This window comes from Streptomyces sp. MBT65 (genome assembly GCF_016612545.1).
Classification (GTDB): Bacteria; Actinomycetota; Actinomycetes; order Streptomycetales; family Streptomycetaceae; genus Streptomyces.
The window spans coordinates 1-57,671 of record NZ_JAENRY010000034.1; the positions used below are offsets into that span (position 1 = coordinate 1).

At 71.8% G+C, this 57,671-nt stretch carries 46 protein-coding genes and 1 pseudogene (1 of these 47 running past the window's edge); 19 read left to right on the top strand and 28 right to left on the bottom strand.

The annotated features are described in order from the left end of the window. The coding region (locus JHN63_RS10315; RefSeq protein WP_200679009.1) for a condensation domain-containing protein at positions 1-2,722 on the top strand (2,722 nt) is incomplete at its 5' end. A gap of 62 nt (positions 2,723-2,784) precedes the next feature. Then, positions 2,785-2,988, top strand: coding sequence for an MbtH family protein (locus JHN63_RS10320; protein WP_200679010.1), 204 nt, complete (start codon positions 2,785-2,787; stop codon positions 2,986-2,988). A 63-nt stretch (positions 2,989-3,051) separates the two neighbouring features. Here JHN63_RS10320 and JHN63_RS10325 read toward each other — a convergent pair whose 3' ends face one another. From JHN63_RS10325 to JHN63_RS10335, 3 genes are all read right to left on the bottom strand, one after another. Next, positions 3,052-4,137 (bottom strand): iron-siderophore ABC transporter substrate-binding protein, encoded by a 1,086-nt coding sequence (locus JHN63_RS10325; protein WP_200679011.1) that lies wholly within the window; start codon positions 4,135-4,137, stop codon positions 3,052-3,054. A 65-nt stretch (positions 4,138-4,202) separates the two neighbouring features. Next, positions 4,203-6,005, bottom strand: coding sequence for an ABC transporter ATP-binding protein (locus JHN63_RS10330; protein WP_200679012.1), 1,803 nt, complete (start codon positions 6,003-6,005; stop codon positions 4,203-4,205). Beyond that, positions 6,002-7,723: an ABC transporter ATP-binding protein gene (locus JHN63_RS10335; protein WP_200679013.1), complete on the bottom strand. Its 1,722-nt coding sequence runs from the start codon at positions 7,721-7,723 to the stop codon at positions 6,002-6,004. Before JHN63_RS10335 ends, JHN63_RS10330 begins: the two co-directional genes overlap by 4 nt. 222 nt (positions 7,724-7,945) lie before the next feature. On the opposite strand from JHN63_RS10335, the gene JHN63_RS10340 reads away from it, so the two are divergent. Further along, positions 7,946-8,590: a DedA family protein gene (locus JHN63_RS10340; RefSeq protein ID WP_200679014.1), complete on the top strand. Its 645-nt coding sequence runs from the start codon at positions 7,946-7,948 to the stop codon at positions 8,588-8,590. 13 nt (positions 8,591-8,603) lie between these two features. On the opposite strand, the gene JHN63_RS10345 is transcribed toward JHN63_RS10340, so the two are convergent. Beyond that, a complete protein-coding gene (locus JHN63_RS10345) occupies positions 8,604-9,131 on the bottom strand; it encodes a gamma carbonic anhydrase family protein (RefSeq protein WP_200679016.1) in 528 nt (175 codons plus the stop codon). 107 nt (positions 9,132-9,238) lie between these two features. Here JHN63_RS10345 and JHN63_RS10350 point away from each other — a divergent pair, with 107 nt between their 5' ends. After that, a complete protein-coding gene (locus JHN63_RS10350; protein WP_200679017.1) occupies positions 9,239-10,033 on the top strand; it encodes an acyltransferase in 795 nt (264 codons plus the stop codon). Between the two features lie 7 nt (positions 10,034-10,040). Here JHN63_RS10350 and JHN63_RS10355 read toward each other — a convergent pair whose 3' ends face one another. Further along, a complete protein-coding gene (locus JHN63_RS10355) occupies positions 10,041-10,898 on the bottom strand; it encodes a DMT family transporter (protein WP_200679018.1) in 858 nt (285 codons plus the stop codon). A gap of 106 nt (positions 10,899-11,004) precedes the next feature. Here JHN63_RS10355 and JHN63_RS10360 point away from each other — a divergent pair, with 106 nt between their 5' ends. Together JHN63_RS10360 and JHN63_RS10365 are read left to right on the top strand one after the other, a co-directional pair. Then, entirely contained in the window at positions 11,005-11,589 is a 585-nt protein-coding gene (locus tag JHN63_RS10360) for a helix-turn-helix domain-containing protein (protein WP_200679019.1), read from the top strand. Positions 11,590-11,655: 66 nt separating this feature from the next. After that, positions 11,656-12,213 carry a YbaK/EbsC family protein gene (locus JHN63_RS10365; RefSeq protein ID WP_200679020.1) on the top strand — a complete coding sequence of 186 codons (558 nt, stop codon included), beginning with the start codon at positions 11,656-11,658 and terminating at the stop codon, positions 12,211-12,213. Between the two features lie 24 nt (positions 12,214-12,237). On the opposite strand, the gene JHN63_RS10370 is transcribed toward JHN63_RS10365, so the two are convergent. After that, entirely contained in the window at positions 12,238-13,266 is a 1,029-nt protein-coding gene (locus JHN63_RS10370; protein ID WP_200679021.1) for a cation diffusion facilitator family transporter, read from the bottom strand. A 59-nt stretch (positions 13,267-13,325) separates the two neighbouring features. On the opposite strand from JHN63_RS10370, the gene JHN63_RS10375 reads away from it, so the two are divergent. Then, positions 13,326-13,685, top strand: a complete 360-nt coding sequence (locus JHN63_RS10375; RefSeq protein ID WP_043258440.1) for a metalloregulator ArsR/SmtB family transcription factor — start codon at positions 13,326-13,328, stop codon at positions 13,683-13,685. A gap of 7 nt (positions 13,686-13,692) precedes the next feature. On the opposite strand, the gene JHN63_RS10380 is transcribed toward JHN63_RS10375, so the two are convergent. The 5 genes from JHN63_RS10380 to JHN63_RS10400 form a co-directional block, all read right to left on the bottom strand. After that, on the bottom strand, positions 13,693-14,916 hold the full coding sequence (locus JHN63_RS10380) for a 4-hydroxybenzoate 3-monooxygenase (RefSeq protein WP_200679022.1): 1,224 nt from the start codon (positions 14,914-14,916) through the stop codon (positions 13,693-13,695). A 92-nt stretch (positions 14,917-15,008) separates the two neighbouring features. Continuing rightward, positions 15,009-16,646 (bottom strand): APC family permease, encoded by a 1,638-nt coding sequence (locus JHN63_RS10385; RefSeq protein ID WP_200679023.1) that lies wholly within the window; start codon positions 16,644-16,646, stop codon positions 15,009-15,011. Between the two features lie 160 nt (positions 16,647-16,806). After that, on the bottom strand, positions 16,807-17,226 hold the full coding sequence (locus JHN63_RS10390; protein WP_200679025.1) for a CoA-binding protein: 420 nt from the start codon (positions 17,224-17,226) through the stop codon (positions 16,807-16,809). A gap of 70 nt (positions 17,227-17,296) precedes the next feature. Beyond that, positions 17,297-19,162 (bottom strand): right-handed parallel beta-helix repeat-containing protein, encoded by a 1,866-nt coding sequence (locus JHN63_RS10395; protein WP_200679027.1) that lies wholly within the window; start codon positions 19,160-19,162, stop codon positions 17,297-17,299. A gap of 147 nt (positions 19,163-19,309) precedes the next feature. Next, positions 19,310-20,305: a LacI family DNA-binding transcriptional regulator gene (locus tag JHN63_RS10400; RefSeq protein ID WP_200679029.1), complete on the bottom strand. Its 996-nt coding sequence runs from the start codon at positions 20,303-20,305 to the stop codon at positions 19,310-19,312. A 209-nt stretch (positions 20,306-20,514) separates the two neighbouring features. Between JHN63_RS10400 and JHN63_RS10405 the strand changes: the two genes are divergently transcribed. Next, on the top strand, positions 20,515-22,473 hold the full coding sequence (locus JHN63_RS10405) for a hypothetical protein (protein ID WP_234476407.1): 1,959 nt from the start codon (positions 20,515-20,517) through the stop codon (positions 22,471-22,473). A 13-nt stretch (positions 22,474-22,486) separates the two neighbouring features. Here JHN63_RS10405 and JHN63_RS10410 read toward each other — a convergent pair whose 3' ends face one another. Then, entirely contained in the window at positions 22,487-24,466 is a 1,980-nt protein-coding gene (locus JHN63_RS10410; protein ID WP_200679031.1) for a BTAD domain-containing putative transcriptional regulator, read from the bottom strand. Positions 24,467-24,584: 118 nt separating this feature from the next. On the opposite strand from JHN63_RS10410, the gene JHN63_RS10415 reads away from it, so the two are divergent. After that, entirely contained in the window at positions 24,585-25,466 is an 882-nt protein-coding gene (locus JHN63_RS10415) for an alpha/beta fold hydrolase (protein WP_200679033.1), read from the top strand. An 11-nt stretch (positions 25,467-25,477) separates the two neighbouring features. Here the strand turns inward: JHN63_RS10415 and JHN63_RS10420 are convergent, their stop codons facing one another. Next, the gene (locus JHN63_RS10420; RefSeq protein WP_200679035.1) at positions 25,478-26,272 is read right to left on the bottom strand and encodes a carboxypeptidase regulatory-like domain-containing protein; all 795 of its coding nucleotides are present in this window, start codon (positions 26,270-26,272) and stop codon (positions 25,478-25,480) included. Between the two features lie 177 nt (positions 26,273-26,449). Here JHN63_RS10420 and JHN63_RS10425 point away from each other — a divergent pair, with 177 nt between their 5' ends. Both JHN63_RS10425 and JHN63_RS10430 read left to right on the top strand, forming a co-directional pair. Next, entirely contained in the window at positions 26,450-27,262 is an 813-nt protein-coding gene (locus JHN63_RS10425; RefSeq protein ID WP_200679037.1) for a hypothetical protein, read from the top strand. Continuing rightward, positions 27,259-27,804: a histidine phosphatase family protein gene (locus JHN63_RS10430; protein ID WP_200679039.1), complete on the top strand. Its 546-nt coding sequence runs from the start codon at positions 27,259-27,261 to the stop codon at positions 27,802-27,804. The genes JHN63_RS10425 and JHN63_RS10430 overlap by 4 nt, the downstream gene beginning before the upstream one ends. Before the next feature lie 13 nt (positions 27,805-27,817). On the opposite strand, the gene JHN63_RS10435 is transcribed toward JHN63_RS10430, so the two are convergent. Both JHN63_RS10435 and JHN63_RS10440 read right to left on the bottom strand, forming a co-directional pair. Next, entirely contained in the window at positions 27,818-28,639 is an 822-nt protein-coding gene (locus tag JHN63_RS10435; RefSeq protein ID WP_200679041.1) for a sugar nucleotide-binding protein, read from the bottom strand. A 5-nt stretch (positions 28,640-28,644) separates the two neighbouring features. After that, positions 28,645-30,630, bottom strand: coding sequence for an amino acid transporter (locus JHN63_RS10440; RefSeq protein WP_200679043.1), 1,986 nt, complete (start codon positions 30,628-30,630; stop codon positions 28,645-28,647). Between the two features lie 125 nt (positions 30,631-30,755). Between JHN63_RS10440 and JHN63_RS10445 the strand changes: the two genes are divergently transcribed. Beyond that, a complete protein-coding gene (locus tag JHN63_RS10445) occupies positions 30,756-31,382 on the top strand; it encodes a YigZ family protein (protein WP_200679045.1) in 627 nt (208 codons plus the stop codon). Positions 31,383-31,422: 40 nt separating this feature from the next. Here JHN63_RS10445 and JHN63_RS10450 read toward each other — a convergent pair whose 3' ends face one another. Beyond that, positions 31,423-33,423 carry a protein kinase gene (locus tag JHN63_RS10450; RefSeq protein ID WP_200679047.1) on the bottom strand — a complete coding sequence of 667 codons (2,001 nt, stop codon included), beginning with the start codon at positions 33,421-33,423 and terminating at the stop codon, positions 31,423-31,425. Positions 33,424-33,707: 284 nt separating this feature from the next. Between JHN63_RS10450 and JHN63_RS10455 the strand changes: the two genes are divergently transcribed. Both JHN63_RS10455 and JHN63_RS10460 read left to right on the top strand, forming a co-directional pair. Then, positions 33,708-34,871, top strand: coding sequence for an exonuclease SbcCD subunit D (locus JHN63_RS10455; RefSeq protein WP_200679049.1), 1,164 nt, complete (start codon positions 33,708-33,710; stop codon positions 34,869-34,871). A gap of 142 nt (positions 34,872-35,013) precedes the next feature. Beyond that, on the top strand, positions 35,014-38,004 hold the full coding sequence (locus JHN63_RS10460) for an AAA family ATPase (protein WP_200679051.1): 2,991 nt from the start codon (positions 35,014-35,016) through the stop codon (positions 38,002-38,004). A 20-nt stretch (positions 38,005-38,024) separates the two neighbouring features. Here the strand turns inward: JHN63_RS10460 and JHN63_RS10465 are convergent, their stop codons facing one another. Beyond that, positions 38,025-38,471: an Lrp/AsnC family transcriptional regulator gene (locus JHN63_RS10465; protein WP_200679053.1), complete on the bottom strand. Its 447-nt coding sequence runs from the start codon at positions 38,469-38,471 to the stop codon at positions 38,025-38,027. A 131-nt stretch (positions 38,472-38,602) separates the two neighbouring features. Here JHN63_RS10465 and JHN63_RS10470 point away from each other — a divergent pair, with 131 nt between their 5' ends. After that, positions 38,603-39,082, top strand: a complete 480-nt coding sequence (locus JHN63_RS10470; protein ID WP_200679055.1) for a rhodanese-like domain-containing protein — start codon at positions 38,603-38,605, stop codon at positions 39,080-39,082. Between the two features lie 120 nt (positions 39,083-39,202). After that, positions 39,203-39,721, top strand: a complete 519-nt coding sequence (locus JHN63_RS10475) for an immunity 21 family protein (RefSeq protein ID WP_200679057.1) — start codon at positions 39,203-39,205, stop codon at positions 39,719-39,721. Positions 39,722-39,948: 227 nt separating this feature from the next. On the opposite strand, the gene JHN63_RS10480 is transcribed toward JHN63_RS10475, so the two are convergent. Continuing rightward, positions 39,949-41,640 (bottom strand): DUF885 domain-containing protein, encoded by a 1,692-nt coding sequence (locus JHN63_RS10480; protein WP_200679059.1) that lies wholly within the window; start codon positions 41,638-41,640, stop codon positions 39,949-39,951. 33 nt (positions 41,641-41,673) lie between these two features. Then, complete coding sequence (locus JHN63_RS10485) at positions 41,674-42,168, bottom strand: Lrp/AsnC family transcriptional regulator (protein WP_200679061.1); 495 nt, start codon at positions 42,166-42,168, stop codon at positions 41,674-41,676. Between the two features lie 60 nt (positions 42,169-42,228). On the opposite strand from JHN63_RS10485, the gene JHN63_RS10490 reads away from it, so the two are divergent. Further along, a complete protein-coding gene (locus JHN63_RS10490; RefSeq protein ID WP_200679063.1) occupies positions 42,229-43,497 on the top strand; it encodes a PLP-dependent aspartate aminotransferase family protein in 1,269 nt (422 codons plus the stop codon). Here the strand turns inward: JHN63_RS10490 and JHN63_RS10495 are convergent. From JHN63_RS10495 to JHN63_RS10515, 5 genes are all read right to left on the bottom strand, one after another. Further along, a complete protein-coding gene (locus JHN63_RS10495; protein ID WP_234476408.1) occupies positions 43,466-44,947 on the bottom strand; it encodes a GNAT family N-acetyltransferase in 1,482 nt (493 codons plus the stop codon). The genes JHN63_RS10490 and JHN63_RS10495 overlap by 32 nt on opposite strands. Positions 44,948-45,079: 132 nt before the next feature. Then, on the bottom strand, positions 45,080-47,746 hold the full coding sequence (locus JHN63_RS10500) for a DUF6493 family protein (RefSeq protein WP_200679065.1): 2,667 nt from the start codon (positions 47,744-47,746) through the stop codon (positions 45,080-45,082). Then, a complete protein-coding gene (locus JHN63_RS10505) occupies positions 47,743-49,182 on the bottom strand; it encodes an SWIM zinc finger domain-containing protein (protein WP_234476409.1) in 1,440 nt (479 codons plus the stop codon). The genes JHN63_RS10500 and JHN63_RS10505 overlap by 4 nt, the downstream gene beginning before the upstream one ends. Before the next feature lie 141 nt (positions 49,183-49,323). Continuing rightward, positions 49,324-50,907 (bottom strand): alkaline phosphatase, encoded by a 1,584-nt coding sequence (locus JHN63_RS10510; RefSeq protein WP_200679067.1) that lies wholly within the window; start codon positions 50,905-50,907, stop codon positions 49,324-49,326. 106 nt (positions 50,908-51,013) lie between these two features. After that, on the bottom strand, positions 51,014-52,507 hold the full coding sequence (locus tag JHN63_RS10515; protein WP_200679069.1) for a PLP-dependent aminotransferase family protein: 1,494 nt from the start codon (positions 52,505-52,507) through the stop codon (positions 51,014-51,016). Between the two features lie 47 nt (positions 52,508-52,554). Between JHN63_RS10515 and JHN63_RS10520 the strand changes: the two are divergent. Continuing rightward, positions 52,555-53,391 (top strand): annotated as a pseudogene (locus JHN63_RS10520) (DMT family transporter); the annotation flags it as partial. Positions 53,392-53,436: 45 nt separating this feature from the next. Here JHN63_RS10520 and JHN63_RS10525 read toward each other — a convergent pair. Beyond that, positions 53,437-54,267 carry an alpha/beta fold hydrolase gene (locus JHN63_RS10525; RefSeq protein ID WP_200679071.1) on the bottom strand — a complete coding sequence of 277 codons (831 nt, stop codon included), beginning with the start codon at positions 54,265-54,267 and terminating at the stop codon, positions 53,437-53,439. A 315-nt stretch (positions 54,268-54,582) separates the two neighbouring features. On the opposite strand from JHN63_RS10525, the gene JHN63_RS10530 reads away from it, so the two are divergent. After that, positions 54,583-55,344, top strand: a complete 762-nt coding sequence (locus JHN63_RS10530) for a GntR family transcriptional regulator (protein ID WP_200679073.1) — start codon at positions 54,583-54,585, stop codon at positions 55,342-55,344. A 261-nt stretch (positions 55,345-55,605) separates the two neighbouring features. Here JHN63_RS10530 and JHN63_RS10535 read toward each other — a convergent pair whose 3' ends face one another. From JHN63_RS10535 to JHN63_RS10545, 3 genes are all read right to left on the bottom strand, one after another. Next, positions 55,606-56,760, bottom strand: coding sequence for an ROK family transcriptional regulator (locus JHN63_RS10535; RefSeq protein ID WP_019070977.1), 1,155 nt, complete (start codon positions 56,758-56,760; stop codon positions 55,606-55,608). Positions 56,761-56,859: 99 nt separating this feature from the next. Beyond that, positions 56,860-57,522, bottom strand: coding sequence for a response regulator transcription factor (locus JHN63_RS10540; protein ID WP_200679075.1), 663 nt, complete (start codon positions 57,520-57,522; stop codon positions 56,860-56,862). Between the two features lie 14 nt (positions 57,523-57,536). Next, positions 57,537-57,671, bottom strand: partial view of a sensor histidine kinase gene (locus tag JHN63_RS10545; RefSeq protein WP_200679077.1) — the 3' end only. 1,020 nt of this gene lie beyond the right edge of the window; only the last 135 of its 1,155 coding nucleotides appear in the window; its start codon lies off the right edge, out of view; its stop codon occupies positions 57,537-57,539.

Here is a 57,671-nt window from a genome sequence, read left to right on the forward strand (position 1 = left end):
CCCCAAGGGCGTCGTCGTCACCCAACGAGGCATCGCCAACCTCTTCCACAGCCACCGGCACGACCTGCATCAGGTGGCCAGGGAACGCACCGGACTGCGTCGCCTGCGCGTCGGGCACGCCTGGTCGTTCTCCTTCGACGCCTCCTGGCAACCGCAGTTGTGGCTCCTTGACGGGCACGCGCTGCACATCGCCGACGACGAGACCCGCCGTGACCCCGAACTCCTCGCCGCGTTCGTCCGCGACCGGGGCATCGACTTCATCGAGGTCACCCCGTCGCTGCTCGCGCAGATGGCGGACAGCGGCCTGATCGGCGCCGAGGGCGACTGCCCGCTCTCCGTGGTCGGCTTCGGCGGCGAGGCCGTACCCGAGTCGCTGTGGGCGCGGTTGGCAGCGCTTCAGGACACCGAGGCGTTCAACCTCTACGGCCCCACCGAGGCCACCGTGGACGCGCTCGTCGGCCGGGTCCGCGACAGCGCCACCCCGGTCGTCGGACGCCCCGTCCACGAGTCCCGCGCCTACGTCCTCGACACCGCCCTGCGCCCCGTACCGCCGGGCGTCACCGGCGAGTTGTACCTCTCCGGACCGGGCCTGGCCCGCGGCTACCTCGGGCGCCCCGAACTCACCGCCGAGCGCTTCGTCGCCGACCCGCACGCCACCGAGCCCGGCGCCCGGATGTACCGCACCGGCGACCTGGCCCGCTGGACCGAGGACGGTCTGCTGGAGTTCGCCGGCCGCACCGACGACCAGGTCAAGATCCGCGGCTACCGCATCGAACTCGCCGAGATCGAGGCCGCGTTGGACACCCACCCCTCCGTCACGCAGACCGTCGTCGTGGCCCGCGAACACCGGCCCGGCATACGGCAGTTGATCGCCTATGTGGTCGCCGAGGGGACGGACGGGGCCGAACTGCGCGCCCACGCCGCCTCCGCACTGCCGGACTACATGGTCCCGGCCGCCGTGGTCGTCCTCGACGAGTTGCCGCTGATGTCGAACGGCAAGCTCGACCGATCCGCCCTGCCCGCCCCGGACTTCACCGCGCGGGGCGGCGGCCGGGCCCCCGAGAACGACACCGAGCGCACCCTGCGCGACCTGTTCGCGGACGCGCTCGGGCTGCCCGCCGAGGCGGTCGGCACCGACGACGACTTCTTCACCTTCGGCGGTGACAGCATCGTCGCCATGCAACTGGTCGCCCGGGCCCGCGCCGCCGGTCTGCGGGTCACGCCCCGGCAGGTCTTCCAGCACCGAACCGTCGCCGCCCTCGCGGCCGTTGCCGTCCCGCTCGGCACCGATGAACGGCACGCGGTCCACGACGACGGCACCGGCGCCGTCCCGCTCACCCCGATCATGCGCGGCCTGCTGGAGCGCGGCGGACCCATCGCCGCCTACCACCAGGCGGCCCTGGTCCAGACCCCGGCCGACCTCAGCGAACCCGGACTGCTCACCGTGCTCACGGCGCTCGCCGGCCGACACGACATGCTGCGCGCCCAACTGGTCCGCGACCCCGAGTGGTTGCTGCGGGTGCCGTCCGCACGGGACACCGACGTCAGTACCTGGCTCACCCGCGTCGACGTGCGGGGCGCGGACGACGACGCACTGCGCGCGGCCATCTCCCGGCACGCCGAGACGGCCCGGGCCGGGCTCGACCCGGACGCCGGGGCGATGGTGCGGGCGGTCTGGTTCGACGCCGGACCCGGACAGCCCGGCCGACTGCTCGTCCTCGTCCACCACTTGGTGATCGACGGCGTCTCCTGGCGCGTCCTGCTGCCCGACCTGGCCACCGCCTGGGCGGCGGTCAGGGGCGGCCGTACGCCCGAACTCGCCCCCGTGGAGCTGTCGTTCGCCCGCTGGTCCCGACTCCTCGGCACCCGCGCGACCGACCCGGCGACCGAGGACGAGCTGCCGTGGTGGACCTCCGCCCTCGCCGAAGGCGCCGAACTCCCGCTGGCCCGACCGCTCGACCCGGCCCGGGACACGGTCGCCACCACCCGCTACCTCGCCCTGACCCTGCCCGCCGACCTCACCGGCCCGCTGCTGAGCCGGTCCCCGGCCGCGTTCGGAGCCACCGTCAACGACGTGCTGCTCACCGCGTTCGCCCTCGCGGTCGGCGACTGGCGCACCCGCACCCTGGGTGCCGAACTCCCGGGCGGGCCCGTCCTGGTGGACGTGGAGGGCCACGGCCGCGAGGAGCAACTCGCGGGCGACGCCGACCTGTCCCGTACGGTCGGCTGGTTCACCAGCGTCGTACCCGTACGACTCGACCCGGGCGAGGCCGACCCGGCGGACGCCTTCGCGGGCGGACCCGCGCTGGACACGGCCCTGGCCCGCGTCCGCGAGCACCTCACCGCGCTGCCCACGGCCGGCATCGGACACGGACTGCTGCGCCATCTCAACGCCGGTACGGGCGCACGGCTCGCCCAACTCGGCGAGCCGCAGATCGAGTTCAACTACATGGGCCGCTTCGACCGCCCGGCGGCTGCCGACTGGTCCTACGCCCCCGAGGACGACGCCGCCGACCTCGACGCCGACCCCGGCCAGCCGATGTCCCACGCCCTGACCCTCAACGCCATCACCGAAGACCGCCCCGAGGGCCCCGAGTTGAGCGCCCACTGGGCGTACGCCGCCGAACTCCTCACCGAGGAACAGGTGGGGGACCTGGCCCGCACCTGGTTCCGGGCGCTGGAGGCCGTCGTACGACGGGCCGACACCCTCAACCAGCCCTGACCGCACCCCACTTACCCATCAGACCGCATCAGTCCGCATCAGAGAGGCAAGGAACCCCCGACATGAGCAACCCGTTCGAGAACCCCGACGGCGTCTACTCCGTTCTCGTCAACGACGAGGGCCAGCACAGTCTTTGGCCCGAGTTCGTGGACGTGCCGGCGGGCTGGACGGTCGCGTACGGACCGGCCGGACGGCAGGAGTGCCTCGACCACATCGAGACCAACTGGACGGACATGAGGCCCAAGAGCCTGGTCGACGGGGTCTGAGCACACGAAAGGGGGGCGGGTCCGAACTCTCTCGGACCCGCCCCCCTTTCGCATACCCGTGGATCAGGAAGCGGGCTGCTCCACCTTCGTCGAGGTCTTGCCGTCCACCGCGGCCGCGAGCTGCGGCACCAGGCGGTCCAGGACGTAGGGGATGCTCAACACCGTGGAAAGAGATACGGCGTTGCCGTAGTCGCTGGTCTCCTTGATGAAGACCTCGCGGCCCTGCTTCACCACGTTCAGGTCGCCGTAGATCTTGTCGCTGTGGAGCTTGGTGACGGCCGTGGTGGTGTCCGGCACGATCCACACCGCGACCTTCTGGTCCAGCAGGTCGTAGCGCTCCTTGCTGATGTTGGCGCCGAACGTGTCACCGATGACCTTGTCGAGGCCCGTCGGGAGCTTGAAGCCCAGGTCGGAGAGGAGCCGCGAGCGCGGGTCCTGGCTGCCGTAGACGAACACGCCCTCGTACGGGGTGGCCATGACGGCCGTCGCCGCGGCGAAGGCGGGGTTGGCCTTCTTGGCCGCGTCGAACTTGGCCTCGACGCCCGACACCAGGGTCTTGGCCTCGGCGGCCTTGCCGAGCGCCTGGCCGATCTCCTCGGTCTGCTGCTGCCACGGCACGCCGTAGTCGTTGTAGGCCTTCGGCTGGGCGACGACCGGCGCGAACTGCGACAGGCTCTGGTACTGCGCCTTGGTCAGACCCGAGTACACGGCGAGGATCAGATCCGGCTTCAGGGCGGCGATCTTCTCCACCTGCGGACCGGTGCCGGTGTCCTTCAGGACGGTCGGCGCGGCCGAACTGCCCAGCTTGTCCTGGGCCCAGGGGCCGATCGCGCCCTTGTAACCGCCGAGCCACTCGGTCGTACCGACCGGCACCTTGCCCAGGGCGAGGACGGCGTCCTGATCGGTGAGACCGACGGTGACGATCCGCTTGGGCTCGGACTTGATCGTCGTACTGCCGAACTTGTGGGCGATCGTCACGGGGAAGGCGTCCGCGGAGGCCTTCGCGTCGGACCCCGACGTGTTCGAACCGGATGAACTGGACGAAGCGGAATCGGAGTTGGAGGAACCGCAGCCGACCGCCGTGACGGCCAGCAGGAGGACGGAGGCGAGCAGGCCGGACAGCCGGGCAGCTCTGGTGGCGCGGGGCATCGGATGATCCTTCTGTTCGTCGCGATGGGTCGGCGGGGGGTGACAGGTCTTCGGCGAGAGGAGGGCTAGTGGGCTTCGGGCGCGGACTCGGTGGAGCGGCTGCCGGACCAGGCGTGCCACAGAGCCGCGTACTGGCCCTGGGCGCCGAGGAGTTCGTCGTGCGTGCCGCTCTCCACGACCCGCCCGTCGCTCAGCACGACGACCCGGTCCGCGGACGCGGCCTGACTGAGCCGGTGCGCCACGACCAGTGCCGTACGGCCGCGCAGGGCCTGCTCGGCGGCCTCGTCGAGCTGCCGCGCGCCCGAACTGCCCGCCTCCGCCGTGGCCTCGTCGAGCACGACGACGGGAGGGTCGGCCAACAGCAGCCGGGCCAGGGCGAGTTGCTGCGCCCGGTCGGCGGTCAGCCGGTGACCTCCGTCGCCGACGACCGTGTCCAGGCCCTCCGGCAACGCCTCGACCCAGCCGAGCGCGCCCACCGTGGCGAGCGCCTCGCGGAGTTCCTCGGTGTGCGCCTCGGGGCGGGCCAGCCGTAGATCCTCGGCGAGTGGCCCGGCGAAGACATGTACTTCCTGCGTGACGAGCCCGACCAACTGCCCTGCCTCGTCCGGCTCCTGGCCCCCGACGTCGATCCGGCCCGACTGCGGGCGGTGCAGCCCGGCGACCAGCTTGGCCAGCGTCGTCTTGCCCGCACCGGTCGTACCGACCAGCGCGACCCGCTCCTTGGGCCGGATCTCCAGGTCGACGTCGTGCAGCACCGGGCGGCCCGGCACATACGCGTGGGAGACACCGGTCAGCGTCACGGACGGGGGCCCGGCGGCGGTCGTACGGTCGTCCGCGCGGTCGGCGACCACCGGCGCGGGCTCGTCCACGACCCCAACGAGGCGCGCGAGTCCGGCCGTTGCCGACTGGGCGTCGTCGAGCAGCACCAGCGCGGTGTTGACCGGGCCGAAGAGCGTGTGGAAGTACAGCGCGGCGGCGGTGGCCGTACCGACCGAGGCGGAGCCGTTGCGCACCAGGAGGAACCCGGTGGCCAGGACGGCGGACAGCCCCAGATACTCGGCGATGTGCAGCCGGCTGTAGAAGCGGAGCATCAACTGCACTCCGCTCATGGTCAGTTCGACCGCCGAGCGCGAGCGCTCGGTGACCCGCCGCGAGTGGCCCTTCTGCAAGCGGTACGCCCGTACGGTCCGGGCCCCGCCGATGGTGTCCAGCAACTGCTGCTGCTGGGTCCCGGTGGCGATGCGCTCCTTGGCGTACAGGGGAACGGCGTTGCGCACATACCAGCGGGCGGTGTGCGCCTGCACCGGCACCGCGATCAGCGCCGCCAGCAGGAACCGCCAGTCCAGCAGCGCGAGCGCGCCCAGCGTCAGCAGGATCGACAGCACGGACCGCGCCAGCTCGGGCAGCGCCCCGCGCACGGCGTCGGCGACCCGTGAAACGTCGCGTGTGACACGGGCGTTGAGGTCACCGGACCCCGCCTTCTCCACCCGGTCCAACGGAAGTGAGAGGGCCCGCTCGACGAACAGTTCACGCAGGCGCGCCAGCGCGGTCTCCCCGAGCCGTGACACCAGGGACATGCCCAGCGCGGTGGTCATCCCCTGGACCAGGGCGACCACGGCCAGCGCGACCACGGGGAAGGTGAGCGCGTCGGGGGAGCGGTGCTCGGTGACGATGTCCACGATGTGGCCCAGCAGCGGCTGTGTGAGCAGCCCGACCGCCGTGGCGAGCACCATCAGCCCGAACCCGGCGAAGGCCAACCCCCGCTGCGGGCGCAGCAGTTCACGAACGGCGGCGCGGGTGCGGGCCGGGGTGGCGGTGGGGAGCAGGGCACGGTCGGAGTCCGTCGTCCGTATGGCGTCCGTCGTCATGCCAGCACCGCCGTCCGGTAGGTCGCGTCGGTTCGTACGAGGTCGGCGTGGGTGCCCTCGGCGCCGACGCGGCCCGCGTCGAGGAGGATCACGTGGTCGGTGACGGCGAGCAGGGCGGGGCTGTTGGTCACCACGATCGTGGTGCGCCCCTGCCGGAACTCGCGCAGGCCGCTCGCGATACGGGCCTCCGTCACGGTGTCGACGGCCGTGGTCGGATCGTGCACGACCAGGACGGGTGGGTCGGCGCGCAACGCCCTCGCCAGCAGGACGCGTTGGCGCTGGCCACCGGAGAGGGAACGGCCACCTTCACCGACGTCGGTCGCGGTGCCGTGCGGCAGCGAGTCGGCGACCTCGTCGGCACGGGCGGCGACCATGGCACGCTCGGTGAGGAGATCGCCCGCTCCGCTCTGCGAGTCGCCCTCCGAGTCGCTCTCCGGCGACACGTTCTCCGCCAACGACCCCTCGAACAGCGCCGCGTCATGCGCGGCGACCAGCACGGCCGCCCGAAGTCCCGCCGGATCGAGCCGAGTCAGCGCCACGCCGTCCAGCTCGACCGAGCCCGACTCCGGGTCCGTCTCGCGGCCGAGGCAGCGCAACAGGGCCTCGGCACCGGCCGGGTCCGTCACCGCGATGCCGGTCAACCGCCCGGCGGGCAGGTCGAGATCGACACCGTCGAGCCCACCGAGCCGTACACCGCGCAGCCGTAGTTCCCCACGCACCGGCTCGGCGACCGCCTCGTCCCCGTCGACGACGGCGGGCCCGGTGGCGAGCACTTCCGCGACCCGGGCGGCCGAGGCACGGCCCTGCGCCAGCTCGGCGTTGACCCAGGCGAAGGTCTCCAACGGCCCGAGCAGGAACAGCGCGAGACCCACCGCCGACACCAACTGGCCCAGAGTCAACGCCCCGTCGAGCGCCAGCCGGCCGCCCACGAGGGCGATCAGCGCGATGAACCCACCGGTGAGCGCGAGCACGAGGCCCGTCTGCCAGGACTGGGCCCGCGCCGAACGCAGCGTGGCGGCAAGGGAGATACGACTCGTCCGTCGATACCGCTCGACGGCGGCCTGCTGCGCCCCGAGCCCCTTGAGTACCCGCAGCCCGGCCACCAGGTCGGCGGCGACGCCCGACGCGTGGGCGGCCCGGTCCTGCTCGGCCTCGCTGCGCCGCTCCAGCGGCTTGCTCAGCAGATGCCCCAGCCACAGCAGCACGGGCGTGCCCAGCAGCACGATCAACCCGAGTGTCACAGACGTCAGCAGCAGCGCGACGGCGCTGACAGTGACGCCCGCGATCGCCCAAATCCCGCTCATCAGCGCCATGTTGACGGCACCGACCCGCTTGGCGTCCTCGGTGGCGACATTGGCCAGCTCACCGGGCAGCCGTCCCTCCTCGGCACCGCCGCGGGCGTCCAGCACCCGCCCGACGATCGCCAACCGGAGTGTGTGCGCGGCCTCTTCGGCACCGCGCTCACCGGCTTTGGCGCCCAGCCGGAAACTCCAGGACAGCGTCACGTACATGACGGCCAGCACACCGAGCCAGAGCGCGAGCCGTCCCGCGTTCTGACCGGCGACGGCCTGGTCGATGACGACACCGATGAGCACCGGCACCAGGGCTTCCCCCAGTTGGTGCACGCATCCGAGCGCCGAGCCGAGCGCGACGCGCCGTATCTGTCCCTTGACCGAGCGCGCCAGGACGTCCCGCCCCGACAGTTCCCCTGCTCCCACCAGCCACCCTCCGGAAACCGGCCAACTTAGGCAAGGCTACCTTAAGTGAATCTCGGGTAGTCGATGCCATTTCGGTCCGCCTGGCAGGTAACGGACCGGTTCCGATGCGCGGTCGACCGAGGGGCGTTGCCGTCCTGAGTCGGGCGGTAGGCTTCCTGAGTGCGCCTGTCGTCCGGCGCACGCCGGCACGACAGGCAGTCCGCGAATCCGGGAGGACCGGCGTTGCACGTCCAGGAATGGCTCGACTCGGTTCCGGCGGTGGCCGTCTACGCCGTGGTGGCACTCGTCATCGGGGTGGAGAGCCTGGGCATCCCGCTGCCGGGTGAGATCGTCCTGGTCTCGGCGGCCCTGCTCTCCTCCCAGCACTCGGGCATCAACCCGTTCGTCCTGGGCGCCTGCGCGAGCCTGGGCGCGGTGATCGGCGACTCCATCGGCTACGCGATCGGCCGCAAGGGCGGGCGCCCGCTGCTCGCCTGGCTGGCGAACAAGTTCCCCAGACACTTCAGCGAGGGCCATGTCGCCACCGCGGAACGGTCCTTCGAGAAGTGGGGCATGTGGGCCGTCTTCTTCGGCCGCTTCATCGCCCTCCTCCGTATCTTCGCGGGCCCCCTAGCGGGCGTACTCCGCATGCCCTACTGGAAGTTCCTGATCGCCAACGTCCTCGGCGGCATCATCTGGGCCGGCGGCACCACGGCGGTCGTCTACTACGTGGGAATCGTCGCCGAGGACTGGCTCAAGCGCTTCTCGTACTTCGGCCTGGCGGCGGCGGTCCTGGTGGGCCTCGCCTCCATGCTGATCGTCCGCCGCAAGGCCCAGAAGATGACGGCCGCCAAGCAGGAGCCCGAACCGGCGAACGCCGCCGACTGACCTTGCGAACGGCCTACTTGTGCACCCCCTTGTGCGCCTTGGCCAACTCCGCATACATCGTGCCGTTCAACGTGAGCCCCTCCCGCTCCTCACCGCTCAGCTCGCGCCGCACCTTCGCGGGCACACCGGCGACCAGCGACCCAGCCGGCACAACCATCCCCTGCGGCACCAACGCCTGCGCCGCGACAAGCGAACCCGCCCCGATCACCGCCCCGTTGAGAACAGTCGCCCCCATCCCGATAAGACAGTCGTCCTCGACGGTCGCCCCATGCACCACCGCGTTGTGCCCCACGGAAACCCGCTCCCCGACCCGGACCGGAAACCCCGGATCCGCGTGCAACGTGCAGTTGTCCTGGATATTGCTGCGCGCCCCCACCGAGATCCCCTCGACGTCCCCCCGCAGCACCGCCCCGTACCAGACGCTCGCCCCCGCCGACAGCGTCACGTCCCCGATCACGGACGCCGTAGGAGCCACGAACGCCTCCTCGTCGACCTGGGGTTCCCGACCGCCGATACCGATGATCAACGCCCTGTGCGTCACAAGCCCTCCAAGCTGTCGCAGACACCCCGCACCGTACGACACCGGTAGGGCGAAGATCACAGCGGCCGACCCCCGTCGCCGCACCCGCCGCTGAGTACCGTGAGCGAGTGCCCAAGCGCAAGAACACGTTCTCAGAATGGCCGCGCCACCTCGCGCAGCGCGCCGTCCACGCGGGCTGGGCCTGGGTGCAGCGCACGGGCTCGGTGACGGCCAAGAACCCCGGCCGCTTCCACTTCGGCTCGATCGGCGAAGCCACCCGGCTCGCGTTCCCGCTGGGCACCGTGTTCGGCGAACCGTGGATCCACCTCGGCGCCCACTGCATCGTCGGCGAGCAGGTCACCCTCACCGCCGGTCTGATGCCCGACCTCGACCTCGGCCCGGACCCCATCCTGCGCCTGGGCGACGGTGTGGTCCTCGGCCGCGGCAGCCATGTCATCGCCGACACGACGGTGACCATCGGCAGCGACTGCTACTTCGGCCCGTACGTCTACGTCACCTCCACGAACCACTCCTACGACGACCCGCACGAGCCCATCGGCAAGCAGTGGCCCCGCATGGAACCCGTCGAGATCGGCCCCGGCTGCTGGATCGGCACCGGCGCGGTGATCCTGCCGGGCGCGCGAATCGGCCGGAACGTGGTGGTGGCGGCCGGCGCGGTGGTCCGCGGTACGGTGCCCGACCACGCCGTGGTGGCGGGGGCGCCCGCCCGGGTCGTACGCCGCTGGACGCCGATGGAGGGCTGGCAGCCGCCGCTCCGCACCCCGGCACCGGTGCCGATCCCCGCGGACGTGACCCCGGACCAACTCCGCGCCCTCGCGGACCTGGACGAAGCGGGCGCGGCCCGACTCGCGGAACTGGACGAGAACGCGATCGCCTACCTCGCGGAACTCGACGAGGCCTGACCCGACCTCATCCGGTCGCCAGCAGGAGCGTGCCCACCAACGCCAGCCCCGCCCCCGCCGCCTGGATCACCCGCAGCCGCTCTCGCAGAAAGCCCCGCGCGGCCAGCGACGTCACCACCGGATACAGCGACGCGAGCACCGCCGCCACCGTCACCGGACCGTGCTGCGCGGCGACCGAGTACGTCCCGTTGGCCGCCACGTCGGCCAGCCCCACGAAGGCCAGTGCCGGCAGCGAACCCCACGGGAACCCGCCGTCCGGAAGCGCGGCCCCGCCCCGCCGTACGGAGACGTAGAGCGCCGCGCCACCCGTGGCCACGTTCGTCAGGCGCTGCACGAACAGCGCGAGGAAGAGGCCGGTCACGCTGGTGGACGCCTCCGCGATCAGGGCGAACACCGTGCCGAAGCCGAGCGCCGCGATCAGAGTCAGCAGGATCGCCCGCCGCTGCACGGACGCGCCCCGCAGCTGCGGACCGCCCGCGAGGACGACCCCCGTGACGGCGACCGCGATCCCCGCCACCTGCAACAGGCCGGGCCGCTCCCCGAGGAACAGCCCCACGCCGACCGGTACGGCCACGCTCAGCGTCGCGAGCGGCGAGACGACGCCCATCGGGCCCAGCGCGAGCGCCTTGTAGAAGGAGAGAAGGGCGACCGGCCCCACCAGTCCCGCCGCGAACGCGAACCACAGCCGGGGTCCGGCCTCGGTCCAGCCCCCGGTGGCCACCACGACCGCGCCGAGCACGGCCGCCGCGATCCCCTGCGAGACCACGACCACCGTCAGTGCCGGGGTCCGCCGGGTCAGCAGGCCGCCGCCAAAGTCGGCCAGCCCCCACAGGAGGCTGGTGGCCAGGGCGAAGAATGCTGTCACGGGGTGCCTCGCAGTACAGTTCGGTGAACAATCGGGTGCACCACACCGTAGTTCACTGAACTGAACTCTGTCATTCACAATAATGAACTGAAGGTATGGACGGAACGTGTCGGACCTCGACCTGCTGACCCAGTCCCTGGCTCGCAATGTCAAGCACTGGCGCACGGTGCGCGGCTTCACCCTGGATGTGCTCGCCGCCCGGGCCGCCGTCAGCCGGGGCATGCTCATCCAGATCGAGCAGGCCCGCACCAATCCGAGCATCGGCACGATCGTCAAGATCGGCGACGCCCTCGGCATCAGCATCACCACCCTGCTCGACTACGAACAGGGCCCGAAGGTCCGCGTCGTCCCCGCCGAGCGCGCCGTACGGCTGTGGCACACCGAGGCCGGCAGCTACAACCGCCTCCTCGCCGGCACCGAGGCCCCCGGACCGCTGGAGATGTGGGACTGGCGGCTGATGCCGGGGGAGAGCAGCCCCTCCGAGCCCCACCCCACCGGCACGGTCGAGCTCGTCCATGTCACCACCGGCGAGCTGACCCTCACCGTGGACGGCGAGGACCACCTCGTGCCGGCCGGCGCGAGCGCCACCTTCGAGGCCAACACCCCGCACACATACGGGAATCGGGGCGAGGTACCGATGGAGATGGTGATGGCGGTGTCCGTCCCGCCGGTGCACCGCGACACCCCGTGAGCGGCCCCGCCAAGGCTGCTCGGTACACCCCATGAGCCGCCGCCGTACGACTGTTAGCGTGCCGTCATGCGCGCACCCATCGGACACTTCGACCACGCCACCCCCGCCCCCGACTGCCTCGACGACCTGATCCGCCCGGTCGCCGAGGCCGTGCGCGGCTGGCACGGCAGCGTCCCCGCCGAGCAGATCGTCTACGTCGACACCGACCCGGAGTGGGCCGACACCGCCACCTTCGTCGAGCACTACGGCCGGGAACTGCTGGAGCGGTCCGCGAACTGTGTGGTCGTGGCCGGCAAGCGCGGCGGCGAGACGACCCTGGCCGCCTGCGTGGTCCTGTCCACCACCCGTGCCGACGTCAACGGCGTGGTCCGCCGCCAACTCGGCGCCCGCAAGGCCTCGTTCGCGTCGATGGACACGGCGACCGGGGAGAGCGGCATGGAGTACGGCGGCATCACCCCCGTCGGACTCCCCGCCGCCTGGCCGGTGTTGGTGGACTCGGCCGTCGTAGACCTCCCGTACGTCCTGGTCGGCAGCGGGCGCCGACGGGGCAAACTCCTCGTCCCCGGCAAGGCGTTCGCGGAACTGCCGGGCGCGGTGGTGCTGGAGGGGCTGGGCGTCGCCTGAGCCCCAAGCCGTAGAAAACCGGCCTCACAGCATGGCGTGGTGGTGGGCCAACTCCCCATGCGGGTCAGCCTCTCCCGGCACCGGCGCCGGATCCGCGTGCACCAGAGCCGCCGTCAGCCGGGGCACCGCGTGCAGCAGCGCGTGTTCCGCCGCCACGGCGACGGCGTGGGCCTGCCGTACCGTCGCCTCCCCGTCCACCACCACCGCCACCTCGGCGCGCAGCCGGTGCCCGATCCAGCGCAGCCTCAACTCGCCCACCCCGCGCACCCCTTGGACCTCCCGCACGGCGTGCTCGGCGCGGTCCACCAGCTCGGGATCGACGGCGTCCATCACCCGCCGGAACACCTCGCGCGCCGCGTCCCGCAGCACCAGCGCGATCGCGGCCGTGATCGCCAACCCCACGACCGGGTCGGCGAGTTGCCACCCCAGCGCCGAACCGCCGGCCCCGAGCAGCACGGCCAACGACGTGAACCCGTCCGTACGGGCGTGGAGTCCGTCGGCGACCAGCGCGGCCGACCCGATCTCCCGGCCGACCCGCATCCGGTACCGGGCCACCCACTCGTTGCCGACGAACCCGACGAGCGCCGCGACCGCGACCACCGGGACATGGGTCACCGGACGCGGATCGAGCAGCCGATCGACCGCCGCCCAGGCCGCGAACGCGGCGGACGCGGCGATCGTCAGCACGATCGCGATACCGGCCAGGTCCTCGGCCCGCCCGTAGCCGTACGTGAAGCGGCGGGTTGCGGCCCGGCGGCCGAGCACGAACGCGATACCGAGCGGTACGGCGGTCAGCGCGTCCGCCGCGTTGTGCACGGTGTCCCCGAGCAGCGCGACCGACCCGGACACCACCACCACGACCGCCTGCACCAGCGCCGTCACCCCGAGCACCGCGAGTGAGACCCAGAGCGCGCGCATACCTCGGGCCGAGGACTCCAGAGCGGAGTCGAGCTTGTCGGCGGTCTCGTGGGAGTGGGGGGTGAGGAGATGGGCGAGGCGGTGCCGGACGCCCCTGGGGGAGTGGTGATGGTGCTCGTGGTGATGGTCGCTCACGTGCGTCCCCTTCCGGTGTGTGGGTGGACGTGACGCGCCCACGAAGCCATTATGTGCGTATGAGCGCACGCATGCACCTATCACCTGCGCACGATGCGCATCCGCGCACCCCCGGCGAGGAACAGTTCGCGCTGGCGGCCGAACTCCTGGCCCTCCTGGGCGACCGCACCCGCCTGACCCTCCTGCATGCGCTGACGTCGGGAGAGTCGGACGTCAGCACCCTCACGGAGGCCTGCGACGCGGCCCGCCCCGCCGTCAGCCAGCACCTCGCGCGGCTGCGTCTCGCGGGTCTGGTGACCACGCGCAAGGAGGGCCGCCGGGTGATCTACGCGTTGAGCGACGGTCATCTACGACGGCTCGTCGACGAGGCGTTGAACGTGGCGGACCACCGGCTCACCGACCGCCCGCCGCACGACTGACGGTCCGTCAGTTCGCCGGATCCTTGCCCAGGTACGACTCCGCGAACGCGAGCCCGGCGGACGGGGATGCGAAGACGCGGCGCAGTCGGGCGAGGGTGGTGCCCGCGCGGTACGGGTCGCCCGACGAGGTGCCGTGGTACACCTCGGAGAGCCACTGCGAGAACTCCTGGTACTCCCACACGCGGCCCAGACAGGCCTCCGAGTAACTGCCCAGGCCCGTCGAGTCGCCCTTCGTGGCGTACGCGACTAGCGCGTCACCGAGCAGGAAGGCGTCGTGCAGGGCGAGGTTCATGCCCTTCGCGGCGATGGGCGCGGTGAGGTGGGCCGCGTCGCCGGCGAGGTAGAGGCGGCCGAACACCATGGGTTCGACCACGTAGTTGTGCATGTCGAGCACGCGCTTCTCGATCAGCGGACCCTCGGTCAGCGGCGGGGCGCCGGTCGCGGCGAGCCGGTGCTGGAGCTCGGCCCAGACCCGTTCGTGCGGCCAGTTGTCGGGGTCGTCGCCGGGCGGGCACTCCAGGTAGTAGCGGGTGACCTCGGGGCTGCGCGCCATGTGCCCGGCGAAGCCGCGCGGATGGACGCCGAACACCACGCAGTCCGAGGACGGCGGCGCCTCCGCCAACAGCGCCAGCCACCCGATGCCGTAGTCATGCCGCGCTATTCGGACCCGCTCCGGCGGCAGCGCGGCCCGGGTCACCCCGCGCGCACCGTCGCAGCCCGCCACGAAGTCGCAGTGCACGAGCCGCCGTTGACCGGTTTCCGGGTCGGTGTACGAGACCGCCGGGCGCTCGGTGTCCAGGTCGTGCAGCTCGACGTCCCGCACCCCGAAACGGATCGCGCCGCCCCGCACGTCCGCGTACTCCCGCACCAGGTCCGTGACGAGCAACGGCTGCGGATAGACGTAGTGGTGATGACCCGTCAGCTCGGTGTACGACAGCCGGTGCTGTCGGCCGCCGAAGCGGAACTCGCACTGGGTGTGCCGCTGCGCCCGCTCCAACAGGTTGACGGCGAGGCCCCGTTGCTCCAGCCCGCGGACGGCCCACTCCTCGATGACCCCGGCCCGGGGCCGTTGCTCGATGAACTCGCGGGTCTCGGTCTCCAGCACCAGGCAGTCGAGCCCGGCCGCGCGCAGGATGGCGCCGATGGTCAGGCCGGCGGGGCCGGCGCCCACGACGACCACCGAACGGTGTTCGGTGGACGGGGAGTTGAGGTGGGGGGAGGGGGAAGTCACCGCACCATTATGACGGTGTCCGGACAACCGGGAACCGGCCACCCGGAGGGCGGCCGGTTCGGATGCGGCGGGGAGAGAGAGGGGGGACCGGATCAGTGCGCGGGTGCGTCCGTGATCACGACCTCGTCGATGCTGCGCTCGATGTCCTCGGGCCGCGACGCGGTCGCCTTGGCCCAGTAGTAGATGCCGAGGGAGAAGACCGCGACGACCGCGATGTCCCACCACAGCGCGATGTTGCCCTGGCCGCCGAAGGTGCCCTGCCACGAGATGACTCCCAGGCCCAGCAGGTAGACCGGCAGCCACTGCGCGGCCTTCCAGTCCAGCCGGGGCGCGTCGGGCCGCCCGTTCACCGTGGCGTACCAGGCGTAGCCGCCGAGCAGTACATAGCCGAGGACGATGGCGACGCCGAGCCGCCACAGGGTGTCCCAGCCGGCCCAGTAGATGATGAGGTTGGCCACCACGAACGACAGCGGCGAGAGCACCTTGCCGAGGGGAAGCCGGTAGGGGCGCTCCAGTTGGGGGAGCCGGTCGGAGAACACGCCGTACGCGAGCGGTGCACCCGCGTACATCAGCACGCTCGCCGAGGTGATGAACCCGACCAGCTCCTGCCAGCTCGGGAACGGCAGGAAGCAGACCACGCCGGTCACGAAGGAGATGATCAGGCCGAACCAGGGCACGCCCCGCTTGTCGGTCTCGGCGAAGAGCTTGGGCGCGTAGCCGTTCTTGGACAGGCCGTAGGAGACGCGCGAGGTGGCGGTGGTGTAGATCAGGCCAGTGCCACCGGGGGAGATCACGGCGTCGAGGTACAGCACGACACTCAGCCAGCCGAGGCCCACCACGGTCGCGAGGCCCGCCCAGGGGCCGCTGATGCCGGCGTACGCCAGCTTGGCCCAGCCGTGTGCGAAGGAACTGCCCGGGAGCGCGCCGATGAACACGACCTGGAGCAGGACGTAGATGGTCGCGCCGATGGCCACGGAGCCGAGGGTCGCCCGCGGCAGGTCCCGCTTGGGGTCGCGGCTCTCGCCGGCGAGCTGGATGGCCTGCTCGAAGCCCAGCAGGGCGAAGATGATGCCGCTGGAGCTGATCGCGCTCAGCACACCCTTGGCCCCGAACGGCGCGAAGCCGTGCGAGGTGAAGTTGCCGGGGTGGAAGTTGCCTACGGCGATGATGAAGATCGCGGCGAGCGGCACCGCGATCTTCCACCAGGTCGCGGCGCTGTTGGTGTGCGCCAGGACCCGGACGCCCAGGAAGTTGACGACGACGAAGACGGCCATGAGGAGGACGGCGACGAGGATGCCGCTGCCCGTCAGGGTTCCGTCGGCGTGCTGGAAGCCGGTCGCCCAGGACCAGTGACCGGCGTAGCCGATCATCGCCTCGACCTCCACCGGTGCCACGGTCGCCGCCTGAAGCCAGGAGAACCAGCCGAAGGACATACCAGCCAGCCCGCCGAAGGCGTAGTGCGGATAACGGGCCGTGCCTCCCGCGACCGGGAACATGCCGCCGAGTTCGGCGTGCACCAGGGCGAGGAGCACGATCGCGACCGTACCGATCAACCACGAGATGATCGCTGCGGGACCGGCCACCACCACGGCCTTCTCGGCGCCGTACAGCCACCCGGACCCGATGATCGAGCCGACCGAGGCCCACATCAGTCCGATCAGGCCGACGTCCCGCCGCAAGCCGCTCGGATCTCTGGTGGCCTCCGGGACGAGCTTGTCCACACTCACCATGTCAAGGGCCCCCTCGAAGTCAGCACGCATGCTTAACGCGCAAGGGGCCCCAGGCTAGGAATGAATGAATATTTACAGAAGTCCGTTGCCTGAAATTTGACTTGTCTTCGAGGCGTTCTTTGACATGCTCACAGGCTTCTTACGGTGCCTTCACGGAAGGTCAGCCGGAGCTGCGGCCGAGCCTCGGGATCTCGATCGCCGGGCAGTGGTCCATCACCATGTCCAGGCCCGCCTCCCGGGTCCGCTCGTACGCGGACTCGTCGATCACCCCGAGCTGGAACCAGACGGCCTTCGCGCCCTTGGCGACCGCCTCGTCGGCGACCTGTCCGGCGAGGTCGCTGTTCACGAACACGTCGACGACGTCCACCTCGAAGGGGATGTCCGCGAGCGAGGCGTACCCCTGCTCGCCGTGCACCGGCTCGGCCTTGGGGTGGACGGGGACGACCCGCTTGCCGAAGCGTTGCAGCACCTCCGCGACTCCGTAGGCCGCGCGGGAGCGGTTCGAGGACAGGCCCACGACCGCCCAGGTGTCACCCGACTCGGTGAGGATCTTGCGGATCGTTGCTGAGTCGCCGTACATGCTCGGCCTCCTTGGGAATCACGCCGCCCGCTGCTGCCTGCGACAACAGCGGGCGGCGTGCCGTGATTCCTCAGTCGGAGACCACGGAGGTGTTGAGGCCCTTGTCGTAGTGGTTGCGGGCGATCCCGATGTCCGAGCTGCCGTGGAAGACGAACAGCGGTGAGGTGTACGGCGGTTGGTCCGCCGCGGCCAAGCGGCGGACGGTGTTGCCGGTGAACGTGAAGCCGCCGACGCTCTTGGCGTCGACGACCGTCACATCGCCGATGTCGAAGGAGTTGTGCTCGACCTTGATGTCGTGGTGCACGGGGTGCGCCGGGTCGACGACCTGGTTGGTCGGTTCCACGAAGATGACCGGGCCGCTGGGCCGGGTGAAGGAGTTGTCGCGGATCGTGAGGTCGGCGACCGGGCCGGACTCGTACCACTGGTAGGCGTCGGCCGAGACGTAGATGCTGGCCATCGACATCGCGTCGAAGCGGTTGCCGGCGATCAGGACGGGCTTGCGCGTGGTGACCAGGATGCCGCGCGTGGGCACGTTGCGGAACGTGTTGCCGGTGATCACGACCGAGGGGGTGGCCGTGATGTTCTCGACGACCGTGCCGCCGATCTCGACCCCGGCGGGGACCGGCCGGTCGAAGGAGACGGTCATCGTGGTCAGGGACTTGGAGTGGTCCATGCCGCTGGGCCCGTCGACCGCCGTCACCTTCGCGTGCGCCGGTGTCAGCGGGGTCATCGTCCGCTTGGCGGTGAACTCGACCTCGTCACCCGAGGCGAACTGCGGGAACCCGGCGGTCTGCGGGTGCTCGTAGGAGAGGGTGAGGGTCGACGGGCCGGGTTGTCCCACGACCTCCAGATACGTGCCGTGGATGTTGATCGGGTCGTCGTGCGGGCCGTCGAAGAGGCTCCGGGTGATGGAGACCCTGCCCTTGACGCCGGACATCTGCACGAAGTCGGCGAACGAGGCCGTCGAGCGGCCGGACGTCGGGTCGGGCGCGAAGTTCACCTTGTCGATGGTGATGTTCTCGCTGAACTGGCCCACCACACCGAAGGACTGGAGGTAGTACGCGTTCATCGAGCGCATCGTGACGTTCTCGGACTGCCAGATGAAGGCGCCCGGTTCGGTGCGCTCGATCAGGCGCATCTGGTAGACGAGCCCGGCGTCCGTCGGCTGCGAGGCGGTGGAGTAGTCGATCCGGATCCGGCGGTCGCCGAGATCGGTGACCGAGGCGACGTCGTTGAACAGCGGGTTGTCTCCGCGCCAGGTCTTCTGCGCCCTCGGGTCGTGGATCTGGGTGTACTGGAGCCCGTCCTGGCCCGACCAGTACGGCTGTCCGGTGGCCGGGCTCTTCTCGCCGAGCCAGGTGATGTGCGTGCCGTTCACCTCGTACGGGCTGCCGGCCGGGATCCGCAGGACGCGGTAGGCGTGCCCGTCGGTGACCCCGGCGGTGGCGACGGTCGCGTCGATGACCTCGGGGGCCGCGTAGTCGAACGAGAAGTTCTGGAACGTCACGTTCGTCGAGCGGATCGACGCGAACGCCGTCTGAAGCCCGTGGTAGACGAGCTTCGCCCCGCCGCCGTCCACGGTGACGTCGTGCATGTCCTCGATCAGCAGCCCGATCTTCTTGTCGCGGTAACGCTGGTCCGCGCCAACGGTGTTGGAGACATACAGCTCACGCGTCTCGGCCCGCTCGGGGTAGAGCTGATAGGTCCCCCTGGAGAAGACGATCCGGACCGGCCGACCGTGATCGACCTTCTTGGCGTGCCGCAGCGCCGCTACCACGGCGGGCGTCGAGTCCGTCCGGCCGGAGGGGTCGGCGCCGTACGCGTCCACATCGACCACCGCGACCGGTGCCGCTCTCTGCGCCGCGGCGACAGGACCGCCGCCGCCCACGAGCAGCGCGAGCGCCACTCCCACCAACACGAACCGAGACCGAGACATAGCCCCTCCGGAGCATTCATGAGCCGTCAAACACCCGATGAATAAAAGGAGTTACGGCCGGTTCGGTCCGGTCGGATCTCCGACTGGAGTGTCCATAGATCCAACCTCTGGGTCAATGGTCTGGACAAGCAAGGGAGTTCGGGCAGTTCAGGCTTTCGGTGCTGCCGTGCTCGCGCGGATCACCAGCTCGGGGTCGAAGAGGAGCTCGCCGACGGGGACGTCACGGTTGCCGACCAGGGCGAGGACGCTGCGGCCCGCCTCCGAGGCCAGCCGGTCGGCCGGCTGGCGGACCGTGGTGAGCGGCGGGTCCACGAAGTCCATGATCATCGAGCCGTCGTAGCCGACGACCGACACATCGCCCGGCACGTCGTACCCCTGCCGGCGCGCGCCGCGGATCGCGCCCAGCGCCATGTAGTCGCTGGCCGCGACGACCGCCGTGGCACCCCGGCCGAGCAGCGAGATCGCGGCGGACTGGCCACCCTCGACGGTGTACGACTGCCGGACCACCCACTGCTCCGGGTCCTCCACCCCGCGCCTGGCCAGTGAGGCGACGAAACCGCTGACCCGGCGGTCGGCCGGACGGTTGCCGACCGGGCCCGAGGCCATGCCGATCCGGCGATGGCCGAGCCGGTACAGATGGTCGACCGCGAGTTCGGCGGCGAGCAGATCGTCGGTGGAGAAGACCGGCGCCTCGCTCACACCCTCGAACCGGCCGTTGATCCCGACGAACGGAATCCTCCGGGACCGCAGCAGTTCGTACGCCGCCGGGTCCGCGCCCTCGATCGTGTTGCTGGCCGAGAGGAACACGACCGCCGCGACACCCCGGTCGGCGAGCGAGGTCACGAAGTCCAACTCCTGTACCCCGCCCGGGAAACACGGGCACAGGACCGTCTTCAGCCCGTGCGGCGCGAGGACGGACTCGATGCGCTCGGCGACATCGGCGAAGAACGGGTTGGAGACCAACTCGGTGACCACCGCGACGAGTTGACCCCGCGTCTGGCGCTCGTACCCCAACTCGGCCATCGCCTGCTCGACCGCCTCGCGGGTCCTGCGGGACACGCCCTGGCGCCGGTTGATGACCCGGCTGACCGTGGCCTCGCTCACCTGCGCGCGGTCCGCGACCTCGGTGATACCGACCTTCATCCGCTTTCCTCCGCCCCGATGCTTCCCTCCATCCAGACTTGCAATAGATGGACGAAAACTTTCAGTTCTATCTTCCACGCAAGATAGCAGCGTGATTGCGTGTCTTCCATGTTTCTTGCGCATGACCATTGAATCGCCACTTCAGCCCCTGCTAGCTTTCCGGCCACGCGGCCCCCACCCCCCGCAGTGACCGAAGACCGGGAGACCCGATGAAGCCCTCACGGCTCATGCTGCTCACCGCTGTTGCCCTGCTCGCACCGATGGCTCCCGCTCTGTCGGCCACCGCGTCCGCCGCCCCCCGCCCCCAACTCGCCATCCCCGACCCGGGGTTCGAGAACGGCGGCACGGGCTGGACCTTCACCTCGGGCGCCGGCGTCGGCACCGGCAACAGGCACGGAGGCGAGCGCTTCCTCTACCTCGACTCCGGAGCGGGCAAGAGCGGGGAGACGACGGTCGTCGCGCCCCGCGACGGCAGTTACGACTTCTCCGCGTGGATCGGCAGCGCCGGCACCGGCGGCACGTACACGATCCGGCGCAATGGCGTGACCGTCGAGACGATCACGCTGCCGCAGCACCCCGGCTACGCCCGCTACACCATCAGCGACGTCAAGTTGAGGACCGGCGACCGGCTGCAGATCGTCTTCGGCTCCGGCACCTCCTGGGTCAACGCCGACGACCTGATGATCTCGCCCGCCGCGTCCGCCGACCCGACGGTGACCTCGTCCGACCCCGAGGTCGTCGCGATGTTCGGCTGGGCCCAGCAGAAGGCCAACAGCTGGGTCCAACTGCCCGGCACGGTAGGGCCGGTCAACGTCGACGAGCACCAGACCGGCGGCACCGGCAGCGCGACCTACGAGCCCACCTACTGGGCCGGATACGCCAACCGCAGCGCCTACTACTCCCGCGACATGACCCACCAGCTCGCCGGCGCCCACCTCATCGGCCTCGACGAGGAGAACGAGACGATGCTCCGCTCGTACGCGGCGTCGGCCACCGCCGAGCACAAGTACTTCCCGGTGTGGTCCCTCAACTTCGACGCCAAGACCTATCTGAGCATCGACTACAAGAGCCCGGACAACTTCGTCCGTGAGGTGCCGGCCACCTTCGAACTCGTCGAGAAGGCCGCTCAGGCCTACCTCTGGACCGGCGACCGCAGATACGTCGACGACCCGGTGCTGTGGGACTTCTACCGGCACGCCACCGAGCAGTTCATCGACCTGCACAACTCCGCCAAGGACAACGGCAAGGTCAAGGTCGCCGAGGGCACCGGCCAGGGCATCTTCCAGGGCGCCGCCAGCTACAACGAACAGGACGGCGACGGTCTCGCCGAGGCCGGCGACGGCATCGCCTCCGAGTACCAGGCGTACCTCGCGATGGCCGTCCTCGCGCGCGGCAAGGGCGACACCGCGCTGGCCAGGACGTACGACAAGCGGGCCGCCGACCTGAAGACGTACTTCAACGACGACTGGAGCGGCACCGGCAGCGGTGCCGGCATGGTCCGCGCGTACACGACCTCCGGCACCCCGGTCACCGGCTGGGGCAAGGAGAACAGCGTCTTCATGCCGATGAAGCAGATCATCGACCCCGGCCCGCGCAACGACGCCTACCTCGACTACATCCAGGCGCAGGAACTGGGCCCCGACGGCTCGCCCAACATCGAGTCGACGACCTACCTCCCCGACATGTTCTTCAAGAACGACCGCCCCGACACCGCCTGGCAGTGGATGAAGAAGATCTACGGCGAGCGGGAGACCCAGCACGTCAACTCCAGCCAGGGCCCCAACGGCGACTACCCCGAGGTGTCGTTCACCCTGGTCAGCCAGACCGTCCAGGGCCTGATGGGCATCACACCGGACGCGCCGGACCACAAGGTGACCACCCAGTCGCAGCTCCCGTCCGGCATGAAGTGGCTCCAGTCGGCGGACGTCCCCATCGGCACCGGCACGGTCACCGTCCGCCACGACGGCGCGACGAAGACCACGCTGACGAACAACTCCCGCAAGGGCTCCTACAGTTGGGAGGCCCGCTTCGCCGGAGTGCACAAGAAGATCACGGTCAACGGCGTCCCGCAGCACGTGCGCACCAAGACGGTCAACGGCGTGGCCTACACCTACGCGACGCCGACGGTACGGGCGGGCGCCACGGCGGTGGTGCGGGTGACCGGCTGACGCGAACTCCGGCTCACCGGGGGCGTCCTAGCGCGACGGCGAGATCGTCGAGGTACCGCGCGACCGGCCCCAGCGTGAGCAGGCCGCTGCCCGCTCCGGCCAACTCGCCTGCGGCGGGGGTCAGTTCGGAGTGGGCGTGCTCCATCGTGTCCCGGTCGCCCACGGCGAGAGCCGCGCGGGCGGCCAGGCACCACAGGGCCTCGAAGAGGTGGTCGCGGGGCGGGTCGGGGAGGGCGCGGAGTGCGGCCCCGGCCTCGGCGGTGCGGTCGTGGGCGAGCAGCAGGAGGGGGCGGGCCCACGGTTCGTACGGCCCCCAGTCGAGGTGCTCGTCGGTCGGGGCGGCCTGCCCGCTCCACACGCGCAGGCACAGCAGCGCCAGCGGCAGCAGACCGTGCTCCAGCCCGGGCATACCGGCTCCGTCCAGCCGAAGTGCCGCTTCCTGGTAGGCGGTTGCCGCCTCGGCCGACCGTGGGTTGCCGGTCGCGGTGAGTCGTAGGACCCGGTACCACTCGGTGAACACGCCCACCAGCGGCAGTTCATGACGCTCCGACAGACGGTCCGCCGCGGCCGCGTGTTCGTCGGCTCCGGTGAAGTCGGCGAGTGCGCTGCGGGACTGGAGCCGTACGAGATGCCCGAGCACCTCGTAGGTGATCAGGCCGTGGCGGGTGGAGAGGGCGATCAACTCGGCGCCGATCGCGTCCCGTTGCGGGGCCAGGCCCGCGCGGTGGAAGGTCTGCATGAACGTGCCGTTGAGGGCGAAGGCCAGCAGGGCGGGGTCGTTCAGGCGGCGGGCGATGTCCTCCGCCTGGCGGGCGGCCTGGGGGCCGCGTGCGGAGCGGGTGCCGCGCGACTCAAGCGCGACGGTGGCCAACAGGCGGGCGCGCGCGGCGAGATGGGCGTCCGGCGGGAGCCCGGCCAGGGTGCGCTCGGCCGCCGCCACCGTGGCCGCCGCCTGCTGTGGATCGTCGACGCGGGACCAGATCGCGGGGACGTCGTAGGCGCCGATCACGCGCGCGGTGAGTTCGATGTCGCCCAGTTCCTGCGCGGCCGTGATCGCGGCCAGCCGGTGCTGCCGGGCCGCCGTCAGACCGCCGCCTCCTGTCACCGCGAGATCGCGAAGCAGGCCCACCGTCGACTCCAGCCGCGCACGGGCGCCGGACGCAACGGTGCGGTCGTAGGCGGCGGTGGTCTGTGCCCACACCTGTTCCGCCGGATGGCCGGGGGCAGGGTCCAGGTGTGCCGCATGGTCCAGGATGTCCGCCTCCAGGCGGCGCAGAGCCGGGCCCGGCTCCGCGCCAAGTTGTTCTACGAGGAGGGTGCGCGCTCGGCGTAGTACCGCGAGCGCGTCGCCCTGGCGGCCGGTGCGGTAGAGGGCCAGGGCCAGCAGGCGCCAGGCGTCCTCGCGCCACGGGTGTTCGGCGACATGGGCGTCCAGGTCGGGCACCGCCACGGCGGCCTGTCCCAGGGCGAGTTGGGCCTCGGCACGGAGTTCGACGGCGTGCAGGCGGAGTTCGGTGAGACGGGAGCGTTCCGCGCGGGCCCAGGTGTCGTCGCCGAAGTCGGCGTAGGCCGGGCCTCGCCACCAACTCAGCGCCTCCTCCAGTCGGTTGAGCGCGTGCGCGTCCGGCGGGTTTCCGGTCGCGGCCACCGCCCGCTCGAACCGCCAGGCGTCCACGGCCTCCGGCGCAGCGCGCAGCGCGTACCCCGGCCCCTCGGTGACCAGCAGCCGGGCCGGAGTGCGCGGCGGGCGCTCCGGTTCCAGCGCCCGGCGCAGCGCGGCCACGAAGGTGCGCACCGCGCCCACCGCGTCGGCGGGCGGCTCGTCCCGGTCCGCCCACAGATCCCCGACCAGCCGCGCCACCGGTACGACCCGACGCCGGGCGACGAGCAGCCGGGCCAGCACGGCCCGGTGCCGCGGCCCCTTCAGGGTGATCGGGTCCCCGGCACCGTCCCAGGCCGCGACCGGTCCCAGCACCCCGAACGCGACCTCCATCGCCGACCACCCTTTCCGGGGCGTCGCCCCAGGTCACGGTAGCGCGCTCACCCGATGCTCATCGGCGCGCGGCAGGCTCGCGGACATCCACTACGACCGCACAAAGGAAGGGCGCACCATGCCACCGACCATCCCCGGCTTCACCTACCACCGCGTCCCCGTCGCCGACGGCGTCCGGCTGAACGTGGCCGTGTCCGGCTCCGGCACCCCGATCGTGCTGCTGCACGGCTTCCCGCAGACCCACCTCATGTGGCGCCATGTCGCCGCCGACCTCGCGGCGGACCACACGGTGATCTGCCCCGACCTGCGCGGCTACGGCGCGAGCGACAGGCCCGCCGAGACCGACGGCTCCGGCTACGCCAAGCGCACCATGGCCGCGGACGTCGTCGCCCTCGCCCACGCCCTGGGACACGACCGCTTCGCGCTCGCCGGGCACGACCGCGGCGCCCTGGTCGCCTTCCGTGCCGGACTGGACCACCCCGGCACGATCACCCACCTGGCCTGCCTCGACGTACTGCCCACCCTGGACATGTGGGACGTTCTGCACGGCACATCCGCCGCCGTCGGCTTCCACCTCTATCTGATGGCCCAACCCCCGGGCCTGCCCGAGGAGTTGATCGCCGCCGCGCCCGACGCCTTCTTCGGGTACTTCCTCGACCTGTGGACCCGGGACCCGGCCGCGATCCCCGCCGACGTCCGCACCTCCTACCTGGACGCCTGCCGCGCCGCGGTCCCCTCGATCGTCGCCGACTACCGGGCCTCCGCGGGCATCGACGTCACCCATGACCGGGCCGACCTCGATGCCGGCAACCGGCTGCGGATGCCGGTCGCCGTCCTCCAGCAGGACTGGGGCGCCGCTCTCGGCTTCGACGCGGCGGCGCTGTGGCGCGCCTGGGCACCGGACCTGCGGCACGGGACGGTCGGCTGCGGCCACTTCATGGCGGAGGAGGACCCGGGCGTCGTAGCGAAGACACTGCGGGAACTCGTCGCCGAGCACTGAACCGGTGCGCCTCAGGCGGTTCTCGCGGTGACCGTGAAGTCGACGTCCTCGCCGACCGCCGACACCCCGTTGAAGACGGCGCTCGCGTGCAGGCGGTTGGCGCCCGCCGGCAGCGGGGTGTCGGGCGTGCACGACCAGGTGGTGTCGGCGCGCGTGACAGCCGCGCACACCGTGTGCTCGGCGGCGTCCATGACACTCACCCGAGCCCCCGGATAGGAGGTCCCGGCGATCCGCGCCGCGCCGGACACGAACGTGCCGCCCGCCGGTTCGCCCAGCGTCGGCACGGGCATGCCCACGGTCACGGTGCACCCGCCGGACGCGCGCCGGACCCCACCCGCGTCGGTCAGCACGACGACGCAGCCCGGCAGCCGTGTGCCCGGCACCGCCCGCTCGTCCACGGTGAGCGCGAACGGATAGCCGCTGTCCTTCCACGAACCGGCCCCCGAGTCACGGACGTAGGTGTACGTGCCGCTCGCGCCGTCGGCGGTCACCGAGCCCTGGAAGCGCGCGGTGTCGGCGAGCGGTGTCCCGGTGACCCGGGCACCGGCGGGCGCGGTCAGCCGCAGCGCGGACCCGGCCGGCAGCGCGGCCCCCTTGTACCCGCTGATCTCCACCAGCCCGGACCGCCCCGGCACGATGGTCACGCCACCGCCCAGGACGTCGGCGCGCAGCGGTTCGGCGGCGGCGACGCCGGACGGCAGAAGCGCCGTACCCGCGACGAACACGGCGGTCAGGAGGAGCAGCGGACGCCGTCGAACGGGCATCGACGACGGGCGTCCGTGGGGGAACGTGCGGCGGTCGGTCATCAGGAGTCTCCGGGGTCGTCTCGTCCGGGGTGCGATCGGCTGCTTCCACCCCACACGCCCCACCGGCATCGGGGAAAGGCGGGATGGTCGAACGGGTGAACGCAGGCCACGCCCCGCGGCTCGGTGTACCGGACAGACCGGCGTGAATCCCGCCACCTGGGCCGGAACAGAGCGAACATGCATGCGCACGGCTCTCCGCCCGCCTACGCTCAGGCCGTGCTGCGCATCATCGACGCCCGAACCGGCGAGCCCGTCGAAGCCGCCCCCGCCCGCCGTGGCCTGACCAGGGTCGAGGCGCACGCGTCGGGCCTGAGCCCCACGACCCTACGAGTCCTTCTCGTCAGCGACCTCCTCGTCCGCGCCCTCGAACTCGGCGGCACCCCCGTCTGGTCGCTCCTCACCGGCGAGCACGAGCAGGCCGAACTCCGCGCCGCCGCACGGGCCTTGGGCATACGGCCCTTCGAGGACGGCGCGGACCTGGGCGCCGGCCTCGGCGAGGCACAGGTCCTCCACGTGGCGGCCGAGGCCGCCGAGACACCCGGCGGAGTCTCCGGGGGAGTCCTGGTCGCCGTGGCACCCGCCGATTCGTCCACGACCCCATCGACGACACCCACGGAAACCGTCGTTACGACCGCCCCGCCCGACCTCTCCGACCCGGGCGCGGTCCGCCTCGCCCTGCTCTCGCACCCCCGGGACCTGCCGGTACGGCTCGACGCGGCGGCGCTGGACGGGGCGCGGGCGACGCTGGCGCACTGGCGTGGGTCGGTCGCGGGCTGGGCGCGCAGCGCCTCGCGGCCGGTGCCCGACGAGGTGCGCGTAGAACTGCGGACGGCCTGGGAGGACGACCTGAACGTGCCCGAGGTACTGCGGGTGCTGCGCCGGGTGGAGACCTGGCCCGACCTGCCCGACGGCGCCCGCTTCGAGACCTACGCCTACGCGGACCGGCTCCTCGGGCTCGAACTCACCCGTGACATCGGGTCGTTGGCGTGACCGCCGCCCGTTTCGGCGCCCGCCCGCTGCGTCGCCTGGTCGTCCTGCGGCACGCCAAGTCCGCCTGGCCCGAGGGCGTTCCCGACCACCTGCGTCCCCTTGCTCCACGCGGGCGCCGCGACGCCCCGGCCGCCGGTGTCGCGCTCGCCGAGACCGACTCCCTGCCGGACCTCGCCCTGTGCTCCACGGCCGTACGGGCGCGCCAGACCTGGGAGTTGGCCTCTGCCGAGTGGGGGACCCCGCCGCCGGTGCGGTACGAGTCGGGTCTGTACGCGGCCGATGTGCCGGAACTCCTCGACGCCGTCCACCAAGTGCCGCCCGAGGTCGAGACGTTGCTGCTGATCGGGCACAACCCCGGTCTGGAGGAGCTGGTTCTCGATCTCGCCGGTGACAGTCTCGACGACGCGCTCGACGAGGTCCGGGTGAAGTTCCCGACCTCGGCGATCGCGGTCCTGGCCTGGCACGGCAGCACCTGGCAGGACCTCGCCCCGGGCACCGCCCTGCTGACGGGCCTGATCGTGCCGAGGGGCAAGAAGACGTGAAGTGGGGCCGCGGCTAGGGGACTTGGAGGAACTCCCGGGCGCCGCGCAGTCGCGTGCCCAGCAGTTCCTGGGTGGCTCGGCTGTCGAGGCGCACATCGAGGGCCATGGCGTTGCCCTCTCCGCGCCCGGTGGGGAGCCGGCGCGCGTCGAGTCCGTCGCGCCGGGCGATGAGGACACCGAGTTCGTGACGACTCAGGGCGTCCGGGCCGGCGAGGTGGAACATCCCGGCCCGGTCGGACCCGGCGAGTTCGAGCAGGGCGGCGGCGAGATCCTCGACATGGACCGGGCAGCGGACGACATCGGTGAAGAGAACGCCGTCGCGGGTCCCGGCGGCCAGCTCGTGGACCATGCGCTCGTGGGCGGAGCCGCCGTCGCCGATGATCAGCGAGGTACGGGCGACGGCGGCGGCCGGAGTCAGCAGCCGTACGGCCGTCTCGGCGGCGGCCTTCGCCGCACCGTACGGGGAGACCGGATCGGGCAGGCACGACTCGTCGTAGGAGATCCGGGAACCGGAGAACACGGCGTCGCTGGAGACATGGACCAGGCGGCAGCCGTGGCGTGCCGCCGCCAGTGCCACGCGGACCGAACCGTCGGCGGTGACGGCCCAGTCGCTCAGGCCGCTCGTCGCGTTGACGATCGCGTCGGGGTCCAACTCGGCTACCAGGCCCTCGAGTTGGGCGTCCGTGCGGAGGTCGAGCCGATGCCACGCGACGCCGGGCGCGCCGTCTGGGCGTGCGGAGCAGTACGTCGCGGCCGTGGTCCAACCCGCCGCGCTCGCCCGGCGTACGAGTTCCGTACCCAGGAAGCCGCTGCCGCCGACGACGAGGATCTTCACGGCGGTCAGCCGACGTGGACGCGAGGTCGTCGCTCCGGGTCCGGTTCGGCCCGGCGCAGCACCTCGCGGGTCACCGGGGCCACCTCGCCGTCGCCGAAGACGAGGAAGCGGATCAGATGGCTGACCGGGTTGCCCTCGGTCCAGGTGAAGTAGGCGTGCGGGACCTTGCCCGTGCGGTCGCGCAGGGAGAGCAGGACGGCGGCGATCGCGTTGGGGACCGTGGGGCCCTCGACGCGGAGTCGTCGCACCCCGTACTTCTCCTCGCCGTGGACCGTGATGTCCGCCGAGAAGTCCGAGGAGTCGTGGAGGAGCACCTCCAGGAACAACACCGGCCCGCGGTCCGGGATATGTGTCTCCTCGCGCTGGCTGTACTCCTTGGCGCGGTACTCCCGACTGCTGTGCTCCTGGGGCTCGTTGGCGATCAGGCGGAGCGGTCCGCTGCGGGCCGCCTCGTCGATGAAACGGGCGGCGGTGTCGTCGAACGTGACCTCGACGGCGCGGAGTTCGAAGGCGCGGTGGATGCGCGAACCGAACGACGTCACCAGGATCAGCACGATGAAGATGCCGGCGATCTTGATGCCGTCGGGCCGTTCGATGACGTTCGTGACCAGGGTGTACGCGAACACGGCGGTGATCGTGCCGAACCCGAGCGTGGCCTTGCGGTGGCCCCGCTTGTGCACGGTGACCGTGGAGGCGAAGGCCGCGGAGAGCATCAGCACCAGCACGCCGGTCGCGTACGCGCCGCTCTGCGCGTCGACGCTCGCGTGAAACCACAGGGTGATCAGGACGGCCGTCACCATGAACACGAGGACCAGGGGGCGTACCGCCCGCGTCCACTCCGGAGCCATGCCGTAGCGCGGCAGATACCGGGGCACGAGGTTCAGCAGCCCGGCGAGCGCGGACGCGCCCGCGAACCACAGGATCGCGATCGTCGAGACGTCGTAGAACGTGCCGAAGACCTGGCCCAGGTGCTCGTGCGCGAGATAGGCGAGGGCGCGGCCGTTCGCCGGGCCGCCCGTCTTGAACGCGCTCTGCGGGATCAGGATCGTCGTCGCCAGGCTGGAGAGGAGGAGGAAGCACGACATGATCACGGCGGCGGTGGTGAGCAGCTTGCGGGTCTCGCGGATGCGGCCCGTGGGCTTCTCCCAGGTGTCCGTCGGATCGCCCTTGACCTGCGGCATCACCGCCACGCCGGTCTCGAAGCCGGACATGCCGAGCGCGAGTTTCGGGAACACGAGCAGGGCCACGCCGACCATCGCGAGCGGCGAGGAGTGCGCGGCCGTCACCGCATCCGTCCAGTCGCCGATCCTCACCGGATGGCTCAGCACCTCCCAGGCGGACACCGCGAGCACCACCACATTGAGCGTGAGATACACGCCCACCAGCACCACCGCGATCCCGATGGCCTCCCGGAACCCCTTGAGGAAGACCGCGCCCAGCGCGCCGACCAGTACCAGCGTGATCCAGGTGTTGCCGCCGTGCATCCAGCCCGGTGCGAACGGGTTCTCCACGACGTGCGCCGCCGCGTCGGCCGCCGACAGGGTGACCGTGATCATGAAGTCCGTCGCCGCGAAGCCCAGCAGCACCAGGACGAAGATCTTCCCGGACCACCACGGCAGCAGCCGCTCCAGCATGGCGATCGACCCCTCGCCGTGCGGAGACTCGTGCGCGACCCGCCGGTAGACCGGCAGCGCCCCGAGCAGCGTCAGCCCGATCAGGACGACCGTCGCCAGCGGGGAGAGCAGTCCGGCGGCGAGCGCGGCGATGCCCGGCTGGTAGCCGAGGGTGGAGAAGTAGTCGACGCCGGTCAGACACATGACCCGCCACCAGCGGTGACCCTCGTGCTCCGGGTTCGGGGTGGCGTGCGGGCCCGGATGGCGGGCGCTCTGCTCGCTCAGCCCGTCCAGGAGCCAGGCCCGGCAGCGCTCGGCGGCGGACCCTGAAGCGTCGGACCCCGTGCTCTCCGTAGGCTCCACCTGCGCGCCGGTCATGCTGAGAACTCCCTGCGATCGGACGAGCGTGCCCGGGGCCCGGGCAACGAGGAGCGAGTATCCACCACATCGTCACCCGCACCCGGACCGGGGGCGACCCCTGACCCTGCGCATAGGCTGGCCGGATGCAGGACGAGTACCGCACAGTGGCCCGCCCGGGCGTGCACGAGACCGAGGTCAACCGCTCCCGCTTCCTGTGCGCCCTCGCCCCGGCGGCCACCGAACAGGAGGCGCAGGACTTCGTCGCCCGCGTCCGCAAGGAGCACACCGACGCCTCCCACAACTGCTTCGCCTACGTCATCGGCGCCGACGCCGCGATCCAGAAGGCGAGCGACGACGGCGAACCCGGCGGCACGGCGGGCGTCCCCATGCTCCAGATGCTGCTGCGCCGCGACATGCGGTACGTCGTCGCCGTCGTCACCCGCTACTACGGCGGCGTCAAGCTCGGCGCGGGCGGCCTCATCCGAGCCTACGGCGGCTCGGTCGGCGAAGCCCTGGACACCCTCGGCACGCTCACCCGCCGCCGCTACCGGCTCGCCACGGTCACCGTCGACCACCAGCGCGCGGGCAAGATCCAGAACGATCTGCGCGCCACCGGCCGCGAGGTCAGGGACGTCCGCTACGGCGAGGCGGTCACGATCGAGATCGGCCTGCCGGACGCCGAAGTGGACGCGTTGCGGGGGTGGTTGGCCGACGCGACGGCGGGGACGGCGGAGCTGGAGCTGGGCGGGGAGGCGTACGGCGACGCCTGACCCTTTCGCCGCTCTGCCGGAACCGTCGGCTGACGTGGTGTCAGGAGGTCCAGTTCCAGACCTGGTTGGAGCTGCCCGCGCAGCCGAAGGTCTGCACCGTCTGGCCGTTCTGCCCCGACTCGGAGGCCTCCGCGTCCAGACAGAAACCGTCCGGGACACTGACCAGCGTTCCGGTGCTGCCCAGTTGCCACCGTTGCGCGCTCAGCCCGTCGCAGCTCTTGACCCGGATCTTCGAGAAGTTCTGGCCGACCGTACCGGCGTCGGCGTCCAGGCAGTCGTGGCCGGCCTGATTGACCACCAGGTACTGGGAGTTGTGCCCGGGCACACGGAACAGCGCCCACTTCTGGGGCGCCGTTCCGTTGCACGCCCACACCTGGACGGTGCTGACGTGGGCGTCGAGACAGCGGGCGACCTCGACGGCGTGGACGTTCTCCGTGACGGTCACCGAACCGGTCCTGACCGGCCCGCGCTGCGTGCCGTACAGCAGTGTCGCGGTCTGCGCGTCGACCGTCCCGTCGGCGGCGGTTCCGGCCTCCGTCTGGAAGGCCTTCAACGCGTCGACCGTGGCCTTCCCGAACTCGCCGTCGACCGTGACGTGCAACCCGTGGCCGCCGAGGAGGAGTTGGAGTGCCTTGACGCAGTCGCCGTGGGAGCCCGAGACGAGTTCGGTGACGCAGGAGGCGAGCCGGATGTCGAGGCTCGCGGGATCGCTGGTGGCCGGCGCGCCCGACGGGCTCTGCGGCGCCCCGGGCTTCGTCGCCGCCGCGCTGTCGGCCGTACTCGGTGAACTGCCCTTTCCCGAGGGCGAGTTACCCGGTGCGGCGGATGCCGGGGATGTGTCCGCCCGGGCACCGGGCGCTGCCCCGGAGGCGTCGGGCCGCAGCAGGAGCACGGTCGCGGTGATGCTGCCGGCGACGAGGACGGCCGCCGCGACGACGGCGCCCGCGATCAACTTCCCGCGTTTTCCAGGGGTGTTCGCGCGTTGTCCGGGGGGGTCCGTGTGTTCCCCGGTGGAGTGCGTATGTTCCCCGGGTGCGGCGGGAGGAGTGGGCGGGGCCGAGGGCGCCACGGCGGGACGGGCGTCGGGCTGTTCGGGCCCCTTGGGTCCGTCGGGTCCGCCGAGCCCTTCCCGTCCGTTGAGCCCTTCGACCCGTTCGGCGGAGGCGGGCCCGCGCCGGGCGGGAACCCGAGGCGGATCACCGGCCGGTGCGGCCAACTGGTGTCCGATGGCCGTCCTGAACACCGCCTCGGGCGAGGGCCGCAGCTCGGGGTCCTTGTCCAGGCAGGTGCGGATGAACGCGGCCAGTTCCGTGTCGACGTCCGCGACCTTGGTGAGGACGTCCTCCCGGGGCGGGTCGAACGCCACCCGGTGCAGCACGTCGACGCCCGTGCCCTCGCCGAACGGCGCCTCCCCGGCGACGGCGTAGGTGAGCATGGAGGCCAGCGAGAAGATGTCGGAGGCGGCGGTCACCTCCCGGCCGCGTACCTGCTCCGGGGACATGTAGGCGGGGGTGCCCACGTTCTGGCCGGTGACGGTGATCGAGGTGCTGTCGCCGGCCTGGACGACACCGAAGTCGATGACACGGGCGCCGTCGGCACCCAGGATGACGTTGGACGGCTTGAGGTCGCGGTGCACGATCCCCGCGCGCCAGATCGCCTCGATCGCCCGTCCGACGTCGGCCAGCAACCGCCAGGCCGCCGCCGCGTCGACCGGCCCGCGCGCGTCGACCAGCTCGGCGAGGGTGGGCCCGGGTATGTACTCGGTGGCGACCCAGACCAGGTCCTCGTCACAGCCGCTACCCAGCAGCCGTACGATGTGCGCCCCTCGGATGCTGTCCAGCGCGCCGACCTCGCGCTCGAAACGCTTGCGGAACAGCGGGTCCTCCGCGTACTCGGGCCGAATCACCTTCACGGCGGCCGGCCCGGTGGCGCCGGTGGCGTCACGGCCGAGATAGACCCGGCCCATCCCGCCGCTGCCGAGCACCGACATCAGCCGGTACGGGCCCGCCTGCCGGGGGTCGCTCTTCCGCAACGGGACCACGGGCGGCGGCTCCATCCCCGCCGCCGCATAGGCCATCGTTTCGGACCGACCGCGGTGCTCGACTGGCATGGGAACCCTGTGTCTCTCGCGTGGTGCGTGTGACGTGAGATTAGCGCAGCACATGTGTGCGACAAGGGAGTTGAGGGTTTCCAGCGGCGGGGAGAACGGGATTCTCGTCAAGGCGGGAGGAAGGGTTATATTCCTGACATTCCGCCTGTCGGAGCACGGGCGACTGTGTGGCCGTGGTGAACCAGGGGGTCCACAGGCGCTAGCGTGGTGGCTCCATGAAACTGCTGCACACCTCCGACTGGCACCTGGGCCGGGCGTTCCACCGCGTGAACATGCTCGACGCCCAGGCCGACTTCGTGAGCCATCTCGTCACCACCGTGCGCGAGCGCGCCGTGGACGCGGTGGTCGTGTCGGGAGACGTGTACGACCGTGCCGTGCCGCCGCTGGCCGCCGTCGAGCTGTTCGACGACACCCTGCACCGGCTCGCCGACCTGGGCGTACCCACGGTGATGATCTCCGGGAACCACGACTCGGCCCGCCGCCTCGGCGTCGGCGCGGGACTGATCGACCGCGCGGGCATCCACCTGCGGACCGCGCCGTCAGCCTGCGGGACGCCCGTGGTGATTCCGGACGCGTTCGGCGACGTCGCCTTCTACGGGCTGCCGTATCTCGAACCCGCCCTGGTGAAGGCCGAGTTCGGGGTGGAGAAGGCCGGCCACGAGACGGTTCTCGCCGCCGCCATGGACCGCGTCCGCGCCGACCTCGCCACTCGCCCGCCCGGCACCCGTTCCGTGGTCCTCGCGCATGCCTTCGTCACCGGCGGCGAGGTCAGCGACAGCGAGCGGGACATCACCGTCGGCGGAGTCGCCGCCGTACCGGCCGGAGTCTTCGACGGCGTCGACTACGTGGCGCTCGGACACCTGCACGGCTCCCAGAAGATCACCGAACGCGTCCGCTACTCGGGCTCGCCCCTCCCGTACTCCTTCTCCGAGGCGGACCACCGCAAGAGCATGTGGCTCATCGACCTCGACGCCGCCGGAGCCGTCACCGCCGAGCGCCTCGACTGCCCGGTCCCTCGTGAACTGGCCCGGATCCGGGGCACGTTGGAGCATCTGCTCGACGATCCCGAGCTCACGCGGCACGAGGAGGCGTGGGTCGAGGCGACGCTCACCGACCCGGTGCGCCCGGCCGACCCGATGGCCCGGCTCACCGAGCGCTTCCCGCACACGCTCAGCCTCGTCTTCGACCCCGAGCGGACCGCCGACGACCCGGACGTGTCGTACGCCCGGCGCCTCGCGGGCCGCAACGACCGTGAGATCGCCGACGACTTCGTGGCCCATGTCCGCGGCGCCGGGCCCGACGAGGACGAACAGGCCGTGCTCCAGGAGGCGTTCGACACGGTGCGCGCGGACTCGGTCGTACGGGAGGTGGCGCCGTGAGCGCGCGACGGGGTGCGGTGCACGACGGGCGGCATGGTGTCGGCGGGGCGCGAGCCGTGGATGCGCGGCCAGGTGGGGTGGCGGTGGCCGGTCGGGTCGGCGTCGACCAGGCGCGGCGCGTGGAAGAAGGGGGCGGCGCCCGATGAGGCTGCATCGGCTCGACATCACCGCCTTCGGTCCCTTCGGCGGGTCCCAGACCGTCGACTTCGACGAACTGTCCTCCGCCGGGCTCTTCCTCCTGCACGGTCCCACCGGCGCCGGCAAGACCTCCGTCCTCGACGCCGTGTGCTACGCGCTCTACGGCTCCGTACCCGGCGTCCGGCAGTCCGGCCAGGGGATCACCCTCCGCAGCGACCACGCGGAGGCCGGCACCCGCACCGAGATCCGACTCGAACTGACCGTCGCCGGGCGGCGGTTGGAGCTCACCCGACAGCCGCCCTGGTCGCGCCCCAAGAAGCGCGGCACCGGCAGCACCCTGGACAAGGCACAGAGCTGGCTGCGCGAGTACGACGCGGGCGCCGCCACCTGGAAGGACCTCAGCCGCTCGCACCAGGAGATCGGCGAGGAGATCACCCAGCTCCTCGGGATGAGCCGGGAGCAGTTCTGTCAGGTCGTGCTGCTGCCCCAGGGCGAGTTCGCGCGGTTCCTGCGCTCCGACGCCGAGGCGCGCGGCAAGCTGCTCGGCCGGCTCTTCGACACCCACCGCTTCGCCGAGGTGGAGAAGCGGCTCGCCGAGCGGCGCCGGGCCACCGAGTCCCAAGTCCGCGAGGGCGACGCCGAGTTGCTCGCCGACGCGCACCGTATGCAGCAGGCGGCCGGTGACGCCATGGAGCTGCCCGACCTCGCCCCGGGCGAACCCGGCCTCGCCGACGCGGTGTTGAGCGCGGCGGCCGTCGCCCGCAGCACCGCACGCGAACAACTCGCCGTCGCCCACAGCCGCCTCGCCGCCGCCGAGTCCGCCCAGGCCGCCGCCGACCGCGAGCTGGCCGACGTACGCGAACTGGCGCGGCTGCAACAGCGGTTCGCGCAGGCGCGGGAGCGGGCCGCGCTCATGGCGGAGCGGGCCGACGGCTACCAAGAGGCGCAGGCGCGGATGGAGCGGGCCCGGAAGGCGGAGGCCGTGGCGCCGGCCCTCGACCTGCGGGACGCCGCCGACACCGAGCACCGGGAAGCCGCCCGGGCCGAGGTGCGCGCGCGGGAGCTGCTGCCGGACACCTTCGCGGACGCCGGCGCGGCCGGACTCGCCGCCGCCGCCCGCCGGGCCGCCGAGGAGCTGGGCGGACTCGAGTCGGCCCGCCGCGCCGAACAACGGCTCACCGAACTCGGCGTGGAACGCGCCGAGTTGGAGCGGCAGGAGCGCGAAGACGAGGACGTACGACAGGAGGCCGAGGCCTGGCTCGCCGAGTGGGACACGACCCGCGCGGGACTTCAGGCACGGATCGAGTCGGCGCAGGAGGCCACCACCCGGGCCGAACAACTCGGCGCCCGGCGCGAACCCGCCGAGCGGCGGCTCGGGGCGGCCCGGCAGCGGGACCAGTTCGCCGGTGACACGGAGGACACCCAGCGGCAGGTGCTGCTCCTGGCCGACCGTGCCCTGACGGCTCGCGCCCACTGGCTCGACCTCAAGGAACAGCGCCTGAGCGGTATCGCCGCCGAACTCGCCGCCCACCTCACCGACGGCGAACCCTGCGCCGTCTGCGGAGCCACCGAACACCCCGCCCCCGCCCGCAAAACCGCCGGGCACGTCGACCGCGCGGCGGAGGAACAGGCCCTCACCGCCCACCAGCGCGCCGAGGAACAGCGCACCGAGGCCGAGCGCCGCCTGGGCGTCGTACGCGAAGCCCTCGCCGCCGCCACCGCCGAGGCGGGTGACGCGCCGACCGGTCAACTCTCCGACGAGGTGGCGGAGTTGGAGCGGCTCTACGAGCAGGCGCGGCGGGACGCGTCCTGGTTGCACCCCGTTACCGAGGAGCTGCGCCGGGCCGAGCAGGAGCACGTCCGACGGACCGAGACCCAGCAGCAGGCCGCGGTCCGAGCCGCTTCCCGTACGAGCCTCCGTGACAGCCTGGAACGCGAACAGGTCTCCCTGGAAGGGGAGTTGACGCACTCCCGAGGCACCGCCGACAGTGTGGCCGCGCGTGCCGCCCAGTTGGAGCGGCAGGCCGCGCTGCTCACCGACGCCGCCGACGCCGTCCGCATCGCAGAGGACACCGCGCAGCGCCTCAAGGACGCCGACGCCCGGCTCGCCGACGCCGCCTTCCGCGCCGGGTTCGACACCCCGCAGGCCGCTGCCGCCGCCCTCCTCGACGACACCGCCCATCGCGAACTCCAACGGCGCCTGGACGCCTGGCAGTCGGAGGAGGCCGCCGTACAGGCGGTGTTGGCGGAGGCCGACACGGCGGCAGCCGCGCAACAGGCCCCCGCCGACCTCGATCTGGCTGAGCGGACTGCGACCGCGGCTGTTCAGCGGACGCGTGACGCGGCCTCCGCGTCCGACGCGGCGGCCCAGCGCTGTGCCCAACTCGACCGGCTCTCCGCCCGATCCGCCGCCGGGGCGCGTCAACTGGCGCCGCTGCGCGAGGAGTACGACCGGGTGGCCCGCCTCGCCGCCCTCACCGCGGGCACCTCCGCCGACAACGAACGCCGGATGCGCCTGGAGTCGTATGTCCTCGCCGCGAGGCTGGAACAGGTGGCCGCGGCGGCGACCGTACGGTTGCAGCGGATGTCGTCCGGCCGTTACACCCTCGTCCACTCCGACGACCGGGCCGGGCGCGGCCGTAGCGGACTCGGGTTGCATGTCGTCGACGCGTGGACCGGGCGGGAGCGGGACACGGCGACGCTGTCCGGCGGAGAGACGTTCTTCGCCTCGCTCGCTCTCGCGCTCGGGCTCGCGGACGTGGTGACCGACGAGGCCGGCGGGGTCCGGCTCGACACCCTCTTCATCGACGAGGGCTTCGGCAGCCTCGACGAGCAGACCCTCGACGAGGTCCTCGACGTCCTCGACTCCCTGCGCGAACGGGACCGCAGCGTCGGCATCGTCAGCCATGTCGCCGATCTGCGGCGACGCATCCACGCGCAGTTGGAGGTCGTGAAGGGGCGGGCGGGGTCGGCCGTACGGCAGCGGGGACAGTGAGGCCGGTGGGGCCCGTGAAATCAGTGGCCCAGCGGTCGGCGGGGGAGCGGTGAGGAGTAGACGACGCTGGTGGTGACCGATCCCAGGGCGCCGATCTTCCCCGACACCTCCTCCAGGTGGCGCATCGAACGGGCCGCGACCTTGATCATGAAGCAGTCGTCGCCCGTGATGTGATGCGCCTCCAGGATCTCCGGCGTCACCGCGACCAGGTCGTGGAAGGGCTTGTAGTTGCCGTTCGGATAACGCAGCCGCACGAACGCCAGGATCGGCAGGCCCAGCCGCTCGGGATCCACGACCGCCGAGTACCCCTGGATCACGCCCGCCTCCTCCAGCCGCCGCACCCGCTCGGTGACCGCGCTCGCGGACATCGACACGGCACGTGCCAGCTCGGCGAAACTGGCCCGGCCCTCGCGCTGGAGGACGTCGAGGATGTGCCAGTCGGTGGCGTCCGGGGAATAGTCGGTCATCCCTGATGAATAGCAGGGGAATCCCCGGTCGATCAAGCGGTATGGCGGGGATCGTCCCTTTGGGGAGCGGGGCGGCGGCCGTAGATTTCTGGCCGTAGGGCATCCCGCACCACCTTGTGAAAGGCCGGACCATGAGCAGCATCACCGCCGTCAACCCTGTCCTGCGGGTGGCCCCCGCCGCGCCCACGGCAGCCGCCGCCCACTTCCGTGTGAGCCTCGCCTTCCACGCCGACGTCTCCGACGTGGCCGCCGCGCTCGCGGTCGGCGGTGACCCCGGTTTCGTCGTCCTCGACTCGCGGTCCACCGAGTCCTGGGACCAGGGGCACATTCCCGGGGCGGTCCACCTCCCCACCGCGCTCGTCCCCGAACAGGCCGAGGCTCTCCTCGACAAGTCCGTGCCGGTCGTGACGTATTGCTGGGGCCCGGGCTGCAACGGCGCCACTCGTGCCGCCCTCGCGCTCGCCGAACTCGGTTACCAGGTAAAGGAGATGCTCGGCGGATTCGAGTACTGGGCGCGTGAGGGCTTCGAGTTCGAGACGTGGGAAGGGCGTGAGCGACGTGCGACCGATTCGTTGACGGCACCGGTCGCGGCGGGGGACTGCGGCTGCTGACTCCTGGACGCGACCCGTCAACTCAACGCCCACGCGGGGGAGTTCGAGTGTCGGCCGCCTGGACACGCGGGTCTCCCGAACCACGAACATGTGGGACAGCTGTGCGTGTAGGTTCGGCCCATGGCGCGATACGCGGAGCCGGGAACGGCGGTGCAGTGGGTGGAGTCGGGCGGTGGGCCGCTCATAGCGGTGCCGGAGACGGTGTTGCCGTTCTGGACGGGAGCCGACGGTGATGAGCTGGCCTCGGACTACGACCGGGCGTGCGAGGTCGGTGGATACGCCGGCCTGCTGCCGGTGGGCGACAGCGCGGCGCTGGTCCTGGGCGACGACCCCGCGTCGACCGCCTTCCTGCCGGAACACGGCGCGTTCGTCCGCTGGTGCGCCGCGAACTCCGAGGACGAGGCACTGGCCGGCGTTCCCGCCGCGCTAGCCTGCGCGTCCTGGGAGAGCGAGGTGGAGTGGCACGTACCCGCACCACTCGTCCTGTTCGACTCGGCCTGGCCCGGCCGGGACTCGGAAGGCACGGAACACCTGAAGGTCGACCTGGAACCGGGCCGTTACGCGGTCCGCGCGGGGCAGGCGCAACCGGGTCCGGAGACGTGGCTCGGACTCGTTCAATTGCGACGGCTTTCCGGTTGAGGGCCTGACGGGTCGGGGACAGGGCGTCGGCACGCGGTGGCGGTCGCGTGCCGCAACTGTCCTGCGGTGCAAGGGACTTCAGCACCGGCGGCGGATACAGCCGGTGGTTCTGTCCCGGAACTGCCGGGCGACTTAAGGGGCTTCGCCCCCGCCCCCACACGCAAACGGCGGCCGGGTCCCGAACTTCCGGACCCGGCCGCCGACATGGCACCTGCGTCAGGTGTGTGTCACAGCTGCGACAGCTCGTCCACCAGGTCGTCCAACCCCAGCGAACCCTGCGACAACGCGGCCATGTGCCAGGCCTTCAGGTCGAAGGTGTCGCCGTGCCGACGGCGGGCGTTCTCCCGGCCCAACAGCCAGGCCCGTTGGCCCAGTTTGTAGCCGATGGCCTGGCCGGGGATCGTGAGGTAGCGGGTCAGTTCGCTCTCCACGAAGTCCGCCGGGCGACTGCTGTGCGCGCCGAAGAACTCCTGCGCCAGCTCCGGCGTCCACCGCTCACCGGGGTGGAAGGGCGAGTCCGCCGGAATCTCCATCTCCAGGTGCATGCCGATGTCGACGATGACCCGGGTGGCCCGCATCATCTGCGCGTCGAGGTAGCCGAGTCGCTGCTCCGCGCCCTCCAAGTAGCCCAGTTCGTCCATCAGTTGCTCCGCGTACAGCGCCCAGCCCTCGGCGTTGGCGCTGACCCCGCCCACCGTGGCCTGGTACCGGGAGAGGTTCTCGGCGACGTGCGTCCACTGCGCGAGCTGGAGATGATGGCCGGGGACGCCCTCGTGGTACCAGGTCGAGACGAGGTCGTAGACCGGGAACCGGGTCTGTCCCATCGTCGGCAACCATGTGCGGCCCGGACGCGAGAAGTCCTCCGACGGCGGTGTGTAGTACGGCGCCGCCGCGCTGCCCGAAGGCGCGATGCGCGACTCCACCTTCCGTACCCGCTCGGCGAGTTCGAAGTGCGTGCCGTCCAGATTCTCGATCGCCTTGTCCATCAGGCCCTGCAACCACTCGCGGACCTCGTCGACACCCTCGATGTGCCGACCGTGCTCGTCGAGGTGCGCGAGCGCCACCCACGGTGTGCCGGCGCCGGGCAGGATCTTCTCGGCCTCCCGCTTCATCTCGGCGAGCAGCCGGTGGTACTCGGACCAGCCGTACGCGTACGCCTCGTCGAGATCGAGGTCCGTACCGTTGAAGTAGCGCGACAGCCGCGCGTACCGCTCGCGGCCCACCGTGTTCGGCGTGCCTTCGACGGTCGGCGCGTACACCTCGCGCATCCAGTCCCGCAGCTCCACCACGGCCGCGTCCGCCGTCCGGGCGGCCTCGTCCAGTTCGGCGCGCAGCGCCTCGGGGCCCGCCGAGGCGAAGTCCTCGAACCAGCCGCGCCCCGCGCCGCCCGTGTCCGACCATTCGGTGAGCTGGCCGATGAAGGTCGCCGTCGGGCGCGGACCCGCGAACAGCTTGCGGTCCAGGCCCAGTTGGAGGGACTCGCGGTAGCCAGCCAGCGCGGTCGGTACCGCACGCAACCGCTCCGCGATCGCCGCCCAGTCCTCGTCCGTCGCGTTCGGCGTCACCGTGAACACCTCGCGCACCGAGTGCGGGGGCGTGTGCAGGTTGCCGACGGCACGCAGGCTCTCCTCGGCCTCGTGCACGGCGAGTTCGGCGGTCAGCCGCTCGCGCAGCAGTCGCGCGCAACGGCGCTCGCTGTCACTGTCCGCGCCGGGCCGGCGCTCTGCCTCGTCGAGCTTCGCGAGGGTCGCCCGCTGAAGCTCCGCGAGTCGTTTCTGACCTGCGGGGGAGAGGTCGGGCAGCCTGCTCGAACTCTCCTTCACGCCGAGATACGTACCGGTGACCGGGTCGAGGGTGATGAGGTCGTCGACGTAGGCGTCGGCGACCTGCCGGGGCAGCGGAGTACTGGTCTGAGACATGGCGACCATCCTCATACGCCGAACTTCCCCCCGTCACCCCGATTCAGCTACGGGCGTGGCAAGCGGCAGCAAGGGCCCGCAGTCCCACTGCTGGAAGATCAACCGCGTCTCCACCCGGGCCACCTCGCGCCGTGATGTGAACTCGTCCAGGACCAGCCGCTGCAGATCGGCCATGTCCGCGACGGCCACATGGACGAGATAGTCGTCGGGCCCGGTCAGATGGAACACGGTCCGCGACTCCGGCAGAGCCCGGATCCGCTCCACGAACGGCCCCACCAACTCCCGTCGATGCGGCCTGACCTGCACCGACAGCAGCGCCTCCAGACCGCGCCCCAACTTGGCCGGATCGACCCGCAGTTGATGCCCGAGGATCACACCGGCCCGGCGCAGCCTCGCCACCCGGTCCAGACACGTCGACGGCGCGACCCCGACCTGCTCCGCGAGTTCGCGATACGTCGCCCGGGCGTCGTTCTGCAACAACCGCAGCAGATGGAGATCCACCGGATCGAGTACGACGGATTCGCTCATCGCCCGAACGTAACACGGTGTTCGCCGCCATCGCCCCGGTGATTGTTCACCCTTCCCTCCATGGACTCAGCGAGCCTGCACACCTCCCCGCCCCCGCGCGCCCTGGCCACCGAAGCCGTGCACGTCGGCCGTGACGACCTCGCCCGGCAGGGCCTGCACGCCCCGCCGATCGACCTGTCGACCACCTACCCGTCGTACGACAGCCGTGCCGAGGCCGCCCGCATCGACGCCTTCACGGCCACCGGTGCCGAACCGGACGGCCCGCCCGTCTACGGCCGTGTCGGCAATCCGACCGTCGCCCGCTTCGAGACCGCCCTCGCCCGCCTCGAAGGCACCGAGAGTGCGGTGGCGTTCGCCAGCGGCATGGCGGCCCTGACCGCGGTCCTGCTCGCACGGGCCGCGACGGGACTGCGGCACGTGGTGGCGGTACGACCCCTCTACGGCAGCAGCGACCATCTCCTCACCGCCGGGCTGCTCGGCACCGAGGTGACCTGGACCGACCCGGCCGGGATCGCCGACGCGCTGCGCCCGGACACCGGCCTGGTCATCGTCGAGTCCCCGGCCAACCCGACCCTGGCCGAACTCGATCTGCGGGCCGTCGCCCACTCCTGCGGCTCGGTCCCGCTCCTCGCCGACAACACCTTCGCCACCCCCGTCCTGCAACGCCCCGCCGAACACGGCGCGCGCCTGGTCCTGCACAGCGCCACCAAGTACCTCGGCGGGCACGGCGATGTGATGGGGGGTGTGGTGGCCTGCGACGAGGAGTCCGCCGGACTGCTGCGTCAGGTGCGCTTCATGACCGGCGGCGTACTCCATCCACTGGCCGGCTACCTGCTGCTGCGCGGCCTCGCGACCCTGCCGGTCCGGATGCGCGCTGCGTCCGCCACCGCCGCCGAACTGGCCCGCCGCCTCACCGCCGACCCGCGTGTCGCCCGCGTCCACTACCCGCGTATCGGCGGCGCGATGATCGCCTTCGAACCCCACGGCGATCCCCACGAGGTCATCGCCGGAGTCCGCCTCATCACCCCCGCGGTGAGCCTCGGAAGTGTGGACACCCTCATCCAACACCCGGCTTCGATCAGTCACCGGGTGGTGGACGAGGGGGACAGAAGGGGTGCGGGTGTGAGTGACGGTCTGCTGAGACTGTCGGTGGGACTTGAGGATGTCGAGGACCTCTGGGTGGACCTGGACGGCGCGCTGGCGCCGTCCACGGGCGCGGGGCTGTTTTCCTGTGCGGCTCCGCCGCGGCGCGCGGCCAGCCACAACACACCCGCACCCGCCAACGAGCCCGAACCGACTACGGCGCTTCGGCCCGCCCGAACTCCGTGACCTCCGCGGAACTCACCGCCGCCTCCAGCCGCGCCGTGACGACCAGCGTCCCCTCCTCGATCTGATAGTCGAGCGGCAACTCAAGCCCCCGCATCGCCGCGACCATCCCCGTGTTGGACGCCTGCGTCACGGCATACACGCTCTCGCATCCCGCCTCCACAGCCATCGCGACCAACCGCCGCAACAACTCGCTCCCGATTCCCCGCCGCTGCCAGTCGTCCTCGACCAGCAGCGCGACCTCCGTCTCGTCCCCGTCCCACAACAGATGCCCGAGTCCCACGATCCGCCCCGACGCCGTCTGCACGGCGAGCGTCCGCCCGAAACGCGGAGAGAGCAGGTGGTCCAGATAGCGGTCGGCGTCACCGACCGGCCCGTGATAGCGCATGCCCAGCGTCCGCGCCGAGCACCGCTCGTGCATCTCCCGCGCCGCGTCGAGATCACCGGTGTCCGCCCGCCGTACGGTGATCGCGTTGCCCTCGGGCAGCGTCAGTACGTCCTGGCTGCGCGGGATGCGCGGACCGAGCCGGGCGTCCAGCTCGACCAGTGCCCGCGCCCGGGCGAACTCGGTGGGCGTGAACGGCAGATACGGCCGCTCCACTGTGATCACTCCGCCTTCCGGCGCCCGCAGTCGCATGACCGTGTCCTCCAACGCCCCCTCCACCGGCACCGACTCCGGCTCGCGCCCCTTGCCCGCGGTGGTCGCGGGCAGCGAACGGATGGTGCACCGGCCCAGCAACTGCCTTAGGGCCAGCGGCAGTTCCGCCGCGTCCAGGGCCGTCCGCGTGGCCAGGCCCAGGACGCGGGTCGGCGCGTCCACCAGATCGTGCGCGTCGGCCCGCTCGATCCAGGTGCTCGAACCGCCGGCCGACGACACCACCCGCGTGATCTCGGAGGCCGCGACCTCACCCGGCGCCCGCAGCAGGAACTCGTCCACCGTGCCCTCGGCCAGCGGATGCGTCTGAAGGCTCAGGATGTCGACCTGCCGGCCGGCCAGTGCCGTGCACAACACCGCGAGCGATCCCGGCGCGTCCTGCACCGTCGTCCGCATCCGCCACAGAGCGGCCGGTTCGGCGACGGCGTCGGGTGTCGCGCCCGACTGCTCGGACTGGGACTGGGACGAGTACCCGGACGTGGACCCCGACAGTGGCTCCGATACGGAGGGCCCGGTCCGCCGCGTGGTCGCGACCGGCCGGGCACCGGTATCACTCGTCGGCGGCGCATGACCGTGGCGGCGTGACCACCACGTGTGGAACCCCGCCGTGGCGATCAGCGCCAGCGCGGAGATCGCCAGCAGCGCCGGGCCGCCGGGCCCGTGCCCCACCAGATTCGCCACGACGTCCGCCACCGCGACCGCCGTGAACAGCGCGGCCAGCTCCACCAGGTCCCGCCGCCAGTGGTGCACCGGACGCCCGTGCTTCGCGCGCGTCACATCAAACATGTCTCGACTCATGCATCCACTGTGAAGGAAGGGTGTTGCGTGATCACGAACGCTCTGTGACCTACCGGTAAAAGCGTGGTTCTGTACCTTTTGCCGTTCTTTTGGTGAGTGCGGTGAACCGGAGGTCAGCCCTGTCGCCCTACGTCATGCGGCCACCTCCGCCCCCAGCGCGGTGCGCAGCCGACGTGCCTGAGTGACCAGCCGGGAGGAGCCGCCCCGGTCCGCCGTCTGCGCCAGATACGGCAGTTCGCCCCGCGCCCCCGACCGCTCCGCGCACTCGGCGGCCACCGTGAGCAGGTCGCCGAGCGCCCGTGCATGGGCAGGCTTGGCGTCGCCGTCGAGGTCGGCGAGCAGCGCGCTCAGAGTGTGGCGGAGGATCCCCCAGATGGTCGCGTTCGCCCCGGTCGCGGCCCCGGTCCGCACCGACTCCGCGAGCCGCGACGGCTTCACCGCCCCGCTCAGGACCAGCTCCCCGAGATCCGCCCCCAGTCGGGCCGCGTCCAACTGTCCCCGCGCCGCGAGCACCAGCAACGCGTCCACGGCGGCGAGCCGACCCTCGGGGTGCCGCGCCCCGAGACCGTACGCCACACACAGGTGCGTGGCCTGGCCTGCCACGCCTTCGGACTCGGCCAGCAGCGGGAGGACGGCGGCCCCGCTCCGGGTGTCGTCCAGGGCGACGGATGACACGTCCCGCAGCAGCCGCGCCGCCACCAGTTCGCGACGCTCGGGGAGTATCGCTAGCCAGTGCCGCTGCATGTCCTGGTCCCAGTGGTAGCAGTAGTAGTGCCCGCCGTGGGCGGTCACCGGCCGGCCCAGCGCGCGGAACTCCGCCGGGAAGAAGTCCTCCTGCAGATCGAGCAGTTCACCCAGCTCCACGGCGACGCGCGCCCCGAACGTCCGGCGCCTGCTCAGGGGCAGGGCGGGACTCTCGGACATCAGCCAACGGGCGAGCCGGGTGCCCTCCGTCGTGCCGAGCGCCTGTGCCCGCCCGGCGGCAGCGGCCGCCGCCGCCCGGTCCTCGCGGCGCACCCGCAGCAGCGCCTGCGCGAAGTCGGCCGCCGCGACCCGCGCGCCCAGGTGCCCGTAGGTGTCCAGCCGGTCCACCAGCTCGTCCGGCTCCAGCAGGCCCGCGCCCCAACTCGGCGTCGACAGCAGGAACGGCAGCGGCTCCCCGCGGAGCCGGTACGCCACCTCCCACACCCGGGAGTCGAAGATCCGGGACAGCGAGCTGTGCCCGCACTCCCGGGACAGGTGGGTGTGCCGCGCCCCTTCGTGGAGCGTCACGGTGCGCACCTTGTCCTGGAGCGTGGCCAGCAGCAGATCGAGCGCGGACTCCACACTGCCGAAGGCGCGGTGCGTGCTGCTGAAGTGGTTGTCCGCGTGTTGGGCGTTCTCGGGATCGTCGGACTGCCACCACCGGCGCGCGACCACCGGCCCCAAGGCCTCCAGCAGACTCTCCCGATCCTCGTACGCATGACGTACGAGTCCGTCCAGCGCACGCTCGAACGTCGCCACGTCGCCCTGGGCCGCCAGCAACACCCCCAGTTCCTCGGCGAGTTCGACCGCCGACTCGGGTGCGGATGCGAGGCGTGTCCCCTCCGGTGCCGGCGGGAGCATCTCCTCGTAGGCGATCGCTGCCGCCGTCACGGGCGCGGCACCCAGCGTCCCGACCGCGCGTGCGCGCAGGGCGGGAATCAACTGGTCGGCCGCTGCGGCGAGTTCAGCCCGTACTTCGGGGGAGTCCACCTTCTTGAGATGCCGCTCGACCAGCTTCAGCGCCCGCTCCTGTACGTCCGCGTCCTCGTGCCCGAAGGCCTGCGCGAGGACGGGCAGCAGCTCTACTGCGGCCGACGCGTCCCGCGCCAGGACCTTCCCCAGCAGGACGAGCTGTGCCCGGACGAGCTTCTTCTCGGGCCGGAACAGCACCGCGTCCGACATCTCCGCCAGCCGGCGCGACGTCAACTCCCCGTCCAGGGCGAGCGACCCGAGCACGGACTGGGCGTGCGACGCCACCATGGACACCGCGTCCGAGGCCAGCGCCGTCCAGTCGGCGATCCGCTCCCGCTCCTCCTCACGGGTCAGGGCGAGGGCCTTCAGCACGCGCAGGAACACCCGGTTGTCGAGGGTCGTACCGCCCCGCAGCAGCCGGGCCACGCACGCGTCCACCGTCCGCTTCCGGTCCAGGACGTCTTCGGCGGTGAGCTGGGCGAGCACGTCGGCCCAGCTGTTCGGGCCCTCGGCCGAGGGCCACTCCATTGGGCTGCCGATGTCCTCCGTCTCGAAGAGCGCGGCCACCAGCTCCGCGACATGCGGATCCTTGCGCAGCCGGTCGAGCAGGGTGTCCCCGCGCTGCCACAGGTGACCGGTCTGCTCCACCCAGCCCCGCACATAAGCGTCCGTCGTCGGCACCGGGCAGCCCGAGAGCCGCACCAGACCGGCCATCAGCTCGTACGGCACACCGGCGGAGGCCGGGCGCCCGGCGAGGCGGTGCGTCACATCGGCGAGCCACGTCGTGTCGCGGTCGCCCAGGACGTGGAGCAGCAGCGCGGGGGACGACTGCGACCAGCGCATGTCGGTGGCGGCGATCCAGGTCGCCGCGGCTGCCGCGCCCGTCTCGCAGACGGTCCCGGCCGCGTGCAGGGCCGGATAGGCGCGGCGGGACGACCCCTCCCACGGTGCCTTGCGCAACTCCTTGCGGAGCGCCTTCAACTCCGGCTGGTACGCCCGCCGTTCGGCGTCGGTCAGCCCGTCGAGCAGTCCCAACGCGTCGGCCGTCCGGCCCGCCCGCACCATCTCCATCAGCGAACTCATCGCACACCCCCGTCGATCCGTACCGTGTTCTGATCCGTGTCCTGGTCCGCGCTCCGGACCATGTCCCGCTCCGCCGCGGTGCCCCGCCGCACCATCCGTACCGCCAGCGCGTGCTTGCACGGCCCGCGCCCGCCCCGGTACTTCGCCCACCACACGCAACTGCAACTCAGCACCCCCGCCTCGTCCCGCACCCGGTGCACATGGCCGTCCTCGGCGGTCACCGTCCCGAGCGCGCCTTCCAGGCTCACCGCCCCCGCCGCCACCAGCGCGCGGGCCGAGCGCAGCCGCGGATTGTGACGCTCCACGCGCTGTGCGTCGTAGGGCAGTTCACGGTGGAAGTAGGCCGCCTCCGCAGTGTCGTAGCCGACGCGTCCCGAGGTGCCCAGCCGGGTCAGCGCGGCCCGGACCCGCTCCGGGGTGAGCCCCGAGGAGGCGGCCATGTCGGCGACGTCGATACGGGGCTCCCAGGCCAGCAGCACGGAGATCAACTCCGCGTCCTCGCCCGCCTCGTCGGCGGTGAGCGCGTCGAGCACCCCGCCCTCGCCGGAGAATCCGCGCGAGGCGTCCGGCGACAGCGTGAGGGTGAGCCGCATGCCCGGCAGGACGGCCTCCCAGGCGCCGGCCGTGGCATCGGCGCCGATCACGGAAGGGCCGTAGATCCGCAGGGCGGTCGCATGGCGCAGGACCCGCTGGAGTGCGATCAGGCGCTCCGGGCCGGGGAGGCACACCGCGCCCGGGACGGGGCGGGTGGTCGGGCGCAGTCCGCGGCCCGCCGGTACGACCCAGCGGGGGCCGCTCGTGGTGCCGCGCGCCCCGCTCTTCGGGAGCGAGCGCAGGAACCGGACCGCCTCCGCCGCGGGCAGTTCGGCGCGCAGGTCGAAACCGGCCGCTATGACCTGGGCCTCCGCGAAGCCGCGCAGCCACCGGTCCGGCAGCGGCACCTTCTTCTCCACCACCGGGCCGTCCATCGTCGTCACGGCCAACTCCTCGGGGCCGACCCGGAGATGGAGCGGATCGTCCGTGCCGATCCGGGACAGGGCCTCACGCAGGGGGTTGTTGACGTCGACGTTCGTCGTGCCGTGTCCCACCTCGTCGCCGTCGAGTCCGGGGCCCAGGACGTCCAGTCGTGCGTACACCCCGCCGCAGCCCGAGAAGGACTCGAAGCGCAGCCGGTCGCCGCCCGCCGTGACCACCGGGTCGAGCGAGGCGGGCAGTTGGCGCTGGTAGTACCGCGTGGCCGCCACGTCGGCGACGGCCAGCAGCGCGGCCGAGGCCACCTGAGGAGACGTCAGGAAGCCCGCGAAGAAGCGCGGATGGTCGGTGACACCCGAAGGAGTCGCACCGCGTGAGGTCTCCAGCCCGAGGCGCCGGCCATCCGCCGCGGACTCCAGTGCGGAGGGTCGGGGATAGGTCACGGCCTGCAAAGATCGCGTCATGGAAAAACCGTAGAGGCCACCACTGACAATCGACCCTGACCTGCGAAAACGCTGTTTTCGCGGGAGAGTTGGGGCGCCGCGGAACGCACCGCGCACCGGGGGATGACGCCGGTGCGCGGTACAGGTCCGAGGGTAGTGGAGTTACTGGCCGACCCGTCCCGGCTGAAGGGTCTTGGTGAACAGCACGGTGCCGTCCGACTCCCGCAGACGGACCGTCAGCTCTCCGCTGTGGCCGTCGATGTCGACCTCGCCGAAGAACTGGTAGCCCTCGGCCGGCGACACGTTCGCCACGGTCGGCGCCTTCACGAACACCCGCTCCGGACCGAAGGTGTTGTCGAGTTCGCTGGCCGGGAAGGCACCCGCGTTCAGCGGACCGGAGACGAACTCCCAGAACGGCTCGAAGTCGGTGAACGCCGCCCGCGAGGGCTGGTAGTGCTGGGCGGAGGTGTGGTGCACGTCGGCCGTCAGCCACACGGTGCCGGTGATCCGCCGGTGCTTGATGTACCGCAGCAGCTCGGCGATCTGCAGTTCACGCCCGAGCGGCGCGCCCGGGTCGCCCTGCGCGACGGCCTCGATGTTCGCCTTGCCCTCGGTGGCGTCGGGCACGACCAGGCCGAGCGGCATGTCGGCGGCGATCACCTTCCACACCGCACGCGACCGCGACAACTCCCGCTTGAGCCACTCCAGTTGCTCGCTGCCAAGGATGCCCTGCGGGTCCACGGTCTGTTTGTCGGGCGAGTTGGCGTTGCGGTACGTCCGCATGTCCAGGACGAACACGTCGAGCAGCGGACCGTGCCGCATCACCCGCTGGACCCGGCCCTCCTTCGCGCCCGGCCGCAGCGTCGAGATCGGGAAGTACTCGCTGAACGCGCGCCGGGCGCGCACGGCCAGGGCGTCGACGCTCTTCTCCGTGTAGCGGGTGTCGGTGGCGGCGATCACCTCGCCCGGGTACCAGTTGTTGCGCACCTCGTGGTCGTCCCACTGGATGATCGAGGGCACCTGGGCGTTGAACCGCTTGAGGTTCTCGTCGAGCAGGTTGTAGCGGAAGTTGCCGCGGAACTCGGCCAGGGTCTCGGCGACCTTGGACTTCTCCTCCGTGGTGACGTTCCGGTACAGGCTGCCGTCGGGCAGGGCCTGGGTCGCCGTGATCGGGCCGTCGGCGTAGATGTTGTCGCCGCTGCACACGAAGAAGTCCGGGTCCAGCTCGGCCATCGCGTCGTAGATGCGGTAACCGCCGAGGTCCGGGTTGATGCCCCAGCCCTGGCCCGCCAGGTCACCGGACCACAGGAAGCGCACACCGCGCCGCCCGGTCGGCACCGTACGGAACGTGCCGGCGACCGGCTCGCCGGTGCGGCGCGGGTCGTCGGGGTCGGCGAGCAGCACCCGGTAGTGGATCTGCTGCCCCGAGGGCAGCCCGCGCAGCCGGGTGGTGCCGGTGAAGTCGGTGTCCGCGCCGAGCAGCGGGCCGTGCCAGCGGTGCGGGTTGCGGAACGACTCGGTGGCCGAGGTCTCCACGATCATCCGGGCCGGGCGGTCCGAACGGACCCACACCAGACCGGAGTCGGAGGTCACGTCCCCCGCCTGTACACCCCAGCCCGCCTTCGGACGCCCGGACAGGGCGAAGGCCGGCGCGGCCCCGAGGGCGGCGGGCACGGTCAGGGCCGCCGACGCGGCCAGGGTGCCGCGCAGGACGCTGCGGCGGGCGGGGAACGGGCGATGCGACATGGGGTTGCGCCTCCACGGACGGGATGCGGTCAGGGTGCACCGCCACAACTACTGGTGCGCCGCAGCGCGCACGGAAACCACGGGTGAACAACGGAACGCGGCGACATCAGAGGCCGTGCGGGTGAAGCGCCTCGGCCATGAGACGTACCCCCGCACGGATCCGTACGGGAGACAGATGCGCGTACCCCAGGACCAGCCGTACGACCGCGTTGTCGGCACGCGCGTGTGCGTAGGCGGTGAGCGGGCGCACCGCGACACCGGCGGAGGCCGCGCGCTCCAGGAAGTGCTCCTGGGGGCCGTACTTCTCCGGGAGTTCGGCGATGACGTGCAGTCCCGCCGCGATCCCGGTCACCCGCGCTCCGGGAAAGTGCTCCTCCAGGGCGGCGACGAGGGTGTCGCGGCGCTGTCGGTAGGCGCGTTGGCAGCGGCGCAACTGGCGGTCGTAGTCGCCGCGTTCGAGGAAGCGGGCGAACAGCGCCTGGTCGAGTGTCGGGTGGCCGAGGTCCATGGTGCGCTTGCGCTCGACGACCTCGTCGGTGAGTGACTCGGGCACCAGGAGCCAGCCGAGGCGCAGCCCTGGGGCGAGGGATTTGCTGACCGAGCCCGTGTAGGCGACGTGCTCCGGGTCGAGGCCCTGGAGCGCGCCCACGGGGGCCCGGTCGTAGCGGAAGTCGCCGTCGTAGTCGTCCTCGACGACCAGACCGTCCACCGACCGCGCCCAGTCGAGGAGTCGGGCCCGCCGCCGCGCGGAGTACGCGATGCCCGTGGGGAACTGATGCGCGGGTGTCGTCACCACGGCCAGTACACCCGACGCCCGCAGCGGACCGACCGCCAGGCCCTCCTCGTCCAGGGGCAGCGGTACGGTGCCGACGCCCGCCGAGGCGTACAGGGCGTCGTGCTGGGGGCTCCCCGGGTCCTCGACGCCGACGGTGCGCATCCCGCGCGCGTGGAGCACGAATCCGAGCAGCGCCATCGCCTGCGCCACCCCGGAGACCACGACGAGCCGCTCCGGGTCGGCGGCCACACCCCGCCGGCGCGCGAGGAGTTCCGCGAGCGCCGTACGCAACCGGGGCAGCCCGCGCGGATCGGGATAACCGAGCAACTCGTGCGGCGACTCGGCCAGCACACCGCGCTGCGCCGCCGCCCAGGCGGCACGCGGGAACAGCGACAGGTCCGGCGTGCCGGGCACGAAGTCGGCGCCGGCACCGGGGAAGCGCGGTGCGAGGTCACGCGCGCGTGGCCGCGCCGCCCGCACGGCACCGCCCACCCAGGTGCCCGCACCCCGGCCGCTGCGCAGATAGCCCTCCGCCGTCAACTGCTCGTACGCCTCCGTGACCAGCCCCCGCGACACCCCGAGGTCGGCCGCCAGGTCCCGGCTCGACGGCAGCCGGGTGTCCGGCGCCAGCCGCCCCGAACGCACCGCCTCGCGCAGCGCCTCCTGAAGCGAACGGCCACGCGCGCGTGCCGGTGCCGAGACGGCGGGCAGCAGCAACTCCCAGGCGGCGGAGCCCGTCAGACTCGCCGGACCGGACAGACTGGCCGGTCCGGACTGACGCTCCGGATCGGTCGGCCGCTCCGAATTGGTCCGCGATGACGTCATGGAAGTGGACCTTAAACCGGACCGCGGATCTCCCTAGCGTCACCACCATGAACGCCACCACCGTCCGCGGCGCCCCGCTCGCCGCCTTCGCCTGCGTCCTCGTGGGCGCGTCCTTCACCGCGAACAGCGTCCTGGGCGACTACCCGTACGCGGGCGGCCAGTTCCTGCGCTACGGCCTCGCCTGTGTGCTCCTGCTGCCGTTCACCGGCAAGGACGCGAAGGCCCGGCTGCGCGGCCTCGCAGCACGCCAATGGGGCCGCCTCGCCCTGCTCGCCGCCGTCGGCATGGTCGGCTTCAACCTGGCCGTCATCGCCGCCGAACGCAGCGCCGAACCGGCCGTCCCCGGAGTCTTCGTGGGCTGCGCCCCCATAGCCGTCGCGGTCCTCGTCCCCCTCCTGGAAGGACGCCGTCCGCGACGGATCGTGCTCTACGGGGCGTCGCTCGTCGCCGTCGGCGCGTTCACGGTCCAGGGGTGGGGTCGTACTGACGGCGCCGGAATCGCCTTCTCCGGGTGCGCACTTGCGGGGGAGGTGGGCTTCGCGGTGCTCGCGGTTCCCGTACTGCGCCCCCTGGGACCGCGATTGCTGTCGGCCACCGTGTGCGGTCTGGCGGCGGTCGAGGCAGCGACTGCCGGCGTGGTCCTCGACGGGACGACCTGGCTGCGGCGCCCCGACGGCACCGAGGCCGCCGCGCTGCTGTGGCAGGCGGCGGTCGTCACCGTAGTCGGCTTCGTGTGCTGGTACATGGGCATGCAGCGGATCGGCGCGGAGCGCGCCACGCTCTTCTCCGGCCTCATCCCGGTCGCCGCCGCCGCTACCGCGCCGCTCGTCGGAACGGGCTCCTACGGGCCCGCCCAGGCCGTCGGCAGCGCCCTCGTGGGCGCCGGAGTGGCCCTGGGATCCGGTGTGTTGGCGCTCGTGCCGCGCCGGTCAGCGGCTGCCGTCGAGGATGACCCGCGCGACCAGGGCAGGGTCGTCGTTCATCGGGCAGTGCCCGCAGCCGGGCAGCCGCACCAGCCGGGAGCGGGGGATCAACCGCTTGGCGCGGACGCCCTGTCGGCGCAGCAGCAGCCGGTCCTGGGTGCCCCAGGCCACAGTGACCGGGATGCCGGGGATGTCGTCGGTGAACAGGACGCTCGTACCGGCCCGGAGCGTGTCGTCGAACCCGGGGGCGTCGACCAGCGCGCGCGTCTCGGCGACCACGGCCTCGGGTGAACGGCGGCCCGGGCGGGCGTAGATGGTGCTGGTGAGCGCGGTGCGGCCGGCCGCCGTACGCGCCAGCTTCTCGACCAGCGGGAGCGGCAGACCGCGGGCGATCCGCCGCATGGTGAGCAGCACACCGAAGGCGTAGCGGCGCTCGGCCTGGGACCAGAATCCGGCGGGGGAGAGCGCGGTGACGGACCGTACGATCTTCTCGCGGCCCAGCTCCAGGGCCATCAGACCGCCGAGCGAGTTGCCCGCCACATGCGGACGTTCGAGCTCCAGCGCCTCGCAGAAGGCCCTGAACACGGCGACCGTCGTGGCGAGGTCGTACGTCAGCCCCTCCGGGAGCGCGGGGGAGGCGCCGAACCCGGGCAGGTCCACGGCGATCACGTCGCGCTCGGTCGCGAGGATGTCCACCACCGGGTCCCAGGCCTGCCGGTGGTGCCCTATGCCGTGCAGCAGGAGCAGCGGCTCGCCGCGACCCACGCGCGCGTAGGACACGGTCACGGTCTTCGGGCCCCGCGGAGTGGGGACCGGGAAGGAGACGGTGGCGGACATGGGGATGCTCCTCGTCTGGGACGCGCAGGCAGACGCCGTACAGGCCGTGTAGACAGCTTGTCAGTAACTGCTACTGACCGGTAGCCCCCGTCGTTCTCGTTCCATGACGGGGGCTTTGCCGTGCTGTCACCGAGAACGCCCCGTACGAACGCCCTGTGAACGCTCCGCGCCATGTCCTCTATGGGTTGCATATGACATGGAGGATTGGTCTTGACCAAGGGTGGGGGCCGTCCTATGGTCGCAGATAAGTGAAACAACCTTTAATAAACAAGGGCGCTAAAACGCCGCCGGAACACGGCGATTGCGGAGGACAGGGTGGGGACCACGCAGTTGGAATCGGTGCCGGAACCGAAGTACTGGCATCTCAAGACAGTGCTGAGTGAGGCACTGGACTCCGAGTTCTCGGTGGGCGAGATCCTGCCCAACGAGCGAGACCTGGCGGCCCGCTTCGGCGTCGCCCGGGCCACGCTCCGGCAGGCTCTGGAACAACTCGAACTGGAAGGCAGGCTGCAGCGCCGTCGCGGTGTCGGTACGACCGTCGCGCCGCCGCGCGTGGGTGTCGCCGTCGGCACCGAGCAGCACGTCTGGCCGGGCGCCGGGGAGGACGCCTGGCAGTCCGTCGACTGTGTGCTGGCGGCACCGCCGGCGGCCGTCGCGGGCGTCCTGGAGACCGGTTCCGAGGAACTGGTGCACACCGTGCGGCGCTCCAGGGTGAGCCACGGCCAGCCGGTCGCCGCCGAACTGCTCTACATCCCGGAGTCGTCGGTGCCCGACCTCTCCGCGATAGACACACCGTCCGCTACGGCACGCGCGCGTGCGGTGCTGCGCGAGTTGCAGCGCCTCGAACTGGAGGGCCAGGACCGCGCCGTGGAACTCGGCTCGGCCCGCGCGGACGACGCCAAGGAACTGGACCGCCTCCCCGGGGCACCGGTTCTCGTCGTCACGACCCGCTTCTTCGCCGAGGGCCGCACCGCCGCGGTCTCCGTCGCGACCTACCGCGCGGACACCTGCCGGCTGACCTTCGCCGACTCGGGCGGCGTGGAAATACACCACGGCCCGGAACGCCAGGCTTCCTGACCACGGTCACACCACATCCGTCGCGCCCCGGAACTCCACCGGGGCGCGACGCGTTCTACGTCTGCGCACCGGGGGCGCTGTCGCCCTGAAGGGGCGCGGGGCTGTATCGACATACGGCTCCGCCGCGTGGGCGCACCCAGCCACAAGGAACCCGCACCCGACAACCAACCGCCGAGACCGGCCACAACGAACCGCACCCAAAAACAACCACCGAGCCCAGCCAAAACTCCGCCGCACCCGACAACCAACCCCGCCGCCAAGCTAGCGCCGCGTCACCGTGCCCTCGACCGCGAACAACTGCTCCTCGACATGGTCAAGAGCCAACCGCAGCGCCCCCGTAGCCGCAGCCGCCTCCCCGAGCAACGACAGCGCCACCTTCGGCGGCCGCAGGCAATACCGGGCCAACTCCCGCCGCAGCGGCTCCAGTACACCGTCCAGGCCGGCCGCCCACCCGCCCACGACGACGAGTTCCGGATCGAGGGCCAGCACCAGCGCGGCGACATCGTGCACGAGGCGTTGGATGAAGCGGTCGACGGCCGCCCGCGCCCGCTGGTCGCCGTCGCGTGCCAGCGCGAAGACCTGGGCGACCGCCTGCTCGTCCAAGGGATGCAGTGGCTCGTCCGTGGTGGACAGCAGCGTCTCCGGTGTCACGTCCCGGCCCAGCAGATGCAGTGCGCCGATCTCACCGGCCGCCCCGCGATACCCCCGGTGCAGCCGCCCCCCGATCAGCGAACCGGCGCCCGGGCTCAGTCCGGCCAGCACCATCACCATGTCGTCGGACTCGGTCGCGGCGCCCTTCCAGTGCTCGGCGACCGCCGCCGCGTTGGCGTCGTTCTCCACCAGCACCGGGCACTTGAAGGAACGGCTCAACCGTTCGCCCAGGTGCAGCCCCGTCCACTGGGGCAGCGCGGTGCCCAGCCGTACGGTGCCGTCCGCCTCGACGATGCCCGGCGTGGCGACGCCCACCGCCCGCAGCGAGCCGCGGGCGACCCCGGCCCGGCGCAGCAGCTCGGCGACCGCGGTGCGCAGCCGCTCAAGACGCTCGTCCGCCGAGGCCGTCTCGTCGACATCCTTGGCGATCGCGCCGAGCACCCGGCCGTCGAGGTCGGCGAGGAGCACGGCGACGCGATGTGCGCCGATCTCCAGGCCCAGCAGATGTCCGGCCTCCGCCCTGAACCGGAACCGCCGCGCGGGCCGCCCCTGCCGCCGTACAACGCTCTCGTCGGCCGCCTTCTCGACGACCAGCCCGGCCTCGATCAGTCCCTCGACGACGCCCTCGACGGTCGGCCGGGACAGACCCGTCACCCGGGTGATCTCCGTCAGCGTGGCGCAGTCCGTGGCACGCAACGCGTGCAGCACCACTGCGGAGTTGATCCTCCGCAGCAGCGAGGGGTCCCCGCCGGTCAGCCCCGCCAAGGTCTGTCCTCCCAGCTCGTGCGCGTGTTGGGCGGATCGTACTCGGCGCGGTGGACCCCGGCGAGTGCCGGGCGCCCTCGATCCACTCGCCCCACCGGATCACCCCGGCGCCACGAACCCGGACTCGTACGCCGCGATCACCGCCTGTGTACGGTCCCGCGCCCCCAGCTTCGCCAGTACGGCGCTCACATGCGACTTCACCGTCTCCGTCCCGACGACCAGCCGGGCGGCGATCTCCGCGTTCGACAGACCCCGCGCCATCAGCCGCAGCACCTCGGCCTCGCGCTCGGTCAACTGGGCCCGCGCCATCAGCGCGCGCGCCGCCCGGTTCCCGCCGTCGTCGCCGTACTCCGCCGCCAACTGCCGTACGGAGGCCGGGAACAGCAGCGACTCGCCCTCGGCCACCAGCCGTACCGCGTGCACGATCTCGGCCGGACGGGCCCGCTTCAGCAGGAAGCCGTCGGCGCCGGCGCGCAGTGCCTCGTAGACGTACTCGTCGTTCTCGAAGGTCGTGATGACCAGGATCTTCGGCGGGTCGTCGACCGTGCGGAGCACCGCGCGTGTGGCCTCGATGCCGTCCAGGAGCGGCATCCGTACGTCCATGGCGACCACGTCCGGCCGCAGCCGCCGCACCAGCGGGATCACCGCCGCCCCGTCGGCGGCCTCCCCGACCACCTCGATGTCCGGCTGCGCCTCCAGCACGGCCCGCAGACCCGCGCGTACGAGGGGTTCGTCATCGACCAGGAGAACGGTGACCGGCATCCGGCCAGCCTAGATCAACCCAGCGGCAACTCCGCATGCACCTGCCAGTCACCCTCGTCGGGTCCGGTGTACGCCCGGCCGCCGAGCAGCGCGGCCCGCTCGCGTATGCCCCGCAGGCCACTGCCCCGGCCCGGGCCCGGTATCGCCGC

What these genes read in the sequence shown, in the direction of transcription:
- JHN63_RS10400 (WP_200679029.1), bottom strand. Translation starts at nt 20,305, where the DNA reads ATGAAGGTCGGTATCACCGAGGTCGCGGACCGCGCGCAGGTGAGCGAG.
- JHN63_RS10410 (WP_200679031.1), bottom strand. Translation starts at nt 24,466, where the DNA reads ATGGAGGTCGCGTTCGGGGTGCTGGGACCGGTCGCGGCCTGGGACGGT.
- JHN63_RS10495 (WP_234476408.1), bottom strand. Translation starts at nt 44,947, where the DNA reads ATGAGTCGAGACATGTTTGATGTGACGCGCGCGAAGCACGGGCGTCCG.
- JHN63_RS10470 (WP_200679055.1), top strand. Translation starts at nt 38,603, where the DNA reads ATGAGCAGCATCACCGCCGTCAACCCTGTCCTGCGGGTGGCCCCCGCC.
- JHN63_RS10490 (WP_200679063.1), top strand. Translation starts at nt 42,229, where the DNA reads ATGGACTCAGCGAGCCTGCACACCTCCCCGCCCCCGCGCGCCCTGGCC.
- JHN63_RS10385 (WP_200679023.1), bottom strand. Translation starts at nt 16,646, where the DNA reads ATGGTGAGTGTGGACAAGCTCGTCCCGGAGGCCACCAGAGATCCGAGC.
- JHN63_RS10515 (WP_200679069.1), bottom strand. Translation starts at nt 52,507, where the DNA reads ATGACGTCATCGCGGACCAATTCGGAGCGGCCGACCGATCCGGAGCGT.
- JHN63_RS10365 (WP_200679020.1), top strand. Translation starts at nt 11,656, where the DNA reads ATGCGCGCACCCATCGGACACTTCGACCACGCCACCCCCGCCCCCGAC.
- JHN63_RS10325 (WP_200679011.1), bottom strand. Translation starts at nt 4,137, where the DNA reads ATGCCCCGCGCCACCAGAGCTGCCCGGCTGTCCGGCCTGCTCGCCTCC.
- JHN63_RS10390 (WP_200679025.1), bottom strand. Translation starts at nt 17,226, where the DNA reads ATGTACGGCGACTCAGCAACGATCCGCAAGATCCTCACCGAGTCGGGT.
- JHN63_RS10320 (WP_200679010.1), top strand. Translation starts at nt 2,785, where the DNA reads ATGAGCAACCCGTTCGAGAACCCCGACGGCGTCTACTCCGTTCTCGTC.
- JHN63_RS10485 (WP_200679061.1), bottom strand. Translation starts at nt 42,168, where the DNA reads ATGAGCGAATCCGTCGTACTCGATCCGGTGGATCTCCATCTGCTGCGG.
- JHN63_RS10395 (WP_200679027.1), bottom strand. Translation starts at nt 19,162, where the DNA reads ATGTCTCGGTCTCGGTTCGTGTTGGTGGGAGTGGCGCTCGCGCTGCTC.
- JHN63_RS10540 (WP_200679075.1), bottom strand. Translation starts at nt 57,522, where the DNA reads ATGCCGGTCACCGTTCTCCTGGTCGATGACGAACCCCTCGTACGCGCG.
- JHN63_RS10440 (WP_200679043.1), bottom strand. Translation starts at nt 30,630, where the DNA reads ATGACCGGCGCGCAGGTGGAGCCTACGGAGAGCACGGGGTCCGACGCT.
- JHN63_RS10405 (WP_234476407.1), top strand. Translation starts at nt 20,515, where the DNA reads ATGAAGCCCTCACGGCTCATGCTGCTCACCGCTGTTGCCCTGCTCGCA.
- JHN63_RS10460 (WP_200679051.1), top strand. Translation starts at nt 35,014, where the DNA reads ATGAGGCTGCATCGGCTCGACATCACCGCCTTCGGTCCCTTCGGCGGG.
- JHN63_RS10420 (WP_200679035.1), bottom strand. Translation starts at nt 26,272, where the DNA reads ATGACCGACCGCCGCACGTTCCCCCACGGACGCCCGTCGTCGATGCCC.
- JHN63_RS10425 (WP_200679037.1), top strand. Translation starts at nt 26,450, where the DNA reads ATGCATGCGCACGGCTCTCCGCCCGCCTACGCTCAGGCCGTGCTGCGC.
- JHN63_RS10415 (WP_200679033.1), top strand. Translation starts at nt 24,585, where the DNA reads ATGCCACCGACCATCCCCGGCTTCACCTACCACCGCGTCCCCGTCGCC.
- JHN63_RS10465 (WP_200679053.1), bottom strand. Translation starts at nt 38,471, where the DNA reads ATGACCGACTATTCCCCGGACGCCACCGACTGGCACATCCTCGACGTC.
- JHN63_RS10475 (WP_200679057.1), top strand. Translation starts at nt 39,203, where the DNA reads ATGGCGCGATACGCGGAGCCGGGAACGGCGGTGCAGTGGGTGGAGTCG.
- JHN63_RS10510 (WP_200679067.1), bottom strand. Translation starts at nt 50,907, where the DNA reads ATGTCGCATCGCCCGTTCCCCGCCCGCCGCAGCGTCCTGCGCGGCACC.
- JHN63_RS10525 (WP_200679071.1), bottom strand. Translation starts at nt 54,267, where the DNA reads ATGTCCGCCACCGTCTCCTTCCCGGTCCCCACTCCGCGGGGCCCGAAG.
- JHN63_RS10375 (WP_043258440.1), top strand. Translation starts at nt 13,326, where the DNA reads ATGAGCGCACGCATGCACCTATCACCTGCGCACGATGCGCATCCGCGC.
- JHN63_RS10330 (WP_200679012.1), bottom strand. Translation starts at nt 6,005, where the DNA reads ATGACGACGGACGCCATACGGACGACGGACTCCGACCGTGCCCTGCTC.
- JHN63_RS10455 (WP_200679049.1), top strand. Translation starts at nt 33,708, where the DNA reads ATGAAACTGCTGCACACCTCCGACTGGCACCTGGGCCGGGCGTTCCAC.
- JHN63_RS10445 (WP_200679045.1), top strand. Translation starts at nt 30,756, where the DNA reads ATGCAGGACGAGTACCGCACAGTGGCCCGCCCGGGCGTGCACGAGACC.
- JHN63_RS10480 (WP_200679059.1), bottom strand. Translation starts at nt 41,640, where the DNA reads ATGTCTCAGACCAGTACTCCGCTGCCCCGGCAGGTCGCCGACGCCTAC.
- JHN63_RS10505 (WP_234476409.1), bottom strand. Translation starts at nt 49,182, where the DNA reads ATGACGCGATCTTTGCAGGCCGTGACCTATCCCCGACCCTCCGCACTG.
- JHN63_RS10500 (WP_200679065.1), bottom strand. Translation starts at nt 47,746, where the DNA reads ATGAGTTCGCTGATGGAGATGGTGCGGGCGGGCCGGACGGCCGACGCG.